The 55,397-nt window shown below is 64.5% G+C and carries 59 protein-coding genes (1 of these 59 running past the window's edge); 48 read left to right on the forward strand and 11 right to left on the reverse strand.

The window, feature by feature from the left end:
• Positions 1–436 precede the first annotated feature (436 nt).
• Together EN853_RS15295 and EN853_RS15300 are read left to right on the forward strand one after the other, a co-directional pair.
• The gene (locus EN853_RS15295) at positions 437–2,155 is read left to right on the forward strand and encodes an adenylate/guanylate cyclase domain-containing protein (protein ID WP_127860599.1); all 1,719 of its coding nucleotides are present in this window, start codon (positions 437–439) and stop codon (positions 2,153–2,155) included.
• A 604-nt stretch (positions 2,156–2,759) separates the two neighbouring features.
• Positions 2,760–4,508 carry a tetratricopeptide repeat protein gene (locus EN853_RS15300; protein ID WP_127860600.1) on the forward strand — a complete coding sequence of 583 codons (1,749 nt, stop codon included), beginning with the start codon at positions 2,760–2,762 and terminating at the stop codon, positions 4,506–4,508.
• A gap of 187 nt (positions 4,509–4,695) precedes the next feature.
• Here EN853_RS15300 and EN853_RS15305 read toward each other — a convergent pair whose 3' ends face one another.
• The gene (locus EN853_RS15305) at positions 4,696–5,736 is read right to left on the reverse strand and encodes a proline racemase family protein (RefSeq protein WP_127860601.1); all 1,041 of its coding nucleotides are present in this window, start codon (positions 5,734–5,736) and stop codon (positions 4,696–4,698) included.
• Between the two features lie 111 nt (positions 5,737–5,847).
• On the opposite strand from EN853_RS15305, the gene EN853_RS15310 reads away from it, so the two are divergent.
• The 5 genes from EN853_RS15310 (at position 5,848) to EN853_RS15330 (ending at position 11,501) form a co-directional block, all read left to right on the forward strand.
• Positions 5,848–6,810: a dihydrodipicolinate synthase family protein gene (locus EN853_RS15310; RefSeq protein ID WP_127860602.1), complete on the forward strand. Its 963-nt coding sequence runs from the start codon at positions 5,848–5,850 to the stop codon at positions 6,808–6,810.
• A gap of 383 nt (positions 6,811–7,193) precedes the next feature.
• Positions 7,194–8,078: an AraC family transcriptional regulator gene (locus EN853_RS15315; protein WP_127860603.1), complete on the forward strand. Its 885-nt coding sequence runs from the start codon at positions 7,194–7,196 to the stop codon at positions 8,076–8,078.
• Positions 8,079–8,149: 71 nt separating this feature from the next.
• Complete coding sequence (locus EN853_RS15320) at positions 8,150–9,754, forward strand: FGGY-family carbohydrate kinase (RefSeq protein WP_127860604.1); 1,605 nt, start codon at positions 8,150–8,152, stop codon at positions 9,752–9,754.
• 98 nt (positions 9,755–9,852) lie between these two features.
• Positions 9,853–10,248, forward strand: coding sequence for a hypothetical protein (locus tag EN853_RS15325; protein ID WP_127860605.1), 396 nt, complete (start codon positions 9,853–9,855; stop codon positions 10,246–10,248).
• Between the two features lie 62 nt (positions 10,249–10,310).
• Positions 10,311–11,501, forward strand: coding sequence for an NADH-quinone oxidoreductase subunit D (locus EN853_RS15330; RefSeq protein WP_127860606.1), 1,191 nt, complete (start codon positions 10,311–10,313; stop codon positions 11,499–11,501).
• Positions 11,502–11,618: 117 nt separating this feature from the next.
• Here EN853_RS15330 and EN853_RS15335 read toward each other — a convergent pair whose 3' ends face one another.
• Positions 11,619–12,053 (reverse strand): hypothetical protein, encoded by a 435-nt coding sequence (locus tag EN853_RS15335; RefSeq protein ID WP_127860607.1) that lies wholly within the window; start codon positions 12,051–12,053, stop codon positions 11,619–11,621.
• A 307-nt stretch (positions 12,054–12,360) separates the two neighbouring features.
• On the opposite strand from EN853_RS15335, the gene EN853_RS15340 reads away from it, so the two are divergent.
• The gene (locus EN853_RS15340; protein ID WP_127860608.1) at positions 12,361–12,543 is read left to right on the forward strand and encodes a hypothetical protein; all 183 of its coding nucleotides are present in this window, start codon (positions 12,361–12,363) and stop codon (positions 12,541–12,543) included.
• Between the two features lie 106 nt (positions 12,544–12,649).
• Here EN853_RS15340 and EN853_RS15345 read toward each other — a convergent pair whose 3' ends face one another.
• Entirely contained in the window at positions 12,650–13,309 is a 660-nt protein-coding gene (locus EN853_RS15345; RefSeq protein WP_168247753.1) for a methyltransferase domain-containing protein, read from the reverse strand.
• Positions 13,310–13,543: 234 nt separating this feature from the next.
• Here EN853_RS15345 and EN853_RS15350 point away from each other — a divergent pair, with 234 nt between their 5' ends.
• The gene (locus EN853_RS15350) at positions 13,544–14,146 is read left to right on the forward strand and encodes a TetR/AcrR family transcriptional regulator (RefSeq protein WP_127860610.1); all 603 of its coding nucleotides are present in this window, start codon (positions 13,544–13,546) and stop codon (positions 14,144–14,146) included.
• Between the two features lie 52 nt (positions 14,147–14,198).
• Here the strand turns inward: EN853_RS15350 and EN853_RS15355 are convergent, their stop codons facing one another.
• The gene (locus tag EN853_RS15355; RefSeq protein ID WP_127860611.1) at positions 14,199–15,383 is read right to left on the reverse strand and encodes a Gfo/Idh/MocA family oxidoreductase; all 1,185 of its coding nucleotides are present in this window, start codon (positions 15,381–15,383) and stop codon (positions 14,199–14,201) included.
• Between the two features lie 221 nt (positions 15,384–15,604).
• Between EN853_RS15355 and EN853_RS15360 the strand changes: the two genes are divergently transcribed.
• The 8 genes from EN853_RS15360 to EN853_RS15395 all read left to right on the forward strand — a co-directional run bounded on the left by EN853_RS15360 (position 15,605) and on the right by EN853_RS15395 (position 24,532).
• Positions 15,605–16,501, forward strand: a complete 897-nt coding sequence (locus EN853_RS15360) for a MurR/RpiR family transcriptional regulator (protein ID WP_189343886.1) — start codon at positions 15,605–15,607, stop codon at positions 16,499–16,501.
• Between the two features lie 71 nt (positions 16,502–16,572).
• Complete coding sequence (locus tag EN853_RS15365; protein ID WP_127860612.1) at positions 16,573–17,355, forward strand: SDR family oxidoreductase; 783 nt, start codon at positions 16,573–16,575, stop codon at positions 17,353–17,355.
• Positions 17,352–18,887 carry a mannitol dehydrogenase family protein gene (locus EN853_RS15370; protein ID WP_245517032.1) on the forward strand — a complete coding sequence of 512 codons (1,536 nt, stop codon included), beginning with the start codon at positions 17,352–17,354 and terminating at the stop codon, positions 18,885–18,887. Before EN853_RS15365 ends, EN853_RS15370 begins: the two co-directional genes overlap by 4 nt.
• A gap of 18 nt (positions 18,888–18,905) precedes the next feature.
• Complete coding sequence (locus tag EN853_RS15375) at positions 18,906–19,817, forward strand: sugar phosphate isomerase/epimerase (RefSeq protein WP_127860614.1); 912 nt, start codon at positions 18,906–18,908, stop codon at positions 19,815–19,817.
• Between the two features lie 74 nt (positions 19,818–19,891).
• On the forward strand, positions 19,892–20,926 hold the full coding sequence (locus EN853_RS15380; RefSeq protein WP_127860615.1) for an ABC transporter substrate-binding protein: 1,035 nt from the start codon (positions 19,892–19,894) through the stop codon (positions 20,924–20,926).
• Positions 20,927–21,018: 92 nt separating this feature from the next.
• A complete protein-coding gene (locus tag EN853_RS15385) occupies positions 21,019–22,566 on the forward strand; it encodes a sugar ABC transporter ATP-binding protein (RefSeq protein WP_127860768.1) in 1,548 nt (515 codons plus the stop codon).
• Positions 22,563–23,549: an ABC transporter permease gene (locus EN853_RS15390; protein ID WP_127860616.1), complete on the forward strand. Its 987-nt coding sequence runs from the start codon at positions 22,563–22,565 to the stop codon at positions 23,547–23,549. The genes EN853_RS15385 and EN853_RS15390 overlap by 4 nt, the downstream gene beginning before the upstream one ends.
• Positions 23,546–24,532 carry an ABC transporter permease gene (locus EN853_RS15395; RefSeq protein ID WP_127860617.1) on the forward strand — a complete coding sequence of 329 codons (987 nt, stop codon included), beginning with the start codon at positions 23,546–23,548 and terminating at the stop codon, positions 24,530–24,532. The genes EN853_RS15390 and EN853_RS15395 overlap by 4 nt, the downstream gene beginning before the upstream one ends.
• A gap of 28 nt (positions 24,533–24,560) precedes the next feature.
• Here the strand turns inward: EN853_RS15395 and EN853_RS15400 are convergent, their stop codons facing one another.
• Entirely contained in the window at positions 24,561–26,060 is a 1,500-nt protein-coding gene (locus EN853_RS15400; protein WP_127860618.1) for an ATP-binding protein, read from the reverse strand.
• A gap of 344 nt (positions 26,061–26,404) precedes the next feature.
• Between EN853_RS15400 and EN853_RS15405 the strand changes: the two genes are divergently transcribed.
• Positions 26,405–26,659, forward strand: a complete 255-nt coding sequence (locus EN853_RS15405) for a hypothetical protein (RefSeq protein WP_127860619.1) — start codon at positions 26,405–26,407, stop codon at positions 26,657–26,659.
• 55 nt (positions 26,660–26,714) lie between these two features.
• On the opposite strand, the gene EN853_RS15410 is transcribed toward EN853_RS15405, so the two are convergent.
• Positions 26,715–27,200, reverse strand: a complete 486-nt coding sequence (locus EN853_RS15410) for a hypothetical protein (protein ID WP_127860620.1) — start codon at positions 27,198–27,200, stop codon at positions 26,715–26,717.
• A gap of 185 nt (positions 27,201–27,385) precedes the next feature.
• Between EN853_RS15410 and EN853_RS15415 the strand changes: the two genes are divergently transcribed.
• Both EN853_RS15415 and EN853_RS15420 read left to right on the forward strand, forming a co-directional pair.
• Complete coding sequence (locus tag EN853_RS15415; RefSeq protein ID WP_127860621.1) at positions 27,386–27,751, forward strand: RidA family protein; 366 nt, start codon at positions 27,386–27,388, stop codon at positions 27,749–27,751.
• Positions 27,752–27,778: 27 nt separating this feature from the next.
• Entirely contained in the window at positions 27,779–29,011 is a 1,233-nt protein-coding gene (locus EN853_RS15420) for an amidohydrolase/deacetylase family metallohydrolase (RefSeq protein WP_127860622.1), read from the forward strand.
• A 45-nt stretch (positions 29,012–29,056) separates the two neighbouring features.
• Here the strand turns inward: EN853_RS15420 and EN853_RS15425 are convergent, their stop codons facing one another.
• Positions 29,057–30,847 carry an NAD(P)/FAD-dependent oxidoreductase gene (locus tag EN853_RS15425; RefSeq protein ID WP_127860623.1) on the reverse strand — a complete coding sequence of 597 codons (1,791 nt, stop codon included), beginning with the start codon at positions 30,845–30,847 and terminating at the stop codon, positions 29,057–29,059.
• Positions 30,848–31,471: 624 nt separating this feature from the next.
• On the opposite strand from EN853_RS15425, the gene EN853_RS15430 reads away from it, so the two are divergent.
• The 19 genes from EN853_RS15430 to EN853_RS15520 all read left to right on the forward strand — a co-directional run bounded on the left by EN853_RS15430 (position 31,472) and on the right by EN853_RS15520 (position 47,866).
• The gene (locus EN853_RS15430) at positions 31,472–31,561 is read left to right on the forward strand and encodes a K(+)-transporting ATPase subunit F (protein ID WP_036257910.1); all 90 of its coding nucleotides are present in this window, start codon (positions 31,472–31,474) and stop codon (positions 31,559–31,561) included.
• A gap of 21 nt (positions 31,562–31,582) precedes the next feature.
• Complete coding sequence (gene kdpA, locus EN853_RS15435) at positions 31,583–33,286, forward strand: potassium-transporting ATPase subunit KdpA (protein ID WP_127860624.1); 1,704 nt, start codon at positions 31,583–31,585, stop codon at positions 33,284–33,286.
• A 1-nt stretch (position 33,287) separates the two neighbouring features.
• Entirely contained in the window at positions 33,288–33,524 is a 237-nt protein-coding gene (locus tag EN853_RS15440; protein ID WP_245517030.1) for a hypothetical protein, read from the forward strand.
• The gene (gene kdpB, locus EN853_RS15445; protein ID WP_127860625.1) at positions 33,521–35,617 is read left to right on the forward strand and encodes a potassium-transporting ATPase subunit KdpB; all 2,097 of its coding nucleotides are present in this window, start codon (positions 33,521–33,523) and stop codon (positions 35,615–35,617) included. The genes EN853_RS15440 and kdpB overlap by 4 nt, the downstream gene beginning before the upstream one ends.
• 11 nt (positions 35,618–35,628) lie before the next feature.
• Positions 35,629–36,192, forward strand: a complete 564-nt coding sequence (gene kdpC / locus EN853_RS15450; RefSeq protein WP_127860626.1) for a potassium-transporting ATPase subunit KdpC — start codon at positions 35,629–35,631, stop codon at positions 36,190–36,192.
• A 56-nt stretch (positions 36,193–36,248) separates the two neighbouring features.
• Positions 36,249–38,972, forward strand: coding sequence for a sensor histidine kinase KdpD (locus EN853_RS15455; RefSeq protein WP_127860627.1), 2,724 nt, complete (start codon positions 36,249–36,251; stop codon positions 38,970–38,972).
• Positions 38,969–39,661 carry a response regulator transcription factor gene (locus tag EN853_RS15460; protein WP_127860628.1) on the forward strand — a complete coding sequence of 231 codons (693 nt, stop codon included), beginning with the start codon at positions 38,969–38,971 and terminating at the stop codon, positions 39,659–39,661. Before EN853_RS15455 ends, EN853_RS15460 begins: the two co-directional genes overlap by 4 nt.
• A gap of 506 nt (positions 39,662–40,167) precedes the next feature.
• A complete protein-coding gene (locus tag EN853_RS15470) occupies positions 40,168–40,473 on the forward strand; it encodes a hypothetical protein (RefSeq protein WP_245517027.1) in 306 nt (101 codons plus the stop codon).
• Between the two features lie 139 nt (positions 40,474–40,612).
• The gene (locus EN853_RS15475; RefSeq protein ID WP_127860629.1) at positions 40,613–41,080 is read left to right on the forward strand and encodes an NUDIX hydrolase; all 468 of its coding nucleotides are present in this window, start codon (positions 40,613–40,615) and stop codon (positions 41,078–41,080) included.
• A gap of 113 nt (positions 41,081–41,193) precedes the next feature.
• On the forward strand, positions 41,194–41,664 hold the full coding sequence (locus EN853_RS15480) for a nucleoside deaminase (RefSeq protein WP_127860630.1): 471 nt from the start codon (positions 41,194–41,196) through the stop codon (positions 41,662–41,664).
• Between the two features lie 243 nt (positions 41,665–41,907).
• Positions 41,908–42,225: a hypothetical protein gene (locus EN853_RS33960; protein ID WP_167524487.1), complete on the forward strand. Its 318-nt coding sequence runs from the start codon at positions 41,908–41,910 to the stop codon at positions 42,223–42,225.
• 36 nt (positions 42,226–42,261) lie between these two features.
• The gene (locus tag EN853_RS33965) at positions 42,262–42,492 is read left to right on the forward strand and encodes a hypothetical protein (protein ID WP_167524486.1); all 231 of its coding nucleotides are present in this window, start codon (positions 42,262–42,264) and stop codon (positions 42,490–42,492) included.
• Positions 42,493–42,651: 159 nt separating this feature from the next.
• On the forward strand, positions 42,652–42,975 hold the full coding sequence (locus EN853_RS15490; protein ID WP_127860632.1) for a metalloregulator ArsR/SmtB family transcription factor: 324 nt from the start codon (positions 42,652–42,654) through the stop codon (positions 42,973–42,975).
• Complete coding sequence (locus EN853_RS15495) at positions 42,972–43,382, forward strand: SRPBCC domain-containing protein (RefSeq protein ID WP_127860633.1); 411 nt, start codon at positions 42,972–42,974, stop codon at positions 43,380–43,382. Before EN853_RS15490 ends, EN853_RS15495 begins: the two co-directional genes overlap by 4 nt.
• A gap of 78 nt (positions 43,383–43,460) precedes the next feature.
• Positions 43,461–43,853: a VOC family protein gene (locus EN853_RS15500; protein ID WP_127860634.1), complete on the forward strand. Its 393-nt coding sequence runs from the start codon at positions 43,461–43,463 to the stop codon at positions 43,851–43,853.
• A 37-nt stretch (positions 43,854–43,890) separates the two neighbouring features.
• Positions 43,891–44,124 (forward strand): hypothetical protein, encoded by a 234-nt coding sequence (locus EN853_RS15505; protein WP_127860635.1) that lies wholly within the window; start codon positions 43,891–43,893, stop codon positions 44,122–44,124.
• Positions 44,124–44,573: a DUF1801 domain-containing protein gene (locus EN853_RS15510; RefSeq protein ID WP_127860636.1), complete on the forward strand. Its 450-nt coding sequence runs from the start codon at positions 44,124–44,126 to the stop codon at positions 44,571–44,573. The genes EN853_RS15505 and EN853_RS15510 overlap by 1 nt, the downstream gene beginning before the upstream one ends.
• Positions 44,574–44,652: 79 nt before the next feature.
• Complete coding sequence (locus EN853_RS15515) at positions 44,653–45,051, forward strand: DUF1801 domain-containing protein (protein WP_127860637.1); 399 nt, start codon at positions 44,653–44,655, stop codon at positions 45,049–45,051.
• A gap of 343 nt (positions 45,052–45,394) precedes the next feature.
• Positions 45,395–47,866, forward strand: coding sequence for an EAL domain-containing protein (locus EN853_RS15520; protein WP_127860638.1), 2,472 nt, complete (start codon positions 45,395–45,397; stop codon positions 47,864–47,866).
• 68 nt (positions 47,867–47,934) lie between these two features.
• Here EN853_RS15520 and EN853_RS15525 read toward each other — a convergent pair whose 3' ends face one another.
• Positions 47,935–48,495: a GNAT family N-acetyltransferase gene (locus EN853_RS15525; RefSeq protein WP_127860639.1), complete on the reverse strand. Its 561-nt coding sequence runs from the start codon at positions 48,493–48,495 to the stop codon at positions 47,935–47,937.
• 71 nt (positions 48,496–48,566) lie between these two features.
• Positions 48,567–48,797, reverse strand: a complete 231-nt coding sequence (locus tag EN853_RS15530) for a YdeI/OmpD-associated family protein (RefSeq protein ID WP_127860640.1) — start codon at positions 48,795–48,797, stop codon at positions 48,567–48,569.
• Between the two features lie 133 nt (positions 48,798–48,930).
• Here EN853_RS15530 and EN853_RS15535 point away from each other — a divergent pair, with 133 nt between their 5' ends.
• Both EN853_RS15535 and EN853_RS15540 read left to right on the forward strand, forming a co-directional pair.
• Complete coding sequence (locus EN853_RS15535; protein WP_127860641.1) at positions 48,931–49,386, forward strand: DUF2214 family protein; 456 nt, start codon at positions 48,931–48,933, stop codon at positions 49,384–49,386.
• Positions 49,387–49,453: 67 nt separating this feature from the next.
• Positions 49,454–49,783: a hypothetical protein gene (locus EN853_RS15540; protein WP_127860642.1), complete on the forward strand. Its 330-nt coding sequence runs from the start codon at positions 49,454–49,456 to the stop codon at positions 49,781–49,783.
• Between the two features lie 39 nt (positions 49,784–49,822).
• On the opposite strand, the gene nth is transcribed toward EN853_RS15540, so the two are convergent.
• Entirely contained in the window at positions 49,823–50,626 is an 804-nt protein-coding gene (nth, locus tag EN853_RS15545; RefSeq protein ID WP_127860643.1) for an endonuclease III, read from the reverse strand.
• Between the two features lie 22 nt (positions 50,627–50,648).
• On the opposite strand from nth, the gene EN853_RS15550 reads away from it, so the two are divergent.
• On the forward strand, positions 50,649–51,143 hold the full coding sequence (locus EN853_RS15550) for a DUF2244 domain-containing protein (protein ID WP_127860644.1): 495 nt from the start codon (positions 50,649–50,651) through the stop codon (positions 51,141–51,143).
• A 10-nt stretch (positions 51,144–51,153) separates the two neighbouring features.
• Here EN853_RS15550 and EN853_RS15555 read toward each other — a convergent pair whose 3' ends face one another.
• Positions 51,154–51,969, reverse strand: coding sequence for a class I SAM-dependent methyltransferase (locus EN853_RS15555; protein ID WP_127860645.1), 816 nt, complete (start codon positions 51,967–51,969; stop codon positions 51,154–51,156).
• 128 nt (positions 51,970–52,097) lie between these two features.
• Between EN853_RS15555 and EN853_RS15560 the strand changes: the two genes are divergently transcribed.
• From EN853_RS15560 to EN853_RS15585, 6 genes are all read left to right on the forward strand, one after another.
• On the forward strand, positions 52,098–53,003 hold the full coding sequence (locus tag EN853_RS15560; protein ID WP_167524494.1) for a methylated-DNA--[protein]-cysteine S-methyltransferase: 906 nt from the start codon (positions 52,098–52,100) through the stop codon (positions 53,001–53,003).
• A gap of 235 nt (positions 53,004–53,238) precedes the next feature.
• Entirely contained in the window at positions 53,239–53,709 is a 471-nt protein-coding gene (locus EN853_RS15565; RefSeq protein WP_127860646.1) for a hypothetical protein, read from the forward strand.
• A gap of 92 nt (positions 53,710–53,801) precedes the next feature.
• Complete coding sequence (locus tag EN853_RS15570) at positions 53,802–54,122, forward strand: hypothetical protein (RefSeq protein WP_245517039.1); 321 nt, start codon at positions 53,802–53,804, stop codon at positions 54,120–54,122.
• Positions 54,089–54,613: a hypothetical protein gene (locus tag EN853_RS15575; protein WP_127860648.1), complete on the forward strand. Its 525-nt coding sequence runs from the start codon at positions 54,089–54,091 to the stop codon at positions 54,611–54,613. The genes EN853_RS15570 and EN853_RS15575 overlap by 34 nt, the downstream gene beginning before the upstream one ends.
• Positions 54,588–55,070: a hypothetical protein gene (locus tag EN853_RS15580; protein ID WP_127860649.1), complete on the forward strand. Its 483-nt coding sequence runs from the start codon at positions 54,588–54,590 to the stop codon at positions 55,068–55,070. The genes EN853_RS15575 and EN853_RS15580 overlap by 26 nt, the downstream gene beginning before the upstream one ends.
• Positions 55,071–55,221: 151 nt before the next feature.
• Positions 55,222–55,397 carry the start of a ribokinase gene (locus EN853_RS15585; RefSeq protein ID WP_127860650.1) on the forward strand. The gene runs 730 nt beyond the window's last position, so only the first 176 of its 906 coding nucleotides appear in the window; its start codon is at positions 55,222–55,224; its stop codon lies off the right edge, out of view.

The raw sequence follows: 55,397 nt of genomic DNA on the forward strand, positions 1-55,397 counted from the left end.
TCCCGACGGCGGTCGCGCCATCGCCGACATCTGCCGAAAATCGAAATCCCCATAGCCATCGCCTGTGGCCCGCGGGTTCCTTCCTCGGGGACTTTCGTACGCCTGCCGGCGCCCGAAACTCTTCACGAGGGCGGACTGGCTGGTTCTGGCGTACGCGGAGCGAATAGCGGACATTTAAACCGATGGAGCTAGGTCCTGGATTGGACCCGAAGCCGTCACAGTCCCATTGCGAGGCAACTGCCGCGAACAAGCGGTAGGGAAGGTGGGACTCGCTCGTCAGTGGCGCTGCGGCAGGATCGCCAAGGCGTCGCGCGAGTCATACCTCAAGAAGCGTGATCTGTGGTATGATGGGCCGGAGAGGGCACGCTGGAAGCGCCGGTCCCTACCTGCCTCGGGTCTGCGGCTTGCGTGTCGCGAATCTTGACTGGGGCTCAACATGGAGCGGAAGCTCGCTGCCATCCTTGCCATCGATGTCGTAGGGTACTCGGCGCTCATGGAGGCGGATGAAGCGGGCACCTTCGATCGGCTGAAACGTGGCCGCAAAGAGCTGTTCGAGCCGGAAATCGAGACGCGACACGGGCGAATCTTCAAGCTGATGGGAGACGGCCTGCTGGCGGAGTTCGGCAGCGTGGTAGATGCGGTCGAATGCGCGGTCACGCTTCAGCGCGGCATGGCGGAACGTAATGCGAGCGTCGCCGAAGACCAGCGCTTCGAAGTCCGGATCGGAATCAACCTTGGGGAAGTGATCGTCGAAGGGGACGATCGCTATGGCGAGGGCGTGAATGTGGCGTCGCGCCTCCAACAACTCGCCGAGCCCGGTGGCATCTGCGTTTCGGAGAAGGTGTCCAAGGAGGTCAGGCAGAAGCTAGCGTTTGCGTTCGAGCCCATGGGCGAGCAGCGGGTGAAGAACATAGCCGAGCCGATATACTGCTATCGCGTGAACCTGCAGCTTCCGAGAGCGGCTCCGGTCGGGCGACTGGCATCGCTGGAATTGCCCGACAAGCCCTCAATCGCGGTTTTGCCTTTCACCAACATGAGCAACGATCCGGAGCAGGAAACCTTTGTCGACGGCTTGACCGAAGACCTGATCACCGACCTGTCTCGCTCAGCCGGCCTCTTCGTCATCGCGCGCAACTCGACCTTTGCTTACAAGGGGCGGTCGGTCGATGTGCGTTTGGCCGCGCGTGATCTTGGGGTGCGCTATGTGGTTGAAGGCAGCGCCCGGCGTGCTGCGGCGCGCGTGCGCATCAATGCGCAGTTGATCGACGCGATCGGCGGCGATCATATCTGGGCCGAGCGCTACGACAGCAGCCTCGAGGATATCTTTGCGGTGCAGGACGAGGTCACGGCCAAGATCGTCGAAGCCCTTGTCGGCCGATTGGCCGGACAGCCGGCGCGCAAACGGCCGACAAGTCTCGAAGCCTATGACCTCTGCGTGCGAGCCCGCGGCGTCAGTTTTCAGACCGGGTTAGGCGCGCGGGAAGCGCGCATGCTCCTGGAAAAGGCGATCGGACTCGATCCCGACTATGCCGAAGCACATAGCTTGCTGGCCCTCAATCTTTGGCTCGGCTGGCTGTTCTGGAACGAGCCGAAGGAAACCAACCAGCCTCGCGCACTGGCTGAAGCGCAGCGGGCTGTGGCGCTCGACCCTAACGATGCCGGGAACCGCTGGGGGCTGGGCATCATACTTGGTCACGAACGGCGATACGCGGAATCGGATGCCGAATTCGAGACGACCTTCAAGCTCGATCCCAATCATGCCGATGCCTGGGCGATGCGCTCGGATCTCATCACCTTGAGGGGCGACGCGGTCAAGGGCGTCGAATTCGTGAAGCGGGCTTTGCGGCTCAATCCGCACCCACCGGGGTGGTACTATTGGATGGCAGGCCAAGCCTACTATGCGCTCGGGGACTATCAATCCGCGGTCGAGGCTTTACGCAAACCGGAAACCTACCGCACCACGTCGCGGCGCATGCTGGCGGCAGCCCTCGCGCAGGTCGGGCGCCTGGATGAAGCCCGTCAGGAAGCGGAATTCTTCATGATGAGCAATCCCCATTTCAGCATCAGGCATTGGGCAACATCGCAGCCATTCGACGACGAGGAAGTGCTCCAGCGCTTCGTCGAAGGCTACCGCAAGGCTGGCCTTCCCGACTAAAGAGCGCATTGCTTTGGATCGCCGGCTTGCTCCCGTCAGGATATAGGCTCGTCTTTTGACTATGAGGGCAATGCCCGTGGGTTCCATCGATCAATGTCCGTTGAGGGCGCAAACGTCCCACCTTCGCCTGTTCGCTCAGATGTCTGCTATTGGGGTGCGGGTAGGGTCCACGCGACGACGAGATGCGGCGCAAAGCGGCCATACGTGACTCACCTATTGCTTTGAACCTCCGCCACGACGAAACCAGCTGAGAGTGTGCGTACCTCGCTCGGCGTCTGTGATGCAGGCGGATTGGGCGGTGAATTTTATAGCTGCGGGAGTAATTCGAAATCATGTCAATGGCGACAGCGGACTGGCTGGTTCAGGCTACGGATCTTTCAAAAGCGGACGTTCGGTTGAACGGGGACATAGTCGTGACCTGACCAAAATTAGCCCTTCGGCAGCAGCCGCGATCGGACGATAAACGACGCCGTGTTAGGAATGGCCCAAGCGACGTGGTGAGTTGATCGCTGCTGGCGCCGGCACTGCACGCTCGCATTCGAGGTAGGACTAGAATACGCTCGCCGCCCGGAGCTTCGACCTATGGAAGAGGCAGGACACAAGCATGGAGCGACGCCTCACCGCAATCCTTGCTGCCGACGTCGTCGGCTACAGCCGCCTCATGGGAGCCGACGAGGTTGGCACGCTTGCACAGCTGAAGAGGCTTCGCGCCGAAGTGATCGAGCCCAAGATCACAGAGTCCCACGGACGCATCGTCGGTTCCGCTGGCGACAGCCTTCTTGTCGAATTCGCCAGCGCAGTCCACGCGGTGCAGTGTGCGGTCGAAGCCCAGGAGGGATTGGCTGCTCACAATGCAAGTTTGCCCGAAGACAAGCGCATGACTTTCCGTATGGGCGTGAATCTGAGCGACGTGATTGCCGAGGACGATACAATCTACGGTGATGGTGTGAACATCGCCGCGCGGCTCGAGAAGCTTGCAGAACCTGGCGGCGTCTGCGTCGCGAGCAACGTCTACGAGCAGGTCAAGGGCAAACTAGACTATGCCTACACCGACCTCGGTAGCCATCAGGTCCACAACATCGTGGAGGCGGTGCGCGCCTATCAGGTCAGTCGAGCAAAACCAACTTCGGTATTCTCGACAAGGGAGAGGCTGACGCTTCCCGAAAAACCGTCCATTGCGGTCTTGCCATTCGACAACCTCAGTGGCGACCCCGAGCAGGGCTACTTCGCTGACGGCATGGTGGAGGAGATCATCACCGCGCTGTCCCGGACGCGCTGGCTGTTCGTCATCGCGCGCAACTCGAGCTTTACTTACAAGGGCCGGGCAGTGGACATTAAGCAGGTCGGGCGCGAGCTTGGTGTGCGCTATGTGCTTGAAGGGAGCGTGCGCAAGGCGGCGAGCAGGGTGCGCATTACCGGGCAGCTTATCGATGCGGCAACGGGTGCACATCTATGGGCCGACCGTTTCGACGGCGGGCTGGAGGACGTTTTTGACCTGCAGGAGGAAGTGACCCGGAGCGTCGTCGGAGCGATCGCTCCGAAGCTGGAACAGGCAGAGATCGAGCGGGCCAAGCGCAAACCGACCGAGCACCTTGACGCTTACGACTATTATCTGCGCGGGATAGCAAGCCTCCACCAGTTGACCAGGGAATCCAACGCAACCGCCCTTCAGTTGTTTTACAAGGCCATCGAACTCGACCCTGAATTCGCCTCGGCATACGGCATGGCCGCGTGGTGTGCCGTCATGCGCAAGGCGAACGGCTGGATGGCCGATCATGAGCAGGAAACCGTCGAGACAGAACGCCTGGCTCTGAAGGCAGTGGATTTGGGCAGGGATGACGGGGTTGCGCTCTCACTCGGCGGGCACGCGCTCGCGTATGTCGTGGGCGACAACAATAGCGGGGCAGCGTTCATTGATCGCGCGCTCGCGCTCAATCCGAACCTGGCTACCGCGTGGCTATTCAGCGGCTGGGTCAGAGTCGACCTCGGCGATACGGAAACCGCTCTCCAGCACCTCGCGACTGCGATACGCATGAGCCCGGTCGACCCGCTCATGTTCGATATGCAGAATGCGGTTGCAGTGGCTCATCTCTTCGCTGGTCGATTTGAGGAGGCATCATCTTGGGCCGAAAGGTCGTTGCGGGAAAAGCCGGACTTTTTGGGGTCGTTGCGCTATGCGGCTGCAAGCTATGCTCACGCCTGCCGAACCGAGGACGCGCAAAAGGTGGTGAGCCGAATTCTCGCCCTCGATCCTGGCCAACGAATTTCCAATCTCGCCGACGTCGTTTCAGCCGTCCCAGCCCATATGGCTCTGCTTGCAGAAGGTTTGCGAAAGGCGGGGCTGCCGGAATAGCGCTGCCAGGCTGGCGCATCGATCGTGAGTTGGGAACGCACCGAGCGGGGGGCAGATTCGGCGCGGATCACCTTGAGGCAGGGAGTCCGACACAGGACCATCCCGACGGAGACTCCCCGTCAAGCGCCTCTGGACACCATGGCAGGCATTGCCTCTCCGGCCGGTCCGCCCCCATCGCCCAATCGCGCTACTGTTTCACCGAGGTCGATGTGCCCCAGGTGTCCGACAGCACATAGCCTTGCGGATAGGGATCCGTCGGATCGAGATAGTAGCTGTGCTCGCCCGTGATCCAGGCGCGGCCGGTGATCTGCGGAACGATCGCCTTGCGTCCAGCAACCTCGGCCAGTTCGAGAATCCTGCCGGTGAAACGTGAGCCGATGATCGATTCATGGATCAGAACGTCGCCGACGTTCATCAGGCCCCGGGCCTGCAGCACGGCCATGCGGGCCGACGTGCCGGTTCCGGTCGGGCTGCGGTCGGAGCGTCCGGGCGAGACGATGCAGGTGTTGCGCGTGACGTTGCCCGGCCCCTGGAACGGCATGGCGAACTGCACGATCGACACACCGCGCACATTGTCGAATTCCGGATGCACGACATCGAGCTGCTCGCGCGCGGCGCGGCGGACCTTCTCGCCGGTAACCGCCAATTCCCGGGCCTCGTCGGGTGTGACCGAGAAGCCGAGCGCGGCTGCGTCGACGATCGCGTAGAACATCCCGCCATAGGCGATGTCGACCTTCAGCGTGCCGAGCCCTTCCACCTCGATATTGGCATCGAGGCGTTCGGCGAAGGCCGGCGCGTTGCGCAAGGTGATCGACAGGCACTTGCCGTCGCGGCATTCGGCACGCACTTCGATGACGCCGCCCGGCATGTCGAGCTTGAAGCGCGTCTCGGGCTCGTTCATCGGCACCATGCCGGTCTCGAGCAGCACAGTGGCGACGCAGATCGTGTTGGAGCCGGACATCGGCGGATATTCCGTCGGCTCCATGATGATTGCGCCGGCGACGCAATCCTCGCGCGTCGAGGGGACCAGGAGATTGACGTGCCGGGCAACGCTGCCGCGCGGCTCGCAGATCAGCATGCGCCTTATATGGTCGTGATCGCGCTCCATCGCGATCATCTTTTCCATCATAGTGCGGCCCGCCGGCGGCAGGACGCCGCCCACGATGACATCGCCGATCTCACCCTCGGCATGGCAGCCGACGACGCGAATGCTGGATCTGGTGCGCATTGTTTCTCCCTGCCGACCGCGACTATCCGCTTGGCAAGCGGTACCGCTCCGGGACAAACTGATCAATCTGCATGCTGATCAATCTGTATGCCAGGCTCAAGGAGAATCCGAATGAACGCCACTGTCTTCTCCGGCTGCATGCCGGCGCTGATGACGCCTTGCACCAACGACCGTCAGCCCGACTTCGAGGCGCTCGCGCGTAAGGGACGCGAGCTGATCGCCGCCGGCATGTCGGCGGTCGTCTATTGCGGATCCATGGGCGATTGGCCGCTGCTGAGCGACGAGCAGCGCATGGAAGGCGTCGAGCGGCTGGTGAAGGCCGGCGTGCCGGTGATCGTCGGCACCGGCGCGGTCAACACCGCCAGCGCCGTGGCCCATGCCGCGCACGCCCAGAAAGTTGGCGCGCGCGGCCTGATGGTGATCCCACGCGTCTTGTCGCGCGGACCCTCGGTGACGGCGCAGCGCCACCACTTCAAGGCCATCCTCGCCGCCGCCCCCGACCTGCCGGCGGTCATCTACAACAGCCCCTATTACGGTTTTGCCACGCGCGCCGATCTCTTCTTCGCGCTGCGCGCCGAACATCCGAACCTGGTTGGCTTCAAGGAATTCGGCGGCCCGTCGGACCTGCGCTATGCGGCGGAAAACATCACCAGCCGTGACGATGAAGTCGCGCTCATGATCGGCGTCGACACCGCCGTCTTCCATGGCTTCGTCAATTGCGGCGCCTCGGGCGCCATCACCGGCATCGGCAACGTGCTGCCCAAGGAGGTGCTGCATCTCGTCGGCCTCAGCCAAGCGGCGGCGAAGGGCGATGCCGAAGCGCGCCGGCTGGCGCTGGAGCTGGACGCCGCGCTTGCCGTGCTGTCCTCCTTCGACGAGGGTCCGGACCTGGTGCTCTATTTCAAGCACATGATGGTTTTGAAGGGGAATCCCGAGTACCGGCTGCATTTCAACGAAACGGACGCGCTGAGCGACAGCCAGCGCGGCTATGCCGAGCAGCAGATCAAGCTCTTCGACGCCTGGTACGCGCAGTGGTCGAGGCAGCCCGGCGTGGTGGCGAGATACGCTGCCTGACCGGCCGGCATGGCGGCGGAAGCTTCCTAAGCCACAACGCTCCCTCCGCCGTCAAATTGGAACTGGCTTGTCCTGCTGCCCTGCCGGCAAACCTCTCGCGATCTGGACGGATCGCCAGGATCGGCGAGTGCCTTCGAAAGCAGCGACAGCATCGGCTTCGCCCGACGTCCCGCCTTCCGTTTCACAAGCGAGGAGCTCGGCGTCTTATGACGCGAGGGTCCGGTGTTGCGAAGGCTCAGGATAGTCAAAAAAGTACCAATGACGGCACCGGAACATAGTGGCGCCGGTTTCGTCGGCTCAGTAGTCTGGCTGGCATGAGGCCGATGAGGGGAGCGCGTCGGCGAGGCGATCGCGCTGATGGCCTCGACACGGGAGGAACAGCGATGAAACCTGATCTCGAGCTTGTGCAGATCAGGCCGGGCGAATCTTTCACCGCCTGGTCGCACGGCTATCCGTTCCGCACGGTGCGCTGGCATTTCCACCCGGAATACGAGCTGCACCTCATCGTCGCCACCCGCGGCCGCTATTTCGTCGGCGACTTCATCGGCGAGTTCGAGCCGGGCAATCTCGTGCTGACCGGCCCCAACCTGCCGCACAATTGGGTGAGCGATGTGCCGAAGGACGCGACGGTGCCGCTGCGCTGCCGTATCATCCAGTTCAACGAGGGCTTCATCGACGGCGCCATCAACACCTTCCCCGAGCTCGCGGCGCTGACGCCGGTGTTGGAGGCCTCGCGCCGCGGCGTGCAGTTCAGCCGGCAGACCAGCCGGCAGCTCGCGCCGTTGATGGAAGAGATCATGAATTCGCAAGGCGTGCGCCGCATCGAGCTGTTCATGATGATGATGGGCCTGCTCAGCCGTGCCGAGGGCGCGCGCATGCTCGCCAGCGCAAGCTATCTGCCGGACCCGTCGGGCTACATGTCGGCCGGCATCAACAAGGCGCTTGCCTATCTGCGCGAGAACCTGACCCAGCCCTTCAGTGAGACCGATCTCGCCGGCATCGCAGGCCAGTCGCCCAGCGTCTTCTCGCGCTCCTTCCGCCAGCACACCGGCATGACCTTGGTGCAGTATGTGAAACGGCTGCGCATCAACCTGGCCTGCCAGATGCTGATGAGCGACGAGCTGGCCCCGATCACCAGCATCTGCTTCGAGGTCGGCTACAACACCCTTTCCAACTTCAACCGGCAGTTCCTCGCCGAAAAGGGCATGACGCCCTCGCATTTCCGGCGGCTGACGCTGCACAACATCAACCTGGCGAAAGCGGCCTAGGCGCCAGGCCGCGCGGCTCACCCAGTAATGACCTCCAAGCACATCGGCGCAACCGGCCGCGGAGTTGAATGATGAGCAGCCATTTCATCGGCATCGACATCGGCACCGGCAGTGCCCGCGCCGGCGTCTTTGATGAAGCCGGCGCCATGCTTGCATCCGCCAAGGCCGATATCGCCATCTGGCACGCCGAAGGCCATATCGTCGAGCAATCGAGCAACGACATCTGGCGCGCCGTTGCGGCCGCTGTCCGCGAGGCGGTGTCGCTCGCCGGCATTTCCGCGCAATCGGTACATGGCATTGGCTTCGACGCGACCTGCTCGCTTGTCGTTCTGGGACGAGGCGGCGCGCCGCTAACGGTGAGCCTGTCTGGCGATCCGGAGCGCAACATCATCGTCTGGATGGATCACCGCGCCACCGAGCAGGCGCGCCGCATCAACGACACCGGCGAAGATGTGCTCACCTATGTCGGCGGCGCCATCTCTCCGGAGATGGAAACGCCGAAGCTCCTGTGGCTCGCCGAGAACATGCCGCGGACTTTCGCTGACGCCTGGCAGTTCATGGACCTCGCCGATTTCCTGACCTGGCGGGCGACCGGCGGCCTGGCGCGCTCGACCTGCACGGTAACCTGCAAATGGACCTATCTCGCGCATGAGGCGCGATGGGACGACGCCTATTTCCGTAAAGTGGGGCTGGGCGCGCTGGCGGACGAGAAATTCGAGCGCATCGGCACCGAGATCGTGGCGCCCGGGAGCGCTCTCGCCAACGGCCTGACGAACGAGGCGGCGGCCGAGCTTGGCCTTTTGCCTGGAACGCCGGTCGCTGCCGGCATGATCGACGCCCACGCCGGCGGCATCGGTTCGGTCGGCGCGCGCGGCGCCGGCAGCGCGACGACGCGCATGGCCTATGTCTTCGGCACCTCCGCCTGCACCATGACGACGACCGAGCAGGCCGCCTTCGTGCCTGGCGTGTGGGGGCCTTATTTCTCCGCCATGGTGCCGGGCCTGTGGCTGAACGAAGGCGGCCAGTCGGCGGCCGGCGCCGCCATCGACCGCCTGGTCGGCATGCACCCAGCCGCTGCCGAGCTTGCCGGCGTCGCGGCGCGAAACGGCCAGAGCCTCAGCCAATGGCTGGCGCGGGAGGCTGAACAGCGAGGCGGCGCATCCAGGGCCGACAAGCTCATCGGCGGCCTGCACGTCGTTCCCGAGTTTCTCGGCAATCGCGCCCCCTTGGCCAATCCCGACGCGCGCGGGCTGATCGCCGGCCTGGACATGGCGACCGGCGCCGACAGCCTCGTCGCGCTTTATCTCGCCGGCCTCTGCGGCCTCGGCTACGGCGCCCGGCAGATCCTCGAAGCCATGCGCGCCTGCGGCATCACGATCGACACGATCGCCATCAGCGGCGGCGCGGGACAGAGCCCGCTGGTGCGGCAGCTCATCGCCGACACCACCGGCAAGCTGGTCTACGCGCCGACGTCGCCAGAGCCGGTGCTGCTCGGCTCGGCAATGCTCGGCGCCGTTGCCGCCGGCCGTCATCCCGACCTTCCGGCGGCCATGGCGGCGATGTCGGAGGTGGGCGAGATCTATTCGCCCAACTCCTCGCTTGCCTCCTGGCACGACAGGCGCTTCGCGGCGTTCGAACGCCTGCAGGCCGCGGCGCTGTCGGTGTTGACTGCCTGATCTTCCATTGGCGGTTATGCGCCGGGAACCATCGCCCGGCGCAGGGGTTGTGTCGTCAGACTTCGAGACAAGGAAGGTGAGACAAGGAAGGTGAGACGATGCGGACGTTGACGATGATGCTTGCGCTTTCAACCTTTGCCTTGGCGCAGCCGGTGTCCGCACAGCACGCCGATCCGCAGCCGCCCCAGGCTTTGCCGCCGGTTGAGCAGCCCCTGCCCGACCAGCCGCCGCCCGATCCGGGAAATTCCGGTCAGAACGTGACCAATGTCGTGGTGGTGGCGATCGAGGACCTGCCCGCGGAGATCAAGGCCCAGGCTGAAGCCGTGGTCACCAGGACGACTGCCAAGGACCTGGCCAGGCTGCAGAATTCGGTCGACGCCTCGCCTGAAGCCGTATCGGTCCTGCGCGCGAATGGACTGAATTCCTCGCAGGTCGTCGCCGCCAACATCGATGGCGACGGCACGCTGACGCTGATCATCCAGACCACGACTTGATCGGCCCCAGATCGGTTCAGCGCACCGGCCGAGGCAAAACCAGATTTCGCTGAGGGGCCGCTATGGCCGAAACCGCCGTCCGCAATTTCACCCTCAACTTCGGGCCGCAGCACCCGTCGGCGCATGGCGTGCTCAGGCTGGTGCTGGAGTTGGACGGCGAGATCGTCGACCGCGCCGATCCGCATATCGGCCTGCTCCACCGCGGCACCGAGAAGCTGATCGAATACAAGAGCTACCTGCAGGCCCTGCCCTATTTCGACCGGCTCGACTATGTGGCGCCGATGAACCAGGAGCATGCCTTCTGCCTCGCCACCGAGAAGCTGCTCGAAATTTCTGTTCCCCGGCGTGGGCAGCTCATCCGCGTCCTGTTTTGCGAGATCGGCCGGCTGTTGTCGCATCTGCTCAACGTCACCACGCAGGCCATGGATATCGGCGCACTGACGCCGCCGCTCTGGGGCTTCGCCGAGCGCGAGAAGCTGATGGTCTTCTATGAACGCGCGTCCGGCGCCCGTATGCACGCCAACTATTTCAGGGTCGGCGGCGTGCATCAGGATCTGCCGGGGCAGCTGCTCGACGACATCTGGGACTTCTGCGATCCGTTCTTGAAGGTCTGCGACAATCTCGAAGGCCTGCTGACCGGGAGCCGCATCTTCAAGCAGCGCAACGTCGATGTCGGCGTGATCTCGCTCGACGATGCCTGGGCCTGGGGTTTCTCCGGCCCGATGGTGCGCGGGTCGGGCGCCGCATGGGATCTGCGCAAGGCGCAGCCTTATGAGTGCTACCCTGAGATGGAGTTCGACATCCCGATCGGCAAGCACGGCGACTGCTACGACCGCTATCTCGTGCGCATGGAGGAGATGCGGCAGTCGGTGCGGATCATGAGGCAGTGCCTTGAAAGGCTGCGCTCGGCCGACGGGCAGGGGCCGGTCGCCGTGGCAGACCGGAAGATCACGCCGCCGCGGCGCGCCACCATGAAGCGCTCGATGGAAGCGATGATCCAGCATTTCAAGCTCTACACCGAAGGGCACCGCGTGCCGGCTGGCGAGGTCTACGCCGCGGTGGAGGCGCCGAAAGGGGAATTCGGCGTGTATCTGGTCTCGGACGGCAGCAACGTTCCATACCGCTGCAAGATACGTGCGCCGTCCTTCGCCCACCTCCAGGCGATGGACTATCTGTCGCGCGGGCACATGATCGCCGATGTCGCGGCCATCATCGGATCCCTGGACATCGTATTCGGCGAGATCGATCGCTGACTGACGGCGCGCCAAACCTCATCTCTCGACGGCTGGGGAGAAGCAGGCAACCCCCCGTCTCCGATCAAGTCCGATATGGAAGCTTTTGCCGCGGCTCTGACAGCCGCGGCAATCGCCTCAGTGCATGAACACCCCTCTCAGCCAGGCCAAGATGCCCGAGCCTGGAGAGATGGCCGCGCGGACGCGGGACGCCGCCCAGCGTGCCGGCAGGCTGGCGCCGACATGGCAGTGGCAGACGACCTCGTGCAGCTGCCAGTCGCTGAGTTCGAAGAAGCGCTTCGCTTCGCCGTAAGTGTCGTCCCGAAGGCCCTGCGCACGGAAGATCGGGTCTTCGAAAGCGACGGTGATCGGCGAACCGGCGGAGCGCATTTTCTCGCGCACGTCGGGAGTCGTGTATTCTGTGCCCGCAAGCGCCACGAGGCGCCGGCCGGGATCCTGCTCGAGAAGTTGCGCCCAGCGTTCGAGGCGCTGGCCTCGACTGGCGATGAGAACCGCTGCTTCAGCATGAACGTCGGCAACGGCATTGAGTTGGTCTACGGTTTGGTGCTTCAAGGCCGCCTCCTATGTCGGCAGATGATCACCCGCCCCGCAACGGAACTAAGGCGCTGCATGGCGCCGGCAAGGGCGAAATGGGCGACGGAAAATCATTTGATCGTCATTCGTGCCCGGCGGCGCCGAAACGCGACGAAGATCAATGCGGAACCATCCCGAGTCGCTACCGTTCTGCCCAGCGTAGCCGCCGGTCGGGTGCTCGATGAGTGCCGGGGCGATCATCCATCATGTTCTGGTCAGGCAGACATCCGGTTGCCGGAAACCGCATCACGCCGACAGTTCGCAGCGCAACGAGGGAAGTCAATTGATGGCCATTCTCCCCAATCCCGACCCGACGCCGACGCCGGTCCCCACGCCGCCGCCTTTTCCCGACCCGAAGCCGTTGCGCGAACCCGATCCGGAGAGGATGCCGGACGAGGAATCCTTCCCCAATCCGGATGAGAACGACGTGCCGCCCAAGCACTCGAGGGCAGGCCCGCTTCGATGCTAGTCGAAATGGCCGGCCGGCGGCGCCTCGGGCAGCCCTCCGTCCTAGGTGGCTGCTCGAAGCGATAACGCACAGCGCCATAGACCGCATGGGCGGCGTGACCGCATCTTCATGATCTGACGGCGAGCAGGAAATGCAGTCCGAGCCAACCAAGCGGACCGCCTTCTATGCGCTCGAAGCCGGCTGCCGCCATCGGTTCGCGAAGGCGATGCAGATCGAACTGGCCATGCATGCCGTGCTTTGCCGACATGTGCCCGCGCTCGCTCACGGGGCCGGCATAGTCGATCAGCAACAGCCGCCCGCCGGGAGGCAGGACGCGCGCGGCCTCGCGCAGGCAAAGGCCGCGCCGCGCCTCCGGCACCATGTGCAGCACCGTCGTGAAAGTGACGGCGTCGAAGCGACCGTCCTCGAACGGCAGTTCGGCCGCATCGGCATGGTGAAACGCGATGTCGAGACCCGCCCGGCTTGCCTTGCGGCGAGCGACGGCAAGCATCTTTTCGGAAACGTCGACGCCAACCACCGATCCGCCGGGCCCAACGCGGCGCCAGGCCGCGATCGCCTGCGTGCCGGTGCCGCATCCGACGTCCAGCAGGTGGAAGCCCGGCGCCAGGCCTGTCAGATCGAGCAGAGCCTCGCGATAGGCCCGGTCGCGCCCACGGGTCAGCATGAGGACCAGCAGGTCGTAGAGACGCGGAAAGCCGATGCCCTTGTTGGCATCCGGGCCGATTGCCGCCCCGGCATTGCGCGCTTCGCTTCGCATATGGTGCATGCTTGTCCATCCTTTCTTCAACAGCGCCAAAGGCCAGTGCCCGCGAACGCCGGAACAGCGGCTGTCGGCTCGTGAAACTTCGAAACAGTCGGTATAATAATGGACATGCTGTCCGGGATTTCGACAGACGATGCAGGCAAAATGTCCGTTAGTGGACAATCCAGGCCTGCCGTTCTGGAAAACGCGCCGGAAGCGGCGCTCCGTCAGTGTGGAAGGGCGTAGGAGGAGTGATCCATGCCACGGGATATCGATCGGCGGGCCGCCCGTACGCGCAAAGCGCTTCATCAGGCGCTGCTGACGCTCATGCTGCGCAAGGGCTACGAGGCTCTATCCGTGCAGGACATCATCGATGAAGCCGATGTCGGCCGCTCAACCTTCTACGCCCACTATACCGGCAAGGAGGACCTCTTGCGCAGCGGTTTCCAGATGCTTCGACAGGAGCTCAAGGAGGCACAATCGACGGTACGTGCGGGAGCCGAAGCATCACACGGCGATCCGCTTGGCTTCAGCACGGCCATGTTCGATCATGCCGCCCGGTATGCCGACCACTATCGGACGATGATCGGCGGGCGAGGCGGTGCGGTGACGGAGAACGAGATCCGCCTGATCCTGTCGGAAATGGTGCGGCAGGAACTGCCCGCTACCCTTCACGGCGACGCCGCCCCGCGCGACTTCGTCGTGCAATTCATCGTCGGCGCCTTTCTTACGGCGCTGAACTGGTGGTTCGAGCGGAAGCCGAAACTGTCGCCGTCCCAGGTCGACGCCATGTTCCGCAGCCTGGTGCTCCACGGGCTGTCATCCTCTATCGGTGGCGACCGCCGACCGTCGGCGGATTAGCATGCCATACATTGCGGGGCGGACCGACTGAACTGAAGGATCCGGCCGCGCTTCACCCAAACCGCGCTGCCGTCCAATCTCCCCCTGCCGCGTTCGACTCCACCGCCGCCGCGACGAACTTCACGCCGCGCGCGCCGTCGACAACGTCGGGCACCTGCGCCACGCGCGCCGCATCGACAGTTCCGCCCGAACGATGCGCGCGGATGATGTCGGCGGCGTCGCGGTAGAAATTGGCGAAAGCCTCGATGTAGCCTTCCGGATGCGCGGCCGGCATGCGGGACACGCGCCGGGCTTCGGCAGTCGAGCCGTGGCCGCCGCGCACCAGCGTGCGCGTCTCTTCGCCATAGGGCGAGAAGCGCAGTTCCTCCGGCCGCGCGCCCGACCATTCGAGCCCAGCCTTCTCGCCATAGATGCGCACCGAAAGGTCATTGTAGTGGCCCGGCGAGGTCTGGCTGGCGAGAATGGTGCCGCGCGCGCCGCCGGTCCAGCGCACCAAGACATGCGCATTGTCGTCGAGCCGCCGTCCGGGCACGGCGGTGAAAAGGTCGGCTGAAACCGCCTCGGCCTCGAAGCCGGAAATGAAGCTGGCCAGGTTGAAGGCATGCACGCCGATATCGGCGAGCACCGCCGATTGCCCGGCGCGCACCGGATCGGTGCGCCACTCGGCCTGCTTCTGGCCTTGCGCGTCGATCGGCTGCGTCAGCCAGTCCTGGATGTAGCCGCCATGCACCGAAACGATGCGCCCGAGTTCGCCTGCCGCCACCATCTCGCGCGCCTGCCGCACCATGGCGTAGCCGGTGTTGTTGAGCGTGACGACGAAGCGGCGCTTCCTCGCTCTTGTCAGCGACACCAGCGCTTCGGCCTCGGCAAGCGTTGTCGACAGCGGCTTGTCGCAGATGACGTCGATGCCGGCCTCGAGGAAGGCGGTCGCGATCGGCGCATGCAGATGGTTTGGCGTGACGATGACGACCGCCTCGATGCCGTCGGGGCGAGCCGCTTCCGCCTTTGCCATGGCGCGATAGTCGGCATAGCTGCGCTCCGGCGCGATGCCGATCTCGGTCGCCGATGCGGCGGCGTTTTCCGGGTCCGAGGACAGCGCGCCGGCCACCAACGCGATCTGGTCGTCGAGCCGCATGGCCAGCCGGTGCACGGCGCCGATAAAGGCGTTGCGCCCTCCACCAACCATGCCGACCGCCAGTCGTTTGCGCTTCGATCCGTCAGCCGTTGCATAGACCATGGTTGCGATTATCCTCTTCTGAATGGCGATCCGGTACGGCAGTCGTCGCGGGGGGCTTTGCCAGACGCCGACTACCATATTTTCGAATGATATTTCTATTTTTTGTTTTGTAAAATTCTTGTGCCGCGTTAGCTTTTTCCGTGGCCTGGTTGATGGGCCGCATCCGGAAGGGAGGTTCGGATGACGCATCCGATCTTTGGGGCCGTGGCGGGGTCCACAGCATGAGCAACCGTCGCAAGCCGGCGAATGAACCGTCTCAACTCAGCCTGGAGACGGCGGCAGGGAAGCGCGGCCGCTCGCTCGCAGCGCTCGGCTACACCAAACCGCAAACCTATGAAGAGCTGCGCGCCGTGCTCTCCTCCGGCACCGTGCATTTCCCGAAGCGGCTGCGCCAGGTCGCCATCTTCCTGTGGCAGCATCCGAGCGACGTGGCGCTGGGCACCATCGCCCAGGTGGCCGACCAGGCCGGCGTGCAGCCCTCGACGCTGGTGCGCTTCGCGCAAATCTTCGGCTATGCCGGATTCTCCGATTTCCAGGGCCTGTTCAAGGACCATATGAAAGGCTCCTGGCCGGAACGCGTGGACGCCGAACGCCCGGCAGGACCCAACGCCGACCTGCATTTCCTCAACGGCATGGTCGGCGCCTCGCAGGCCTCGCTCGGCCGCATCGGCAGCGGCTTCGACATCGACAGCTTCGAGAAGATGGCCGACCTGCTCGCCGGAGCCGAGCTGATCTATGTCATCGGCAGCAAGCGCGCCTTCCCCGTCACCACCTATCTTTCGCTGACGCTGTCGCAGCAGGGCGTGCGCAATGTGCTGGTCGACAATGTCGGCTCGACCGCGCTCGACCAGGTCGGCTGCACCGGCCCCCGCGACGCGGTGCTCGCCGTCTCCTTCAGCCCCTACAACTCGATCACGCCGGACCTGGTTGCCGTCGCGCATGAGCGCAAGGCGCGCATCGTCACCATCACCGACAGCACCTTCTCGCCGCTGGTGAAACTCTCCGACACCTGGCTGGAGGTGGTGGAACAGGATTTCGCAGGCTTCCGTTCACTGGCCGCGACGCTCGCCGTCGGCATGGCTTTGGTCCACGGCGTCGTCACCCGCCGGACAGGCTGACGGGCGCGATTGACTATCGGGAACTTTCGTTCCATATTCGAAAAAATAGAAACTTTGTTCCGGGAGAAGGAATGGAGGTTCGGCTCGACGGCAAGGTGGTGCTGGTCACCGGCTCGACGCAAGGCATCGGCCGCGCGATCGCCGAGACGGCCGCGCGTTCCGGCGCTGCCGGCCTGCTGATCACCGGCCGCAACCGGCAACGCGGCGACGCTGTCGCGGCGGAACTGTCGGCCCTGGGCACGCCTGCCGCATTCGTCGCCGCCGACCTCAGCGATCCCGAGACCCCGGCGCAGCTCGCGCGGACCTGTATCGAGCGCTTCGGCCGCATCGACGGGCTGGTCAATGCCGGCGCTCTGACCGACCGCGCCTCCTTCGTCGACGCCGGCCTGGACGACTGGGAACCATTGTTCGCCGTCAACGCACGCGCGCCTTTCTTCCTGATGCAGGCGGCGATCGCCGACATGAAGAAGCGTGGTGAAGGCGGCGCCATCGTCAACATCCTGTCGATCAATGCGCATTGCGGCGCGCCGGAGCTTGCCGTCTATTCCGCCACCAAGGGCGCGCTGGCGACGCTGACCAAGAACGCCGCCAACGCCCATCGCTTCGACCGCATCCGCGTCAACGGCATCAATGTCGGCTGGACCGACACGCCGGCCGAACGCGTCATGCAGGCCGAGACGCTGGGCCTCGGTCCGGGCTGGCTCGACGCCGCCAATGCCGCGCAGCCTTTCGGCAGGCTGCTCTCGACAAGCGATGTCGCGAACCTCGCGGTCTTCCTGCTCTCCGACGCCGCCGGCCCGATGACAGGCGCGCTGATCGACCAGGAGCAATGGGTGATCGGAGCCAACCGGTGAGCCCAGCGCACGCCGCGAACCTCGGCCCTGCCCTGCTCGGCAACTTGCCGTCCGAGGTCCGCCAGCCGGCTTACGATCGAGCGGCGCTCAAGCCGGGCATCGCCCATATCGGCGTCGGCGCGTTCCACCGCTCTCATCAGGCCGAATACACAGACGACCTTCTGGCGAAGAATTTCGACCGCTGGGGACTGGTCGGCATCAATATTCGTCCGCCTTTGCTTACCGATACGCTTGGCCGGCAGGACGGCCTCTACACGCGGCTGATCCGCCAGAACGACGAGGTCGAGGCACGTGTCATCGGCAGCATCGTGGGCGTCGTCGACAGCCAGGACAATGCCGCGCCGGCGCTTGAGGTGCTCGCTTCCCCCGAGATCGAAATGGTCACCATGACGGTGACAGAGAAGGGCTATTGCCATGTCCCGTCGAGTGGCGCGCTCGACCTCGACCATCCCGACATCGTGCACGATCTCGCCAACCCGCAAGCGCCGCGCAGCGTGCCCGGCATACTAGCCAAGGCGCTGGAGCTGCGCATGGCCTCGCATGGCCGGCCAGTGACGCTGCTGTCCTGCGACAACATCCCGGCCAACGGCATCATCCTCGGCAACGCCGTGCGGACGATCGCCGAACGGCGCGACAAGAAGCTGGCGGACTGGCTTGCCGCCAACGTCGCCTTCCCTTCGGCCATGGTCGACCGCATCGCCCCGGCAACGACCGGGGCCGATATCGACACCGTGGAGCAGCGCTTCGGCTACCGCGACAGCGCCGTAGTCGTCGGCGAGCGGTTTCGCCAATGGGTGATCGAGGACCGCTTTGCCGGCCGCGTGCCGCGCTGGGACCTTGTCGGCGCGACCTTTGTCGACGACGTCACCCCGTTCGAGCATCTCAAGATGCGGGTGCTGAACGGCGCCCAGACCACGCTCTCCTATCTCGGCGTGCTCGGCGGCTTCGCGCACACTTTCGAAGCGATCGCCGACTCCCTCCTGGCGACCTTCATCCGCCGCATGCTGACGGAGGAGACGGTACCCACATTGATGCCTGTGCCCGGCATCTCGCCACAGGCCTATGTCGAGCAAAGCCTCGCGCGCCTTGCCAACACGGCGATCCGCCACCGCAACCACCAGATCGCCACCGACGGCTCGCAGAAGATCGTCCAGCGCCTGCTCAACCCGATCCGCGACCGCCTGGCCAAGGGCGATAGCATCGCGCTGCTGTCGGTCTCGGTCGCCGCCTGGATGGCCTATCTGATCAAGGCCTCCGCCCGCTTCGGCCGCGCCTGGCAGGTGTCCGATCCTTTTGCCGAGAGGGTTGCGGCGATCGCGGATCGCGTTGGCGCCGACAGCACGGAATTGGCCAATGCAATCCTGGCGATCGAGGCCATCTTCGACCCATCACTCGCCGCCAGCGACATGTTCCGCGCAAGTCTCGTCGCCAGTCTCGAGGGCCTGCTCTCAGACGATCCAATGGCCTTTGTCAGACATGTCTGCGCTGAACCAACAGATGCGCGGTTGAAGCGACCAGCGCGATCTGCATAGTACAAGAAGGGAGGTATCATGAAGCTTGGACTACTCACGGCACCATTTCCCGATACTGCACTCGGGGACGTTGCCGACTGGGCACGGTCGGTCGGCTTCGAGGCGCTCGAGATCGCCTGCTGGCCGAAGGCCTCCGGCGCCAGCCGCCGCTACGCCGGCACCAGCCATATCGACGCCGGCATCGCCGCGTCTGAAGCCAGGGACATCGCCGCGGAGCTCGCCGGCAAGGGCCTGACGATCTCCGGCCTCGGCTTCTATCCAAACCCCCTGCACCCCGACCAGGCGCATCGCGAGGCGGTCATCGATCACCTGAAGAAGGTGATCGTGCTGGCAAGCCGCATGGGCGTCTCGCTGGTCAACACTTTCTGCGGCGGCGATGCCTCGAAGACTGTCGACGCCAACTGGGAGGCAGCGCAAAAAATCTGGCCAGCGATCATCGCTCATGCGCGCGAGCATGGCGTCAGGCTCGCCTTCGAGAACTGCCCGATGATCTTCAGCTATGACGAATGGCCGGGCGGGCACAACATCGCCTACTCGCCCTATGTCTGGCGCCGCATCCTGGAGGCATGGGGCGGCGACGTCGGCATGAATTTCGACCCCTCGCACCTCGTCTGGCAGATGATCGACAAGGAGCGCTTCATCCGCGAGTTCGGCCCGCACATGCTGCATGTGCATGCCAAGGACCTGATGATTGATCATGATGGTTTGTACGAGCGCGGAATCCTTTCGGCTGGCATAGGCTGGCAGGTGCCACGCATGCCGGGGCTGGGCGACATCAACTGGAGCACCATCTTTTCGGGCCTCTATCGGGCCGGATATGACGGGCCGGTCATCATTGAGCACGAGGACCGGCGCTTCGAGGGGAGCGACGACAAGGTGAAGCGCGGTTTCCTGCTGGCCCGCGACGTGCTGCGGCCCTTCGTCAAATGAAGGAACACGGCCTGGGTCCGATGCGATCGGAACCCTGGAACTGCAACTGACAGTCAATGTGGAGGAGTACTGAAATGAAGAAATACCTGACCATGGCCCCGCTGCTTGCCGGCGCCGCCTTGCTTGCCTCGGTGGGCGTCTCGTCCGCCGAGGGCAAGTACACCATCGGCATTTCCAACACCGTGCAGGGCAACGGCTGGCGCGAGGAGATGATCTGCGCCATGAAGGCGCAGGCTTTGGCGTCCGGCGAGGTGGCGAAGCTCAACATCGCCCATCGCAACACCGACGCCGCCGGCCAGCTCGAGGACATCCGCAACCTGATCAGCGCCAAGGTCAACGCCATTGTCGTCAACCCGGCCGACCCGGCCGGCATCAAGGCGGGCCTGGAGGAAGCGACCAAGGCCGGCATCGTTGTCGTCGCCGTCGACCAGGCCGTCACCGAGCCGTCCGCCTACATTATCTCCAACAACCAGGAGCAGTACGCCTATCTCGGCGCCAAGTGGCTGTTCCAGAAGATGGGCGGCAAGGGCGAGGTGCTGTATATGCGCGGCGCCGCCGGCGCCTCGGCCGACAGCGACCGCGACAAGGGCTTCAAGAAGGCGCTGGCCGAATTCCCCGACGTGAAGGTCGCGCAGGAAGTCTTCACCGGCTGGCAGCAGGACCAGGCCAAGCAGCAGATCCTCTCCTTCCTCGCCACCGGAACGCCGATCAACGGCATCTGGACCTCCGGCATCGACAACGTGATTGTCGACGCGCTGGTCGAGCAGCAGGCGCCGATGGTGCCGGTCGTCGGCGCCGACAATGCCGGCTTCGTCGGCCAGTTGAACACGGTCAAGGATCTGGTCGGCGCGGCCGTCACCAATCCCGGCTCGATCGGCGGCGCTGGCGTCACGCTGGCGCTGCAGATCCTCGACGGCAAGAAGCCGGCGCAGCAGACCGTGCTGGTCGAGCCCCAGCTCTGGGAGAACGCCACCGATGCGGGCAAGGCCAAGCTCAAGGCGGCCGCCGATCCGTCGCTCAGCCCCGAGTGGCCGGTCTCGATCTCGATCCCGGACTGGACCACCTACACCAAGGACCAGATCGTCGCCTGCAAGGGCCCGGGCGAATAATCGTCCATTGACTTGAACCACGAGGGCGGCAGGTATCAACCTTGCCGTCCTCGATGCTTGAGCCGAGAACACCCGTTCTGATGACGAATGAATTGCCGAAAAGCCCATTGCTGGACGCCACGGGCGTCGCGAAGAGTTACGGCGCGGTGGCGGCACTGCGCAACGCCTCGCTGTCGGTGTTGCCGGGTGAAGTTCATGCGCTGATGGGCGCCAACGGCGCCGGCAAATCGACCTTGGTGAAGATCCTGACCGGTGCCCTGCGGGCGGACACCGGCCGCATCCTGATCCGCGGCGAGACCCGCGATGTCCGCTCGCCCGCTGCCGCGCGCCGCGCCGGCCTGCTGCCTGTCTATCAGGAGCCGGCGCTGATCCCGGATCTGGATGTCCTCTCGAACCTTCGCCTGACCGGCACGCCGGTCGAGCCGTTCCGCGCCTGGGTGCGCGAGCTCGGCATTCCCGACCTCGACATACGCGAGACCGCGCGCGACATTCCGCTGGCCGTCCTGCGCGTGCTCGACCTCGCCCGCGCGCTGGCCGTCGAGCCCGACGTGCTCCTGCTCGACGAGATGACCGCAGCGCTTCCCGCCAACCTCGCCGAAAAGGTGCTGGAAGTTGTGCGCCGACAGGGCGACAGCGGCCGCTCGGTCATCTTCATCTCGCACCGTTTCGTCGAGATCTCCGCGCTTTGCGACCGCGCCACGGTGCTGCGCGACGGCGCCACTGTCGGCGTCGTCGACATCGAGCCGGGCGTCGAGGAAAAGATCGTCGAGATGATGCTCGGTGCCCGCATCGAAAAGACCAGCGTCGCCGCCGCCAGGATGGCAAGCGAGGCGTCGTCCGTGCAGGATAGCCATCCTCGGCTTGTCGTGCGCAACCTTCGGCTCGGCACCAAGCTCAACGATGTCTCCTTCGATCTCGCCAATGGCGAGGTGGCCGGTGTCGTCGCGCTCGAGGGCCAGGGCCAGGATGAGCTCTTTGCAGCGCTTGCCGGCTCGATCCGGCCGGCCGGCGGCACGATCGAGGTCGACGGCGCGCCGGTGAAGTTTTCGCATCCGAGCGACGCGATCCAAGCCGGCATCGCTTATGTGCCTGGTGACCGGACCGAGGCGCTCGCCATGCAGCGCTCGGTGCGCGAGAACATCGCGCTGCCCTTCAGTGCAGCACTCCGCAAATGGGGGCCGATCCGGGTGCAGCGGGAACGCATGGTGGTTTCCAGCGCCATCGCCAGGCTGCAGATCGACACCCGCGCGCAGGGAGAGGTGCAGCGCCTTTCCGGCGGCAATCAGCAGAAGGTGACGATCGCCCGCTGGATCGCCGCGGACGCCCGCACCATCCTCTGCTTCGACCCGACCCGCGGCATCGATGTCGGCACCAAGCAGGAAATCTACAAGCTGCTGCGCGAGCTCGCGGGCCTCGGCAAGTCGGTGCTGTTCTACACGTCCGAGCTGGAGGAGGTGCAGCGTGTCTGCGACCGCGTCATCGTCATCTTCGGCGGTCGCGTCGTCGATACGTTCCCGGTCGAGCTTGCCGACGAGCCGGCGCTGATGCGGGCCGCCTACGGCCTGCCGCGCGGCGCCAGGGAGGATGTCGGCATCCTGGCCGATGTCAGGCCCGCCTCCGATACGGGGATCGCGCCATGACCCGCTTCCTGCGCCGCCAGGGCTGGGTCGCCGGCTTGCTCGCCTTGCTCATATTCCTGTTCGTCGTCACCAAGCTGATCCAGCCGGGCTACGGCAGCGGCGACTTCGGCTCGCTCGCGCGGGCAGTCTTGCCCTACGCTTTTGCAGTGGCAGCCCAGACCGTCGTCGTCATCGCCGGCGGCATCGACCTCTCCGTCGCCGCGATGATGGCGCTGACGAGTGTGACCGCCGCCTCGATGATGAACGGCGCCAGCGAGGAATACGCCTTCTTCGTCGTGCCCTTCGTGCTCACCATGGGGCTGGTGCTCGGCGCGCTGAACGGCTTCCTTATCGTTGTCACCCGTGTGCCGGATATCGTCGTCACCCTGGCAACCCTGTTCGTGCTGCAGGGGGCGGCGCTTCTGGTGCTCGACGCTCCTGGCGGCGGCGCCGCCGAGTGGCTGAAGGCAACCGTCGTCGGCACCATGCCGATACCGAACGTGCCTGACAATATTGACGCCTGGGTGCCGAAGGCGCTGGTGCTACTCGTCGTCTGCCTTTTCGTCATCTGGATCCCGCTCAGGCGCTCACGCCTCGGACCTTCCATCTACGCCATCGGCAGCGACGAGCTCGCCGCCTTCCGCAGCGGCGTGCCTGTGGCGCGCACCAGGATCGTCGCCTATGCGCTCTCCGGCCTGTTCGCGGCGCTTGGCGGCCTTTCGCTCACCATCAGCACCGGCATCGGCGCGCCGATCCCCGGCCCTTATCTGCTTGCCAGCGTCGCGGCGGTGGTCCTGGGCGGCGTCGCGCTTGGCGGCGGCAAGGGGGGGCTGCTCGGGCCGATCATCGCCGTCTTCGTGCTCAGGCTGGTGCGCACCGACCTCACGCTTCTCGCCATCGACCCCAACGTCACCGCCATCATCGAGGGCGCAATCATGGTCGCCGTCGTGATGTTCGGCGCCTTCATCACCATTCGCGGCCGCCCGGCAGGAGCAACGCCATGAGCTCAAGCGCGACCATGTCCCAGCCGGTCTCTTTCGGGCGGCGCCTGAAGCGCTTCATGGCGGACCGGCCGCTCATTCCGCTGATCATATTGCTCGTCATCCTCGTGGTTATCCTGCAGGCCCTGCGCCCCGGCATCGTCAACGAGCGCTGGATCGCCAACACGGCGAAGTTCGCCATTCCGCTGGCGATCCTCGCCGGCTGCCAGACCATGACGATGCTCACCGGCGGCATCGACCTCTCCGTCGGCACGGTGGCGACGATGAGCGCCTTCATCATGGCGACCCAGATCGTCAACCAGGATCCGGCGGTGGCATTTGTCCTGGCCATGCTGCCGGCGGTGCTGATCGGCTTCGTCAACGGCATCGGCGTCGGCGTCTTCCGCGTCCATCCGCTGATCATGACGCTTGGCACCAGCCTGATCGGCACCGGCTTCCTGCAGGTCTATCAGCGCACCGTGATCGCCTCCGGCGCCAGGATCCCGGACTTCCTCAACTGGCTGGGCACCGGCCTCACCTACGGCTTCCCCAACGCGCTCTTCCTGTTCGTTCCGGTGGCGGTGCTGATCGTCTTCACGCTCAACCGCACCGGCTTCGGCCGCCTGCTCTACGCCGTCGGCGACAATGAGCGCGCGGCACGCCTGTCCGGCGTCCGCTACTGGCAGGTGATCACGTCGCTCTATGTCATCTCCAGCCTGCTCGCCGGCATCACAGGCCTGCTCTATATCGGCCTGATCAAGGCGCCGTCGCTGTCGCTCGCCGAACCGCTGGTGCTGCCATCCGTGGCCGCAGCCGTCATCGGCGGCACCTCGATCTTCGGCGGCCGCGGCGGCTACACCGGCACCATCGTCGGCGCGCTGATCCTCACCGTGCTGACGACGCTGCTCACCATCCTGCACATGCCCGAAGGCGGCCGCCGTATCCTCTTCGGCTTCATCGTGCTGTTCGTGACGGCGGCGTATTTGAGGATCATCGAGGATCGGTAGGCGAAAGGCCCGCCGGTGCTTCGACGTATCACACCGCCAGTCTGCCCGGCTCTTCTTCTCCGGCATTTGGATCGCCCGGCGCCGTCGCCCAGGCGAGCTCGACCAGCGTGACCGTGCGCCGGCCGGTGCCGTCGACCTGGCAGACGATGAGGCCCTGCTCCTCGATATAGTCGAGCAGCCGCCGCGCCCGGCGCAGAGAATGCGAGCCGTAGGCGCGGGCGATCGCCGCATCGCTCGGGCAGGGCCAGCCTTCCTTTGCCGCCCTTGCGATCATCATGAACACGCCTTGCATGTCCTCCGGCAGCAGCGAGGCGCGCACCGAGACGTCCCGCCACGCATCGTCCTCGGCCATGTCGGAGCCGACGCCGGCGCGGGCGCGTGTCAGCATGCGGCGGAACTCCGACAGGTCGGGCACGACCGAAGCGAGCCCCTCGATCCGGCAGCGGACCACGAATTCCTGGTAAAGCACGCCGATGACGCGGAACCCGGCATCGGGCTCGGCCAGGATGGCACGCAGGATGCGGTCCATCCGCTCGCGCCGCTCGGCAAGGTCCTCGGCGCTGGGCTGCGGCTCGGCGGGCTCAGGACGGATGTCCAGCGGCGCGGCCTTGGCCGCCATCAGCTGATCGAGCAGGTCCGGCGAGGGCCGGCGCTGCGGCCGCACGGTCTCCGGCGGCGGCGCCGCAAGGATGATCGAGCGCGCATCCTCCAGCGCCGCCTCTGGCAGCGGCATCAGCCGCGGCGTGCCGTTGCGCGGGCTCGTCTCGGTCGATCCGATCCGCAAGCTCAGCGGACGGCGGGACAGCGCGGGCCCGAGCGCCATGAAATGCCCGCGCTCCAGGTCGCGAAACGATTCCGCCTGCCGCCGCTCCATGCCAAGCAGGTCGGCGGCGCGCGCCATGTCGATGTCGAGGAAGGTGCGGCCCATCAGGAAATTCGACGCCTCCGCCGCGACGTTCTTGGCGAGCTTTGCCAGCCGCTGCGTGGCGATGATGCCGGCAAGGCCGCGCTTGCGGCCGCGGCACATCAGATTGGTCATGGCGCCCAGCGAAAGCTTGCGCGCCTCGTCCGACACCTCGCCGGCGGCGGCGGGCGCGAAAAGCTGCGCCTCGTCCACCACCACCAGCATCGGATACCAATGGTCGCGCGCGACCTCGAACAGGCCGCCGAGGAAGGCGGCGGCACGCCGCATCTGGTTCTCGGCGTCGAGCCCTTCGAGGTTGAGCACCGTCGAAACGCGGTGGATGCGCGCCCGCTCGCCGGCCGCTTGCAGGCCGCGCTCGGTATGCTCCTCGGCATCGATCACCAGATGGCCGTAGCGCTCGCCGAGCGAGACGAAATCGCCTTCCGGGTCGATGATGGTCTGCTGCACCCAAGGCGCGCTCTGTTCGAGCAGACGGCGCAACAGATGCGACTTGCCCGAGCCCGAATTGCCCTGCACCAGCAGGCGGGTCGCCAGCAGTTCCTCAAGGTCGAGGGCCGCCGGCGCGCCTGCCGTCGTCTGCCCCATCTCGATCGCAACCGTCATCTCTCGACTCGACTAGTCTCCCTGCGCGGGAGGGGCTTAGCAACCCGAGCGCGACGCGTCGAGCGGACGGCGCGGCCGGCGGCCCGGTGTTCCACACCTAACGCATGTCGCCCAAAGCATGCCCTCGGGCTCGACCCGAGAGCGCGCGGCGGATTTGGGAAAACGAACATGCGTAATGCAAAGATTTGCAGCGCGTTGCCTGAATCCGTTCAGCGCGACGCGCTTTGAGGCGCAACTGGCGGCAGGCTGTCGCCAATCGCACTGGTCGGACCACCATTTCGCTGGCGCAATCCAGCCATCGGCGTATCATCCTTTCAGGGAGGGTTCATGGCAGGAGGAGGCCGATGAACGTCGCTGCGGAACTGCCCGTCACGGACCCGACGGTGCAAGATCTTGTTTCGTCTGCCCTTTCGAAATTTCGCGCCGGCGACACCATCTCGACCCGGGCGATGCTTGACGCCATCCGCCAAACCGATCCCGCCTGCGAGGACAGCGACGACCGTCTTGTCGAACTGATCGTCATGGCCGCCGTTGGTAAGACAATGGGCGTCGTGTTCGACCATCGCTCGCCCGACGAGCGGTTGCCGCGCCTGTTCTAGGAGGCTGACGCCTCCTCGAGTTGTCATCCTTGGGCGCAGCGACGCGAAGCGACCCCTAGCTTCCCAGCGGGTAGGGCATGTAGCCGACAAAGCCGGCGATCTTCCAGCGGCCGCCAACCTTGCGGCAGAAATACAGCGTCTGCCATTTGAGGCGGTCAACGCCGCCGTCCGCCTTGGCGACAGAGCCATCGAATTTCTTGTGCAGCACCGCCCGGTCGCCATCGACGTCGATGTCGCGCATGTTGGTGACGCGAAACAGCGCCTCGCGCAGCGGCTCCGCGAATTTCGTCGCCGCGGTCTCCTTGGCCTGCCGCAGCCATTCGTCGCGATACACTTCCAGCCTCGGAAACTGCAGCCGCCAGGCGTCGGCATTGGCAAGGAAATGCGCATGCATGCCGAAGAAGCTCTCGGCGGTGAAATCGTCCTCGACCATCGACCAGTCCTGGCCGAGGAAGGCATCGATGTCGCGCCGCACCAGCATTTCCCACAGCGCGTGGCGGTCGGCATCGCCTTCCGGAAACGGATTCTTGTCGAAGGTCATCGGATCACCCCTCTCTCATACGTGATTGGCCGGCTTTGAGGGCGCAGGATGCTCAGGCTTCTTGTAATAAAGCAACATGGATTTTTCGAAAAAATGTTGCTTTCCGACATTGCTCTGTGTGGAGCACGCCGATAAGCGTAGGCGGCTATAAGAGCGGCCCATCCGGTCGACAACAGGAGGCTCATTTGTCCAAGCAATGCTTTGGAAAGTCGCATGTCCCGCTCTCGCCCGCCGTACGGGCCGGCGATTTCGTCTATGTCTCCGGCCAGGTGCCGGTGGGAAGCGACGGCCTCGTGGTCAAGGGTGGGATTACAGAGCAGGCCGAGCAGGTGCTGCAGAACGTCAAGGCGGCGCTGGCGCTTGCCGGCTGCAGCATGGACGATGTGGTAAAGACCACCGTCTGGCTCGAGGACGCCCGCGACTTCGGCGCCTTCAACACGGTCTATGCCAGGCACTTCCCGAAGGACCCGCCGGCGCGCACAACGGTGGAGTCCCGCCTGATGATCGACATCAAGATCGAGATCGAAGCCGTCGCTTACCGGCCGGCCTGATCACGAAACGATAGCGAGGAGGCGCCGATGCAGTTCGACCTGCTGATCAAGGGCGGCCGTGTGATCGACCCGGCCTCCGGGTTGGACGCGCAGCGCGACGTCGCCATCGTTGATGGCCGTGTCGCGGCGATCGACGCGGCCATCGATGCCGAGACCGCCGGTGAGGTCGTCGACGCAAGGGAGTGCATCGTCGCGCCAGGCCTCGTCGACCTGCACAGCCATGTCTATTGGGGCGGCACCTCGCTCGGCGTCGACGCCGACCGGCTCGCCGCCAAGAGCGGCACCACCACCTTCATCGACGCCGGCAGCGCCGGCGCCGGCAATTTCCTGGGCTTTCGCCGCCACGTCATCGAGCGCTCGAAAGTCCGCATCCTCGCTTACGTCAACATCTCCTTCGCCGGCATATTCGGCTTCGCCAAGACCGTGTCGGTCGGCGAATGCAGCGACCTCAGGCTCTGCGAGCCGCGCGAGACGGTCGCCGCCGTGCGCGAGCACGCCGACGTCGTCGTCGGCGTCAAGGTCCGCTCCGGCCGCCATGCAAGCGGCACCAGCGGCATCGCGCCGGTCGACCTCGCGCTGGAAGCGGCCGACAGGGCCGGCCTGCCGCTGATGGCGCATATAGACGAACCGCCGCCCGGCCGCTCGGAAGTGCTGCCGCGCCTGCGCCGCGGCGACATCCTCACCCACTGCTTCCGTCCCTTCCCCAACGCGCCGGTTTTCGCCTCGGGCGCCGCGCGCCCCGACATGCGGCTTGCGCGCGAGCGCGGCGTCATCTTCGACATCGGCCATGGCATGGGCTCCTTCGACTTCGAAGTCGCGAAAGCGATGCTTGCCGAAGGCCTCGCGCCCGATGTCATCTCGAGCGATGTGCACCTCTACTGCGTCGACGGACCGGCCTTCGACATCCTCGTCTGCATGTCGAAGCTTTTGGCGCTGGGCATGCCGTTTACCGAGGTGCTGCGCGCGGCGACGCAGCGGCCGGCCGAGGCAATCGCCAGGCCGGAGCTCGGCACGCTGAAGGTTGGCGGCATCGGCGATGTCGCCGTGCTCAGGTTGAAGCAGGGCCGCTTCACCTTCGTCGATGCAGTCGGCGCTTCGCTGGTCGCGGATCAGCGGCTGGTCTCAGAGGGCATCGTCCTCGGCGGCAAATGGTGGCCGAACGAAGCGCCCGACCACAACGAGACCGAGCGCTTCGAGGCGCATGCGCATCATACGCATGTGGAGGTTACGGCCAGGCATTTTGGCCCCTCGTCATCCTAGCGCGGAGCGACGCGAAGCCGAGCGTAGACCCTAGGATGACGAACGCTAGGTTCGCGAATTGCTCGGCTTGCCATACACCGGCGTCGGGATGCCTTCCATACGCGCCTTGAGCTGCAGCGCCACGAATTTCGAATAGAAGCGCGACAGCGCGAGGTTGCCGCCGTGGAACCATAGCGCCTCCTGCGCCGTCGGCTTCCACATGTTGCGCAATTCGCCCTGCCAGGGGCCTGGATCGCCCTTGACGCCGGAGCCGAGACCCCAGCACGGACCGACCTTGTCGGCCACTTCGCGCGAAACGACTCCCGCCACCGTCTCGTTCATCGACTGGTAGCCCGTGCAGCAGACGATCGCGTCGACCGCAAGCTCGCTGCCGTCCTCGAACAGGATGCCGCTCGGCGTCAGCGACTTGATGCCGACGCCGCTCTTCACCGCGATCTCGCCGTTCAGGATCAGCTCGCAGGCGCCGACGTCGATGTAGAAGCCCGAGCCGGTGCGGTAGGCCTTCATCAGCAGGCCGGTTTCGTCCTCGCCGAAATCGATTGCGAAGCCGCTGTCGCTGAGGCGCTTGTAGAAGTCAGCGTCGCGCTCGCGGATGACGTCATAGAGCGCGCGCTGACCCTTCGGCACCAGCGCGAACGGTGTCGAGGCGACGATCATGTCGGCCTTGTCGGTGGTGATGCCGCGCGCCAGCGCCTTCTCCGAAAAGATCTCGAAGCCGACTTCCATAAGCGTGTCCGACTTCACCACGGTCGTCGGCGAGCGTTGCACCATGGTCACCTTGGCGCCCGCCTCCCAGAGATCGACGCTGACATCATGGCCGGAGCTCGCCGCGCCGATCACCGCGACGCGTCTGCCGCGGAATTTCTCGCCGGTGGAATATTGGCTCGAATGCAGGAGCTCGCCCTTGAAGGCATCGGCGCCCGGCAGCGCGATCTGCCGCGGCGGCCCGTAGGCGCCGGTGGCGAAGACGATGTGCTTCGGCTTCAGCGTGATGCGCTGGCCGACCCGGTCGACCACCACGGTCCAGACCTTTTCGGTCTCGTCATAGGCGGCGCTGATGCATTTGGTCGAGACCCAATAGTTCAGCTCCATGACGCGGGCATACATTTCCAGCCAGTCGCCCATCTTGTCCTTGGGCGTGAACACCGGCCAGTTCTCCGGGAACGGAATGTAGGGCAAATGGTCGTACCAGACCGGATCGTGCAGCACGAGCGAGCGGTAGCGGTTGCGCCAGGAATCGCCGGCGCGCGCGTTCTTCTCGATGATGACGGTTGGAACGCCGAGCTGCCGCAGCCGGGCGCCGAGCATGATGCCGCCCTGGCCGCCGCCGATCACTAGGCAATAGGGCTGCTCGTACACGCCAAGATCGCGCGCCTCGCGCGCTCTTTTCTCCGCCCAGGTCTCGCGCTCGGGATCGGCCTTGTGGCGAATGCCGAGCGGTCGAGCCGGACCCTTCCGCTCCTCGAAGCCCTTGAGCTCGCTCATCGCCGTGAACAGCGTCCGGCAGCGGCCGTCCTTGAGCCGCAGGATGCCCTCGCCCCGCGCCACGGCCGTCTCGAAGCTGAACCAGGCCTCGACGATGCCGTCGTCGACGCTCGCCTCTCCCGACAGGCGCCAGTGCGACGGCCTGGCCGCAGTCAGCGTCGCCTTCAGCATCTCTCGGACCGCCGCCTGGCCCTCCATGGTCTTTATGTTCCATGTGAAGGTCAGCAGATCGCGCCAGTAGCAATCCTCGATGAAAAGGCTGGTCGCCGCCTCGATGTCGCCGGCCTCGAGCGCCCGGCCGAACGAACCGAGCCAGGTTGCCGCCTGTTGCGATGGTGCGATGTCGAGCATTCTTCCTCATTCCCCTGGATTACGCAGATCGTAGCCGCATGACTGTCAGCTTCGGGCATTGGGCAGCCATTCCCAGCCGCCCGCTGGCCGGCTTCGCCTTCGTGCGTCCAAGTCACGTGCTTGCGCGCCATCGATTGCGACCCGCCTCAAGCCGCCGTGTAGGAAAGTAGCATAGCAAGTAAGATAGCCACAGATTGATTTGCGGACTGCGCTGCTTCGGCTCCTTGACCCATCATGACCTCGAGGCGGCTTTGCTTGCCACTCGGATGCCGGAGCAGCCGGCAGTGGAAACATTGTCGGCCAGGATCGCCACTTGCGGCTACCCAAAACGCGGCCAAAACCCCTATAAAATTCCTATATCTTCTCTCCCCGCCCCGTCTCGAACCTTTATGGCGATCGGGGTCATATTCCGTTCCGAAAAGAAGCTCTGGCCGCCGTCACCGCCAAGGTGACGTGCGCTCGCATGCAGTTTTTGAGTCCGCCGGTATCGGGCGGGAAAGCACCAACGAAAGCAAGGAACGCCTGAAATGGACTTCATTGTTCTCGGGATCGGGATTTTATTCTTCGCCCTGTCCTTAGCCTACGTCAAAGCCTGCGACAGAATCTGAGCACGAGGATCGGACCATGCTTTTCGATTACATCCTCGGCGGCGCGGTGACCTTGTTCCTGCTTGCCTACCTCACCTACGCGCTCATTCGCCCAGAGCGCTTCTGACCGGCACGCGGAGAGCTCATCATGACTATAAATGGCTGGATACAGATCCTCGTCTATTGCGGCATCCTTGTCGCGCTCGTGAAGCCGCTCGGCGGCTACATGTACCAGGTCTTCAATGGCGATCGCACCTTGCTGTCGCCGGCTCTGGTTCCGATCGAGCGCGGCCTCTATCGCCTCGCCGGCACAAGCGACAAGGAAGAACAGCACTGGGCCGCATATGCCACCGGCATGCTGCTCTTCAATCTCGCCGGCCTGCTGGTTCTCTACGCGCTGCAGCGGCTGCAGGGCGTGCTGCCGTATAATCCCGCCGGGATGACCGCTGTCGACCCGCAGCTTGCCTTCAATACCGCGGCGAGCTTCGTCACCAACACCAACTGGCAGAATTACGGCGGCGAAAGCACGATGTCCTACCTCGTGCAGATGGCCGGCCTCACCGTCCAGAATTTCGTCTCGGCCGCCACCGGCATTGCGATCGCGATCGCTTTGATCCGCGGCTTTGCCCGTGCTTCCGGCAAGTCGATCGGCAATTTCTGGGTCGATCTCACCCGTTGCACGCTCTACTTGCTCTTGCCGCTCTGCATCGTGCTGACGCTCGTCTATGTCTGGCTGGGTATGCCGCAGACCCTCGGTCCGTATGTCGACGCGACCACGCTGGAAGGCGTCAGGCAGACCATCGCGCTCGGCCCGGTCGCCTCGCAGGTGGCCATCAAGATGCTCGGCACCAATGGCGGCGGCTTCTTCAACGCCAATGCCGCGCACCCGTTCGAGAATCCGGACGCGATCTCCAATCTGATCCAGATGCTGACGATCTTCGTGCTCGGCGCCGGCCTCACCAACGTCTTTGGCCGCATGGTCGGCAATCAGCGCCAGGGCTGGGCGATCCTCGCCTCGATGGGCGTGCTGTTCATCGCCGGTGTCATCGTCTGCTACTGGGCCGAAGCCGCCGGCAACCCGCTGGTCCATGCGCTGGGCATCGACGGCGGCAACATGGAAGGCAAGGAAACCCGCTTCGGCATCGCCTTGTCGGCGCTGTTCGCTGTCATCACCACGGCCGCCTCCTGCGGCGCCGTCAACGCCATGCATGATAGTTTCACCGCGCTTGGCGGCATGATCCCGCTCATCGATATGCAGCTCGGCGAGGTTATCGTTGGCGGCGTCGGCGCTGGTTTCTACGGCATCCTGATGTTCGTCGTCGTCGCCGTCTTCGTCGCCGGCCTGATGGTCGGCCGCACGCCGGAATATCTCGGCAAGAAGATCGAGGCCAAGGAAGTCAAGATGGCGATGCTTGCCATCCTCTGCCTGCCGCTGGCGATGCTGATCTTCACTGCCATCGCCGTGGTCTTGCCGAGCGCCGTGGCCTCGATGGCCAATGGCGGCCCGCACGGCTTCAGCGAGGTGCTTTATGCCTATACCTCGGCGGCCGCGAACAACGGCTCGGCCTTCGGCGGCCTCACCGGCAACACGCCCTGGTACAACATCACCATGGCCATCGGCATGCTGATGGGCCGCTTCCTGGTCATCATCCCGGCGCTCGCAATCGCCGGCTCGCTGGCCGCGAAGAAGACCGTGCCCGCTTCCGCCGGCACGTTCCCGACTGACGGCATGCTGTTCGTCGGCCTGCTGGTCGGCGTCATCATCATCGTCGGCGGCCTCACCTTCTTCCCCTCGCTCGCCGTCGGTCCGATCGTCGAGCACCTGGCGATGATCCACGGACAGACCTTCTGAGATGACCATGCCCTGGTTCAACAACATACGCCGGCACGACCATCACCAACCCGGTGAAGGACAGCCCGATGACGGAGGGGACGAAAAGCCTCGTCCCTTCCCGACGCTCTCCACCTTCCTCGGCATGGCAGCCGTGCTGTTCGTGCTGTGGCTGCTGGCTTCCGGCCTTCCGCACCTGCTGCCGAAGACCGAGCACCCGGCGCCGTCCAACATAACCGATACTGGAGCCTCGAAATGAGCCAGGCCAAATCCGCGAGCATCCTGGATGCCCGCATCCTGGTGCCCGCCATCGGCGGCGCCTTCCGCAAGCTCGATCCGCGCACGCTGATCCGTAACCCGGTGATGTTCGTCGTCGCCGTCGTCTCGCTGCTCACCACCGTGCTGTTCGTCCGCGACCTGGTGGCCGGCGGCGGCGATCTCGTCTTCACCCTGCAGATCATCATCTGGCTGTGGTTCACCGTGCTGTTCGCCAACTTCGCCGAAGCCGTGGCCGAAGGCCGCGGCAAGGCACAGGCCGACTCGTTGCGCAAGGCGCGAACCGAGACCCAGGCCAAGCTGCTCATCAACGGCGAGGATCGCTCGAAGTTCAAGCTCGTGCCCGGCACCAGCCTGAAGGTCGGAGATGTCGTGCTGGTCGAAGCCGGCGACATCATCCCCTCCGACGGCGAAGTGATCGAAGGCGTGGCCTCCGTCAATGAGGCGGCGATCACCGGCGAATCCGCGCCCGTCATCCGCGAATCCGGCGGCGACCGCTCGGCCGTCACCGGCGGCACGCAGGTGCTGTCCGACTGGATCCGCGTGCGCATTTCCGCCGCGTCCGGCCATACCTTCCTCGACCGCATGATCTCGCTGGTCGAAGGCGCGGAGCGCCAGAAGACGCCGAACGAGATCGCGCTCAACATCCTCTTGGTCGGCATGACGCTGATCTTCGTGCTGGCGACCGCGACCATCCCGAGCTTCGCCTCCTATTCGGGCGGCTATATTCCCGTCACCATCCTCGTCGCGCTGTTCGTGACGCTCATCCCAACCACTATCGGCGCGCTGCTTTCGGCCATCGGCATCGCCGGCATGGACCGCCTGGTGCGCTTCAACGTGCTTGCCATGTCCGGCCGCGCCGTCGAGGCCGCCGGCGACGTCGACACGCTTCTCCTCGACAAGACCGGCACCATCACGCTCGGCAACCGCCAGGCGACCGAGTTCCGCCCGGTCAAGGGCGTCACCGAACAGGAACTGGCCGACGCGGCGCAGCTCGCCTCTTTGGCCGACGAGACCCCGGAAGGCCGCTCGATCGTCGTGCTGGCCAAGGAGAAGTACGGCATCCGCGCCCGCGACATGGCCACCCTGCATGCGGCCTTCGTGCCCTTCACCGCGCAGACCCGTATGAGCGGCGTCGACGTCGACGGCTCGTCGGTGCGCAAGGGCGCAGTCGACGCGGTGCTGGCCCATGTCAGCCAGGCGACAACCGCCGCCCACGGGACGAGGCCCGCGAGCGACACGATCCGCGACCTGCAGGTCATCGCCGACGAGATCGCCAAGGCCGGCGGCACGCCGCTGGCGGTCGAGCGCGACGGGCGGCTGCTCGGCGTCGTCCACCTCAAGGACATCGTCAAGGGCGGCATCAGCGAGCGTTTCGCGGAGCTGCGCAAGATGGGCATCCGCACGGTGATGATCACCGGAGATAACCCACTGACGGCGGCCGCGATCGCCGCCGAGGCCGGCGTCGACGACTTCCTCGCCCAGGCGACGCCCGAGAACAAGCTGTCGCTGATCCGCGAGGAGCAGGCCAAGGGCAAGCTGGTCGCCATGTGCGGCGACGGCACAAACGACGCGCCGGCGCTCGCCCAGGCCGATGTCGGCGTCGCCATGAACACCGGCACGGTCGCCGCGCGCGAAGCCGGCAACATGGTGGACCTCGACAGCGACCCGACCAAGCTGATCGAGATCGTCGAGATCGGCAAGGCGCTGCTGATGACACGCGGCTCACTGACCACCTTCTCGATCGCCAATGATGTGGCCAAGTACTTCGCCATCATCCCGGCCATGTTCGCGGTGTTCTACGTCGCGCCGGGCCAGACCGCCGGCCCGCTGCAGGCGCTCAACGTCATGCAGCTGGCGACGCCGCAAAGCGCCATCCTGTCGGCGATCATCTTCAACGCGCTGATCATTATCGCGCTGATCCCACTGTCGCTGGGGGGTGTGAAGTACCGCGCCATTGGCGCCGGCGCGCTGCTCACTCGCAATCTGCTCGTCTACGGCCTCGGCGGCATCATCGTGCCGTTCGTCGGCATCAAGGCGATCGATCTGATCGTCACGGCCCTCGGCCTCGCATAAGGATCACTCCGATGCTCAAGCAACTCAGACCGGCGATCGTCATGTTCGTCTTCTTCACGGTGCTGACCGGCCTCATCTATCCGATCGGCATGACCGGCATCGCCCAGGCGCTCTTTCCCAAGCAGGCCAACGGCAGTCTGGTCGAAAAGGATGGCAAGGTCATCGGCTCCGAACTGATCGGCCAGGCCTTCGCCAGCGATCGTTACTTTCATGGCAGGCCGTCGGCCGCCGGTGACGGCTATAATGCCGCTGCCTCCAGCGGCTCGAATCTCGGACCGACCAATGCGAAGCTGATCGAGCGCATCAAGGGCGACGCCGAGAAGCTGAAGGCCGAGAACCCGAACGCGCCGGTGCCGATGGACCTCGTTACGACTTCGGGCAGCGGCCTCGATCCGGACATCAGCCCCGATGCCGCCTATTTCCAGGTACGGAGGGTCGCCAAGGCGCGCGGCATCGACGAAGCCAAGGTCAAGGCGGTGGTCGACAGCCATGTCGAGGCGCGCGAGCTTGGTTTCATGGGAGAGCCGGTGGTCAATGTGCTCGCCCTCAACCTCGCACTGGACGACCTGAAGTAGCCAGCACCCGCGCCGGGGATCGACACGGTCCCCGGCACAATTCATGATTGGACCTGATGCCGGACGACAGGACCAACCCCGAGAATAGACCATCTCCCGACGCGCTGCTCGAGCATGCCGAGCGGGAGGGCCGGGGCCGTCTGCGCATATTCCTGGGTGCTGCGCCGGGTGTCGGCAAGACCTACGAGATGCTTTTGGCGGGCCGCGCCCGCCGCGTCGACGGCGTCGACGTCGTCATCGGCGTCGTCGAGACGCATGGCCGCAGGGAAACCCAGGCGCTGGTCGACGGCTATGAGGTGATCCCGCGCCGCAAGGTCGAGTACAGGGGGCGCACCCTCGACGAGATGGATATCGATGCCATCCTGAAACGGCGCCCGGCGCTGGTCCTCGTCGACGAGCTCGCCCACACCAACGCGCCCGGCAGCCGCCACCCAAAGCGCTACCTCGATGTGCAGGAAATCCTGACGCAGGGCATCGACGTCTACACCACGCTCAACATCCAGCATGTCGAAAGTCTGAATGATGTCGTGGCGCAGATCACCCGCGTTCGCGTGCGTGAAACCGTTCCCGATTCCATCATCGACGAGGCCGACGACATCGAGGTCATCGACCTCACCCCCAACGATCTGATCAAGCGGCTTCACGAAGGCAAGGTCTATTTCCCGCAAACCGCCCAGCGCGCGATCGAGAACTACTTCTCGCCCGGCAACCTGACGGCGCTGCGCGAGCTGGCGCTGAGGCGGACTGCCCAGCGCGTGGACGAGCAACTACTCAGCCACATGCAGTCCCACGCCATTCCGGGGCCGTGGGCTGCCGGCGAACGGGTGCTTGTCTGCGTCGACTCGCGTCCCGGCGGGGCCGCCCGCATCCGCTATGCGCGCCGGCTTGCCGACCGGCTGCGCGCGCCCTGGACGGCGCTCCATGTCGACACCCCTCGCCTGGCCGGCATGTCCGAGGAGGACAAGGACCGGCTTGCGAAGAACCTGCGCCTTGCCGAACAGCTCGGCGCCGAGGTGACGACCATTCCCGGCCAGAACGTCGCTCAGGACATCGTGCGCCACGCGACCGCGAACAACTTCACCCATATCGTCATCGGCAGGCCGACCCGCTCGCGCTGGCGGGAACTGATCGAGGGCTCGCTCACTTACGATCTGATCCGCAATGCCGGCGACATCAGCGTCCATGTCATTTCGGGCACCGAACGCGACGAACAAACGCCTTCGACGAGGGTTAAGGCAGCCACCGAGAAAAGGCCTTTCCAGGTCTGGCCCTATCTGCTCGCCACCGCCTATGTCGCGGGCGGGCTGGCCGTCAGCTCGGTTCTCGATCAGTTCCTCGACGTGCGCAATCTAGCGATAGTGCTGCTGCTGTCGGTGCTGACGGCGGCGGTCACCTGCGGGCTCTGGCCCGCGCTCTATGCCTGCTTCCTAAGCGCGCTTGGCTTCAACTATTTCTTCCTCCAGCCGCGCTACACGCTGACGATCAGGGACCCGGAGAGCATCGTCGCCTTCGCCGTCTTCCTCGTCGTCGCGGTCATCGCCAGCAATCTGACGGCGCGCGTCCAGCGCCAAGCCGTTGCCGCCCGTTCGCGCGCACGCGCCACCCAGGATATCTATTCCTTCTCGAAGAAGCTCGCCGGTGCCGGGACGCTCGACGACGTGCTATGGGCCACCGCCTTCCAGATCGCCTCGATGCTGAAAGTGCGCGTCGTGCTGCTCCTGCCGGAAGACGGCACGATCACAGTCAAGGCCGGCTACCCGCCAGACGACACGCTGGCCGAAGCGGACATCGCAGCGGCCCGTTGGGCCTGGGAGCACGACCGCCCGGCCGGCCGCGGCGCCGACACCTTGCCCGGCGCGAAACGGCTCTATCTCCCGTTGCGGACGGGCCGCACGGCGGTCGGTGTCATCGGCCTCGACAACGACAAGCAGGGACCGTTGCTGACGCCCGAGCAGCAGCGCCTTCTCGACGCGCTTGCCGACCAGGCGGCGGTCGCCATCGAACGGATCCAGCTCGTCGCCGATGTCGACCGCGCCAGGCTGGCGGCCGAAGCGGACCGGCTGCGCACCGCGCTGCTCACCTCGATCTCGCATGACCTGAAGACACCGCTTGCCGCCATCATGGGCGCCGCCGGCACGCTCAGGGACTACGCAGCCGCCCTTCCCGAAAAGGACCGCGCGGACCTTCTGTCGACCGTCGTCGACGAATCGGAGCGGCTGAACCGCTTCATCGCCAATCTGCTCGACATGACCAAGATCGAGTCGGGCGCAATGGAGCCGAACTATGCGTTCCACTATGTCGGCGACATTGTCGGCTCGGCGCTCGACCGAGCCCGCAAGATCACCGGTGAGCACCGGATCGACACCGACATTCCGCCGGATCTGCCGATGCTGCGCCTCGACCCGGTCCTGTTCGAGCAGGCGCTGTTCAACCTGCTCGACAATGCCGCGAAATATGCGCCGCCCGGCTCGACCATCCGCCTGCAGGGCTGGGTCGATAACGGGTCCGTCATCCTGCAGGTCATGGACGAGGGACCGGGCATTCCGCCCGACGATCTCGAACGGATCTTCGACACCTTCTACCGCGTGCGCAAGCGCGACCAGGTTCGCGCCGGCACCGGCCTCGGACTGTCGATCAGCCGCGGCTTCGTCGAGGCCATGGGCGGCACGATTTCGGCGGCGAACCGCACCGACCGGCCGGGCGCGATCTTCACCATCCGCATGCCGGTGCCGGCGGACTCGCCCGACATGAGCGACGCCAGAATGGACCATACGGCATGACCAGTCAGCACGTCAGCATCCTGGTCGTCGACGACGAGCCGCCGATCCGCAAGCTGCTGCGTGTCGGCCTCGGCAGCCAGGGCTATGCGGTCTCGGAGGCGCCTAACGCCAAGACCGCGATCGAGCTGGTGCAGGCGGAGGGGCCCGACCTGATCCTGCTCGATTTAGGTCTGCCCGGCATGACGGGCCTCGAATTGCTCGGCAAATGGCGTCGCGACGGCCTCGACATCCCGGTCGTCATCCTGTCAAGCCGCACCGACGAAGCGGGCATCGTCTCGGCGCTCGAGCTCGGCGCCGATGACTACGTGACGAAACCTTTCGGTATGAACGAGCTCGTCGCCCGCATCCGCGTGGCGCTGCGCCACAAGTTCCAGCAGCAGGGCGAGAAGCCGGTATTCCGGACCGGCGATCTGTCGGTCGACCTGGTCAAACGCATCGTCAAGGTCGAGGGCAAGGAAGTGAAACTGTCGCCCAAGGAATACGACATCCTGCGCATGCTCGTGCAATACGCCGGCAAGGTGCTCACCCATCAGTTCCTTATGAAGCAGATCTGGAACGACTCGACCGACGTGCAGTATCTCAGGGTCTATGTCCGCCAATTGAGGCAGAAGATCGAGAAGACGCCGGACCAACCGCGCTACATCATCACCGAGACCGGCGTCGGCTATCGTTTGCGTGAGGTCGATTAGCCGGCGCAAGTCGCGGCCGAAGCATCCAAAAGCCGTCATCCCGGGGCGGAGCGGGAGCGAAGCGATAGACCGTTCGGCCCGGCGAACCAGAGCGTTTCAGCGATTCAGTCGCCATGCGTTTCCGAAAGCGCCGAAGCGCCGCCCGGAAGCTGCGGCCTGGCCGTGGCGCCGGCCGGCTGGCTGGCCACCGGCGCGACCTTGTCGCCCTTGTTCTGCGCGGCGAGAGCCGGCGCGCCTGTGACGCAGGCGAGCCAGCATTGCGACCAACAACCTGGACCTGCTTGTCATCGAATTCCTCTTTACCCGACCGCGTCCAGCTTTGCGGACTGGCCGCGCCATAGAGCGGGGTAACGCCTGTTGCCGTCGAGCGCAAATGCTGGGCCGGAGACCAGATTTTCTTTGGCACGACAATCGATCAACTCGCGGCATGCGCTGCCCTGAACCATGGCACATCCGGACAAACACCCTATATTACGGCAAAGTTCTTTTTTCGTGGGATGGAAGCGATGTCGCATCCTCGTTTGTCGGCAGTTTTGGTCTCGGCAGCTCTCCTGGCTGCCGCCGCTTTAGGCGCGGCTTCATACGCTTCGGCCCAGGTCGTTGCCCCGACAAACCGCAACGCCCTGATCCAGCAGAACGAACTGCAGACGCTGCGGAACCAGTTGCAGCGGCAGCAGTTCCAGCAACAGCAGCAGCTTTATCGCGAGCAGGACCGGCAGATCGTGCCGAAACCTCGTCCTGAAGTGCCGGTCGTCAAGCAGAATTGCCAGTCTCAGGTGATTGGCACCACGATTTCGCGGGTTTGCCGCTGACATTTTTCGTTTTTCGGTTTATTTAGCCGACTTACAGTCAGGCAAGAGCCGGATTGCAAGGCCGGCGTTTTTGGGGTTTGCAGGAGCAGGATTGCCGCGCGCAGGTGTGGCGTGAACGCTGCTCTCACCGGATTTCGGGATGGCAACAGCCAAGAAGAAGACAGTACGCAAGGCTAAGAAGGGAGAGCGGATCCGTCAGGTGGCGGCCATCCCCTTTCGTCCGCGCGAAAATGGCGGCCTCGAGGTGTTGCTGGTCACCTCGCGCACGACCAGGCGCTTCATCGTGCCCAAGGGCTGGCCGATGAAGGGCAAGAGTGGGCGCAAGGCGGCCATGATCGAGGCCCAGGAGGAGGCGGGCGTGCTTGGCAAGGCGCTGAAACGGCCTGCCGGCAGCTACTCCTATTGGAAGCGGATGGCCAACCGCTTCGTCCGCGTCGACGTCGTGGTTTACTTGCTTGAGGTCACCGAGGAGATGACCGACTGGCGGGAAGCGGCGAACCGACAGCGCGCCTGGCTGCCGGCGGCCGACGCCGCCTTGCTTATCGACGAGCCGGAGCTTTCGACGCTGCTCAGGGACTTGACGATACCGGCGGCCGTGCAGGCCTGACAGGATTTCCCCATTCGGAGTCGCCGCAAAGGCTCTTGCCATTCGCGTCCCTCGGCAGCAGTGTCGGGCCACAGCCGCTCATCAGGTGGATGTCGGCGTGATGGGATTTTGCCATGACCCGCGATCAGATGCTCGCCCACCTCCGAGCCGCCGACGCCGTCGCGCGCGAGGCGGCGGCGCATGGCCATCATCCGTTCGGCGCGGTGCTGGTCGGCCCGGACGACGGCGTGCTGATGCGGCAGGGCAATCTCGACACGGTGCGCCACGCCGAGACCGAGCTCGCCCGGCGCGCCGCGGCGGCCTACGAGCCAGCGTTCCTGTGGCAATGCACGCTGGTCTCAACCGGTGAGCCCTGCGCGATGTGCGCAGGCACGCTCTACTGGGCGAATATCGGACGGCTGGTTTACGGCTTCGAGGAAACCGAACTGCTCGCGCTCACCGGGGATCACGCGGAGAATCCGACGATGAGCCTCTCCTCGCGCACCGTGCTCGGCTCCGGCCAGAAAGAGATCGAGGTCTTTGGCCCCTTCCCCGAAATCGCGGACGAGCTGATCGCTCCGCACCGCGATTTCTGGAAGCGCTGACGCGGCACCGCACCATCGGGCCCGGCATGCGACAGTCGTCCCGTGCCTTAAGTTGTCCGAAGCAGGAAATCGCAAACTCTCCGGCCTCTGGCCGGTGATGCCGGTGAAGTCGCCGCAGACCCGGCTGTAGCGATCTTCGGCGATTGAGGCACAGAGCGTGGCAAAGGCATGAGGCCAAGGTTCATCCAGGCGTGCCGACGCCGAGGTCAGATATTCGTCCTGGGCGCATGAGCGATAGCGCAATTGCTGCCCGATCGCTCGGCCATAGTCGGCGGCGATCTCGCCAAAGTCCAACGCCTGATCGCCCGTGATTGTATAAGTGGCACCGGATTTCTCGGTCGCTGCCGCCGCGACCGCGGTCGCCACGTCGTCGCGCGAGATTGGCGCGACCCGACCGTCTCCCGCGGGCAACGCGAATTCTCCGGACGTCCGGCATGGCTCAAGCCAGTGGTGGAGAATGAAGTCGCAGTAGAGCCCGCAGCGAAGGATCGTCGCCGGCACGCCGCAGCGCGCCAGCCGTCGTTCGGCATCGCGGTAGACGGGCGCGAAATAGAAGGGTGACGCCTCGTCGATATCGACAATGCTGGTGAATGTTATGTGGCGGATACCGGCCGACACGGCAGCTTCTATCGCATTGGCATGATGGCGGAGCACAGCGGTAGCCTCGCCATCGCTCGAAATGAGGACAAGCTCATCGATACCCGCGAACGCGTCTCTGAGGGTGAGGGCATCCTCATAATCCCCGACGCGCGTGGCGGTTCCGCGCGGCAGCCGCCGGCGCGCGGTCTCGACGTCGCGGATCATCGCGGCCACGTCATGGCCGCATGACGCCAGCCTGCGGACGACCGCGCGTCCGACATGCCCCGTTGCTCCTGTGACGAGGATCATCCTGCCGCTCCACGCTTCCGCCCCCTCTACGCTCTCGCTTGACTCACACATATCTCAACGGTTATAGATCGATCAATAACCAAAGGGTTATAGATTGAAATGGCGGCCACGCACGATATGCTCTTCCGGACGCTTGCCGATCCGACAAGGCGCGCCATTTTTGAGCGTCTGTGTCGTCAAGGCGAGAAGACGGTTGGAGCGCTCACGGCTGAGGCAGGCGTCTCGCAGCCTGCGGTATCGAAGCATCTCGGCCTTCTCAAGCAAGCCGGGCTGGTGCGTGATCGCCATGAGGGCCGGCAGACCCACTACAGCGCGCAGCTGGGCGCGCTGGCGCCGCTGATGGACTGGACGCGCGAGATGGCGGGGTTTTGGGAAAACCGGTTCGATGATCTCGAGGATCTGCTGAAGAGGATGGATCAATGAACGACAGGCCGGCCGGAACGCGCTCCGTCGTCGTCGAGCGCGAGATTCCCTATCCGCCGGAGAAGATCTGGCGCGCGCTGACCCAACCGCATCTCATCGAGGAGTGGCTGATGAAGAACAATTTCAAGCCGGTCGTGGACTACCGCTTCAATCTGAGCGCGGACTGGGGAGGTGTCGAGTGCCGGGTCCAGACCGTCGACCCCAACAAAACGCTATCCTACACCTGGGACACCAAGGATCTGGAGAGCGTCGTAACCTGGACGCTCACCCCGACAGGCACCGGCACTCGTCTGCGCATGGAACAGACAGGCTTCCGGACAGATCAGGAGCCGTATTTCCGGGGTGCCACCGTTGGCTGGCCGAGGTTCTTTGCGGCCCTGGAAGAGGTCCTGGCGCGGATCGACTGAAATCCCATCGAAGGGCTCAGAAAAGCAGAAGCTGTTGGCGGGTGGCAACCTGCAGGCGTGAGCGATTGGAGACATGCCATGAAGATCAAACTGACAAGCGTCTATGTCGACGACCAGGAGAAGGCCCTCGGTTTTTATACCGGCGTGCTGGGCTTCACCAAGAAAGCCGATTTCACCAACGGGCCATTTCGCTGGCTGACGGTCGCCTCGCCCGACGATCCGGACGGGACCGAGCTGCAGCTGGCGCTGAATGACAATCCTGCGGCCAGGACCTACCAGCAGGCCATCTTCAAGCAGGGCCAGCCGGCGCTCATGCTGTTCACCGACGACATCAAGGGCGACCATGAGCGCATCACGGCCAATGGCGGCAGCTTCGCCATGGCGCCGACCGCGGTGACCGGCTCGACCATCGCGCAGCTCAACGACACCTGCGGCAATCTCATCCAAATCACCCAGCTGGCGGGCTGGTGAAACCGACGTTCCATTCGTTCTTTCAGAGGAGGCAGCATTGGACTGGAGCAAGTGGATAAGGCAGTTGCATCGCTGGCTGTCGATCATTTTTACCGTGACCGTCATCGCCAACTTCGTCGCCATGGCCTTGGGAGAGCCGCCCGCCTGGGTGGTCTATTCGCCGCTCCTGCCGCTTTTCCTGCTGCTGTTCAGCGGCCTTTATATGTTCGTGCTGCCCTATGCAGCCAAACGGCGCGGTGAGCAGGCAAGCGAGCGCATAGGACCGGCCTGATGGCTAGGGCGAAATTGGCGAAGGCCTCCGCGAGGCCCTCGGACGCGAAACCCGTTCTGCTTTCAGGCGGCAACCCGCAGATCGCCAAGGGCTATGGCGACGCACCCGTGCAGGCCTATATCGCGGCGATGCCGGGCTGGAAAAGCGAGGTCGGTCGCCGGCTCGACCAGCTCATCACGCAGGCCGTTCCTGACGCGCGGAAGGCCGTCAAATGGAACTCGCCATTCTACGGGATGGAAGGCGAAGGCTGGTTTCTCGGCATCCATTGTTTCACCAGATACATCAAGGTGGCCTTCTTCCGCGGCATGTCGCTGAAGCCGGTGCCGCCCGGCGAATCCAAGAGCAAGGACACGCGCTATCTTCACATCCATGAGGACGACCAGCTCGACGAAGCGCAATTCGTCTCTTGGGTGAAGCAGGCGAGCCAATTGCCTGGCGAACGGATGTAGGCGAATTGTTGATCAAGCGTGGGTTCGCCCGAAGAGGCACTGTGGCGATCCATCTATCCAGCATGGCAGGAGAACAGATATGGAGAAAAGCCTATCGCCGGGAAGCAAGTCTCCCTCCGAGCTGATCGATGGCCGCATCGCCGAACTGGGCGATTGGCGAGGCGGGATGCTTGACCGGCTGCGCGCCCTGATCAAGCAGGCCGATCCTGATGTCACCGAAGAATGGAAATGGCGTGGCGTGCCGGTCTGGGAGGACGCCGGGATGATCTGCACCGGCGAGACCTATAAGGCGGTCGTCAAGCTGACCTTCGCCAAGGGCGCGGCGCTGCCGGATCCCTCACGCCTCTTCAATTCCAGCCTCGAAGGCAACACAAGGCGCGCCGTCGATTTTCGCGAGGGTGAGGAGATCGACGAGGAAGCGTTCAAGGCCCTCGTCCGTGCAGCGGTGGCCCTGAACAGGTCCAAGGCCAAACGCTGATCGACGGAACCCGCTGGGCGCGTCCATCGATTGTCATTCGTTCTGGCGAGCCTGGTTCACGGGCCTGCGAAATCGCAGTCTCCGGATATCCGACACGGAACACCGCTGCGCGGACGATTTCAGCGTTTAAATATCCGTATGACGTGGCGTAGCCGCAAACTTGTTTGTCGAAGAATTTTGAAAATAAATACTGTGCGAATTCATCGGCCGTTAAGCTAGGCACGCTATTTGGATTGCCGTCGCCAATTGCCGGCAGACATGAGGGGAACACCATCGTCTCAACCGACGGATGAACCGGCCGGACAGACGCCGACGGGGTCACGGCAAGCTCCATGGGAATGCGATGAAGCTCTCATCGACGGATGCCAGCCCGCGCCTCATCGGGCTGGTCTGGCCTTTCATTGTGGTCGTCCTTATCCAGGCACTGGTGGCCAGTCTCAGCCTCTACACGCTATCGGCCGTTCGCGCCTATGTCGGCGGCGAGAGCCAATGGTCGAAAGGCCAGAAGCAAGCCATCTATTTCCTCAGCCTCTATGCCGACACCGGCAAGCAGGAATATTTCCGCGAATACCGCCAGGCCATCGCCGTGCCGCTCGCCGATCGCTCGGCAAGGCTCGCGCTTGAAAGGACCAACCCCGACACGAGTGCCGCGCGACTGGGCTTCCTCGGCGGCAACAACCATGCCGACGACATTGCCGGCATGATCTGGCTGTTCCAGAACTTCCGTGGCGTGAGCTATCTCGACACCGCCATCCGGCACTGGACGGAGGCCGACGAGATGATCCTGGCCATCGACAGGCTTGGCGATGACATGCACGCAAGGCTCGAACAGGGTCCGGCCTCGCAGGCGCAGATCGTCGCCTGGAAAGCCGATATCCACCAGCTCGACCACCGGATCGCCCCCCTGTCCAAGGCCTTTTCCGAAAGCCTCGGCGAAGGCTCGCGCTTCATCAAGATGGCGCTCACGGCCGCCAACCTCGTCACCGCGGCGCTGCTTATCCTGCTGGCGGTATGGCGCACGCGAAAGCTGATGGCGCAGCGGCAGGCGTTCCGGAGCGCCTTGAACGCCGAGCGCGAACGCGCGCAGGTCATGGCCTCGATCGGCCAGGCTGTCATCAGCACCGATGCGGCGGGGCGGCTGGATTACATGAATGCCGTGGCCGAACGCCTGCTCGCCTGCCCCCTCGGCGCCGCCAAGGGCAAGCCTGCGGCCTCGCTGTTCCGGCTGATCGACAAGGATAGCGGGGTGGAGGAAACCGACCTGATTCCGCGCCTCCTGGCCGGCGAGCTGCGCCGCTCCAACGTGCGGCCGCAACTCCTGGAACGCCCCGATCGCTCTGTCGTCCCCGTCGCGCTCAACGGCGCGCCGCTCAGCGTCTCCGGCAAGATCGTCGGCGCAGTTCTCGCCCTGTACGACATGACCCGCGAGCAGGACTTCATCGAGCGTCTGTCGTGGCAGGCATCGCATGATGCGCTCACCGGTCTCACCAATCGCCGCGACTTCGAGAGCCGGCTCGCGGGCGCGATTTCCCAGCCACCGGAAAAACCGCGCGTCCATGCGCTGATGTATCTCGACCTTGACCAGTTCAAGCTGGTCAACGACACCTGCGGCCATGCGGCAGGCGATCAGCTGCTGCGCCAGATTTCCGTATTGCTCCTCAGCGAATTGCCGACCGGCGACATTCTGGCCAGGCTGGGCGGCGATGAGTTCGGCGTGCTGCTGTTCGATTGCGATAGCGGCTCCGCCATCGCCACAGCCGAGCGGCTGCGCGCCACCGTCCAGGATCTGCATTTTTCCTGGGAAGGCAGGCCCTTCAATATCAGCGTCAGCATCGGCATGGTCGAGATCGCCGATTGCGGGATGTCGCTGGAGGAGGTCCTGCGCGCCGCCGATGTCGCCTGCTACATGGCCAAGGAAAAGGGCCGCAACCGCGTCCAGCTCCACAGCGACAGCGATAGCGCCTTGCGCCAGCGCTTCGGCGAGATGGCCTGGGTCCAGCGCCTGCATGCCGCGCTCGAGGAGGACCGTTTCAGGCTCCATGCGCAGGAAATTGCCCCGCTGCACCAGAACACCGGCGAGGCGGGCGCACATATCGAGATCCTGCTCAGGCTGACCGATGAGGACGGCAACTACGTCACGCCGCAAAGCTTCATTCCGGCGGCGGAGCGTTACGGGCTGATGCCGTCGATCGACCGCTGGGTGGTGCGCAACACGTTCAGAACGCTGGCGGCCAGAATTGCCGATCCGCGCGCCACGCCGATATCCACCTGCGCCATCAACCTTTCCGGCGCCAGTTTCGGCGACGAGACTTTCCTCCGCTTCCTGCGCGAGCAGTTTGCCGCCCATGACATTGCGCCCGAGACGACCTGCCTGGAGATCACCGAAACCAGCGCCATCGCCAACCTGACGGAGGCTATGCGCTTCATCGCCGACCTGCGCGCCCTGGGCTGCCGCTTCGCGCTCGACGATTTCGGCTCCGGCATGTCATCCTTCGCCTATCTGAAGCACCTGCCGGTCGACTACCTCAAGATCGACGGCAGCTTCGTCAAGGACATGCTTGACGACCGCATCGACCGGGCCATGGTCGAGATGATCAAGGTGACGGGAAAACGCACGATCGCCGAATTCGTCGAAAGCCAGGGCATCATCGAGGCCTTGCGGGCGATTGGTGTCGACCACGCCCAGGGCTATGCGATCGCCAGGCCTCAGCCATTCGACGCGACGACGGTTTTGCGCAGCGGGGTGATCGACCGGAGCACAACGGTGGATGCCTGGGAGGGTTTGGCGCAGACGTTGCGCCGCAAGGCCGGCTGACAGCCGCCCGCCAACCCGCGCTCCGGAGCATGATGCCGTGTGGCGCGGTTTTCGGACGACATCATGCTCTATTCCTCTAAGCTGCCGCCTCCGGCCTGCCGCTCCAGCAGGATCGTCGGCTTGTCGTGATAGGTCGTCCGCAGGATTTCGCGATAGCCGTTCTTTTCGGCCACCTTGAGCGAAGCGCCATTGTCGGGGTCAATGATGCAGACGGTCCTGGCTCGCCCGAAGACTGCGTCCCCCCAGGCGACGATGCGCCCGACGACTTCGCTCGCCAGCCCGTGGCCGTGCGCCACCGAAGCCAGCGCCCAGCCGGCCTCCGGCACGCCTTCGATCGAAGGCTCGATCTCACGCTTCAGATCATGGAACCCGGCCTCGCCGATGAAGTGGCCTGTCGCCTTGTCCTCGATCGCCCAGAATCCATAGCCCAGCAGCGACCAGAGGCCGGCATGACGCAGGAAGCGCAACCAGCTTTCCTCGCGGGTGCGCGGCTTGCCGCCGATGAAACGGGTGACCCCCTGGTCCGCCCACATGGCGACATAGCTTTCGAAATCATCGAGCCGATGCGACCGCAGAACGGTTCGCGCCGTCTCCAGGATCGGCACGCCGGCTTCCCTTGCAATGCTCATGGCATTTCCCTTCGTTCAGGCGGAAGCGCTTAGCAAACCGGCGCGCTCGAACAAGGGCCAAGAGACGAAACTCAGCCGCGCCAGGCCATGTTCATGTAGACGCTGCCGCGCGCCAGTTCGTCGAGCATCTGATCGAGCCGCTTCTGCCTGGTGTCGGGGCGTTTGGCGCGCGCGATCCAGCCGAGATAGTCGTTCTTCTGATAGTCCGGCCGCGCGTCATAGGCGACAGTCAATCCGCGCTCCGCGAGAGTTGCTCGGACTTCCTCGGGCATTGGGTTGAGGGCACGCTTCAATCGGCTCATGATCCAAGCAATAGACTGTCGGTAGTTGGCGTCAACGCTAGCTTGCCCGTGTGGGCTTTTTATTCCGCGATGCTACTCTGCAGCCGCTGGAAACTGATTCAACATTCGCGCTCTTCGACCAAAGGAAGAAACCATGGACACCACCGACCTTCTGCTGGCGATCGCCCATCACCTTCTGGTGTTCTCGCTGGCCGGCATCATCGGGGCCGAGTTCGTGCTGGTACGCGGTGACCTGGGGGCGTCGGCGCTCAAGCGCGTTGCCGGCATCGACCGCCACTACGGCATCATCGCGGCGCTGATCGTCATCGTCGGCATCTGCCGGGTGTTCTTCGGCCTGAAGGGCTGGGAGTTCTACGTCTACAACTGGGTGTTCTGGGCCAAGATGGCGGCCTTCATCACCGTCGGCCTGCTGTCGATTGTCCCGACCAGTCGCTTCGTCTCCTGGAACAGGCAGGCGAGCGGCAATCCCTCTTTCTCGGTGCCGGCGGCGGAGCTTGCCTCGGTGAAGAACTATGTCCGCGTCGAGGGCTTCATCTTCCTGCTCATCCCCGTCTTTGCCGCGGCAATGGCGCGCGGCTACGGCTACTGACATCGAACTCGACGAGTCAAACTCGATGTTCTAGTATTGTTCTCCGAATCGCGATCTGGAGACACCAATGAAGGAAGACGCTCGACGCGCCGTGGCCTGCGCAGCAGCTTTGCGTGCTTCGAAGAAGGCTGCCAGCTCAATCTACAGCTACGAGAAGGGTCGTCATAGCTTTATGTCGACCAGCTATGACTATGACACCAGCTCCCATCTCAGTGGCGTGAAGTCAGGCAATATCTATCACTATGGACTTGGAGCCCACATTAGTTTGAATGTCAGTGGTCGGAATTTTTCTGGTTTTGACTATGACAGTTCTAGTCATTTTTCCGGCACAATTTCCGGAAGATCCATTCAGCTATACGATTACGGTGAAGCGAGATATTTCAACTACTCGGTCTGAATTCGAAACAGAGCGCAATTTGAGACAATAGTTCAATCGCTAAATAAGCGTCAGCCGGGCACTATCCTCCAGCGGCGCGATCGGCACCAGCCGCGCCGGCATGTCCGTGGTCTTCTCTGTGGACTTGCAGATATCGGCGATCACGCAGGCCGGACAATCGGGCTTGCGCGCCTTGCAGACATAGCGGCCATGCAGGATCAGCCAGTGATGCGCATGGCGCATATATTCGGCCGGGATGACCTTCAAGAGCCCCTGCTCGACCTGCTCCGGCGTCTTGCCGGGCGCCAATCCGATCCGGTTGCCGATGCGGAAGATGTGCGTGTCGACCGCCATCGTGTGCTGGCCGAAGGCGACGTTGAGCACGACATTGGCGGTCTTGCGCCCGACGCCCGGCAGCTTGACCAGCTCGTCGCGATCCTCCGGCACCTTGCCGGCATGGTCGTCGATCAGCGCCTTCGAGAGCGCGATCACGTTCTTGGCCTTGTTGCGCCACAGCCCGATGGTGCGGATATAGTCGCCCACCTTGGCCTCCCCGAGCGCCAGCATCTTCTGCGGCGTGTCGGCCACCGCAAACAACGGCTTCGTCGCCTTGTTGACGCCGGCATCGGTCGCCTGCGCCGACAGCACCACGGCGATCAGCAGCGTGAAGGCATTGACATAGTCGAGCTCGCCTTTCGGCTCCGGCCGCTGCACGGAAAAGCGCCGGAAGATCTCGCGCACCTCTGCCGGAGTGTAGAGCGAGCGCCGCCCGCGGGACGGGGTCCTTGCTTTCGCGCCGTCGCCTGAGGCGGAGGCTGATGGCTTTTTGACGGGGAAGGATTTTTTGGACTTGGGGAGCGCCATTCCATCCCTATAATATCTCCCCATGAGCGACACAAACGCCTCGTTCGAAGCCGACGAGCCATTCTTCCAGGCTCTGCTGACGCCTCATCGCTCCCTCGGCCGCACCGGCTTTCTGATTTTGATGGGCGCTCTGCTGTTCGGCTGGGGGATCATCGGCGCGATCTTCCTGGCGCATGGCGCATGGCCGGTCTTCGGCTTCTTCGGGCTCGACGTGATCGCCGTCTTCATCGCTTTCCGCGTCAACTACCGCGCCGCGCGCGCCCGTGAGGAAATATCGGTCTCGCGCACCAGCCTCGACATCCGCAAGACGGCGCCGTCGGGCCGCTTTGAGGCCCATCGCTTCAACCCGTTCTGGACGCGGTTTTCGATCGCCCGCCATGCCGAGATCGGCATCACCCAGATGGCCGTCGAGGCGCAAGGCAGGAGCGTGTCGATCGGCTCTTTCCTCGATCCCGACTCCCGCGAAAGTTTTGCGACGGCCTTTTCACGCGCGCTCGCGACCGCCAAGGCGCGCTGAACCGGCGCGGTCAAAAACGGTAGCGCAACAGCCTGCCGATCTTGCGCAGCGCCGGAATGTGTTTCCAAAGCCGAACGAACAGTTTTGCGGACCAGCGCATGTGCGCGGCATGCTCGGGTTTGTAGGCCGGAACCTCGTCGACGAACCGCAGCTTTGGAACGGCACGCTCAAGCTCGTGCGGATCCTCGATGGCCCAGTGAACCTCGGCGCCTGTCGCTTTCACGGCCGGATTGAGGCGAAGCAGCTTCAAGCCAAAACGGCTATAGGCATCGAACATCAGCTCACCGCTGGCCAGGTGCGATACAAGCCGCGAAAGCAGGCGTAGCCCCTGGTCTGCGGCGAGATAGGGCGTCAGCCCCTCCGCCACCACGATGGCCGGGCGGTTGCGCGATACATCGGTCAGCCAGCCCGGTTCGGTCAGCGACGAAGCGACCAGATGGTAGCCGTCCCGGGGCGGGTAGAGCTTGCGCCGGAGCGCGATGACTTCCGGATAGTCGACATCGAACCAGTCGACGTCTCGGGGCGGATCGACACGAAAGACGCGCGTGTCGAGGCCGCATCCCAGATGCAGCACGATGGCATCAGGGTTTCTGGCGAGAAAGTCCTCGACATGAACGTCCAGCGTCTTGGCCCTGATGGCGAAGCCGATGCCGAGATTGGCATCAACCTTGAGCCTGGAGAAATCGTAATCGATCCTGCGCACCGCCGCGTCGGCGAAATGGTCCTTGAGCAGCGAATGGGGCAGCCGGCTCTCCAGCGCCTTGCCGTAGAGCGTCATCAGCAAAGTCTCTTTGGCCCCGGTCAGATTGGCTTTTTCCGCGGTCATCAACGCCTCCGGCTCGAAATCGGAGTCTATCTGGGGGTGGGATTTGAGAAGGCAAGTTTCGGGTGGTGGCAGAGCACTGGAGGACCGATATTCGCGGTCAAAGAGATATTGCCATGGGAGATATTGCCATGAACGCCCAGATGACCATGAATACCCTGATGAGACCGACAGCGATCCTCCAGGACGACATCACGCCCGAAGGCAGCGACTACGAAGTCGTGCGTCGCGCCATCGAGAAGATCAGCCTCGACTATCGCGACCAGCCCTCGCTCGAGGTCCTTGCCGAGGCCGTCGGCGAGACGCCGACCGGCCTGCAGAAACTGTTCACGCGCTGGGCCGGCCTGTCGCCAAAGGCCTTCCTGCAAGCGGTCACGCTGGACCATGCCCGCAAGCTGCTCGATTCCGGCATGCCGCTGCTGGAGACCTCGTTCGAGCTCGGCATGTCAGGCCCGGGCCGGCTGCATGACCTCTTCGTCACCCACGAGGCGATGTCGCCCGGCGACTACAAAACCCGCGGCGCCGGCCTCACCATCCGCTATGGCTACCACATCTCGCCTTTCGGCATCGCGCTCATCATGGTCACCGACCGCGGACTGGCCGGCCTCGCCTTCTGCGATGCCGGCGGCGAACGGGCCGCTTTCGCCGACATGTCCGGCCGCTGGCCGAACGCAGCCTACGTCGAGGATATGTCGGCCACCCAGCCCTATGCCGGACGCATCTTCGATCCGACGCTCTGGCGGGCCGACCAGCCGCTGCGCGTGGTGATGATCGGCACCGATTTCCAGCTGCGCGTCTGGGAAGCGCTGCTGCGCATCCCGATGGGCAAGGCCTGCACCTATTCCTCGATCGCGGCAAGCATCGGCCATCCCAGCGCAAGCAGGGCTGTCGGTGCGGCGGTCGGCGCCAATCCGATGTCCTTCGTGGTTCCTTGCCACCGGGCCCTGGGCAAGTCCGGAGCCCTTACCGGCTACCATTGGGGCCTGACACGCAAGCGCGCCATCCTTGGCTGGGAGGCGGGACAAGTGGCGTCCTGAAACCTCGATTTTTCCGCGCGCCATTGCGAAAAAACCGCGGATCTGAATATAAGAAAGTATAATCGAACAAATCAGGCTCGAATATATGTGGAATACAACCGGCGACAACCCCTAGTTTCGCCGATTGTATTTCAAGCTGCTTGTCGTTGCTATTTCACTTAACGCGAAATTAACCATGATAAAGGGATGATGCCTCTATATTGAGCTGCAATCTCAGCTCGAAAGAGGGGTCCCAATGAAGTCCTTTCGCGCAGCAACGGCCGCGAGCTTGCTGGCCGCCTGCGCCGGCCAGACTGCATCGGCAGCCACCGGAAACGTGCTGTTCAACGGCACCATCACTGCGACCTGCACGATCACGATCAACTCCAACGGCACGATGACAGTCAGCGCCAATCTCCAGTCGCTGAGCTCCCATAATGCCGGCGGTTCGGCAGGCAGCGCCCAGGTCGATACCACAGGTGGCGTCACGCTCAGCGTCGACCCGGTCACCTCCACCACGGTGCCGGCCTCGGACACGACGGCCACGACATGGACCCCGACCTTCGCCACCTCCGGCGCGCAGACGATCGCGGAAACCGGCACCGCGACTGCGCTGACGGTGCCGGGCACATCGACGGTCGCGGTCAACCTGGACGGCACCAAGAGCGGCTCAAACCGCTTCTCCGCCGGCAACTACCAGGCAACCGTCACACTGCGCTGCGAATAGCCCTCTCGCGAAAGGAGCGGTCCTTGAGAACGATTGGAACCCTGGCGGCGCTGGCCGTCGCGCTGCCTCCCGTTGCCGCGACGGGCCAGTCGATGACGCCGATGCGGGGCGAGGTTCGCTCCTTCACGGATGCCTTTGCCGTCCGGGTCTTCCCGGGCAATCCGTACGACCAGCGCATCCGGGTCGAGGTTCACGTCTATGACCAGGATTTCCAGCCGATCGATGCCAGGATCACGCCGAGCGTCTTCCTTCTGGCCGGCCAGGCGTCGCGTCCGGTTCTGGTCGTCGTCCCGTTCGACGGCGCGAGCGAGCGTAAAGTGCGTATCTGTACCGAGAGTATCCCCTTTCCCAGCGAGCAGACGCAGATAAGGGCACAGATATGCGGAAAGTTCTTCGGGCATCGCAGGTCCTGACGCTCTCCCTGCTGCCCGCCTTGGCGGTCGTAAGTCAGGTGTTGGCCGAGGATATCCTGAACCTGAACCAGAACCAGACGGGTTTCACCTTGCCCGGCGTTTCTTTGCCCCAGGGCCAGGACGAGGTTCATGCTTCCGACGGCACGACCTGCCGCTCGGCCGTTTCCGGCAGCGGCGCCTATCTGGATGTCGGCGTCATCCGCGGCAACAGCAGCAGCCAGTCGAACAGCGACATCGCCACTTACGGCCGGGTGGTGCTTCCGATCGGGCGGACGCCGAAGCGCGTCGATTGCAGTCGTCTCTACGAGCTTGAAGTCGAGCGTCTGCAGCTTGAGTTGAAGCTCCTCAAGATGGGCCTCGGTGCCGACGGCCAGACGGGAAGCGTGGCTGCCCCTGCGGCTGCCCCCGCCACCGCTTCGGCCGGATGGGCCAACGAAGGCTGGAGCATCAGAGGCACAACCGGCAATGACAGGAAAAAGAAGAAGAAATAGTCGACCGCTGCTGGCGATGTCCTTGCTTGCCGCCTTCCCTCTCCCGGCGCAAGCGGCGATCGTCGGCACCTGCACTATAGTGATCGGTGCCTCGGGAACGATGAAATCGAACCCGGCGATCAACATATTCGGCTCTAAGCAGGCGGGCGGGTCGAGCGCCGGCGCCACGATCACCGCGAGTTCGCTTCTGTGCACGATCCTCAACCTGCTGGACTGCTATTCCGTCTCCGCGCCGGCGCCGATCGCCTTTACTTCCGCGCCGAGCGGAGGCGACACCAACGTCACCTTTGATACGGTCTTCCGCCTTGACGGCTCGGGGGTCGATATACCCGGCAGCTCGCCGCAGCGGGTCATCAACGGCACCCACTCCGTCCAGGTCGATCTCACGGCGACGAAATCATCCGGCATCTTCCCGGCAGGCAATTACCAGGGCACGGTCACCTTGCGCTGCGAATGATGCTGTGGGCCAGCGGCGCGCGCAACCGACATGATCTGGCAACCGGCGATCTTTGCGGCTAGCCTCCCGCCCAATCAATTGCGTAAAAGCAAGGACTTGGAGCGCATCGACCTTCGACCGAAGGCTCGCCCGCTCCGGCAGGAGGCGTTTCTTGATCATCATCGTCGGCTCGATCAACCTCGACCTGATCGCCAATGTCGACCGCTTGCCGGGACCCGGCGAGACGGTCCGCGGCTCCGGCTTCGCCACCGCCCCCGGCGGCAAGGGCGCCAACCAGGCGCTGGCCGCCGCCCGCGCCGGCGCCAAGGTGCGCATGGTGGGTGCCGT

This window comes from Mesorhizobium sp. M1C.F.Ca.ET.210.01.1.1 (assembly GCF_004791585.1).
Lineage (GTDB): Bacteria > Pseudomonadota > Alphaproteobacteria > Rhizobiales > Rhizobiaceae > Mesorhizobium.

Coding starts and splice junctions, on each gene's coding strand:
- EN853_RS15295 (WP_127860599.1), top strand. CDS start 437: ATGGAGCGGAAGCTCGCTGCCATCCTTGCCATCGATGTCGTAGGGTAC.
- EN853_RS15300 (WP_127860600.1), top strand. CDS start 2,760: ATGGAGCGACGCCTCACCGCAATCCTTGCTGCCGACGTCGTCGGCTAC.
- EN853_RS15305 (WP_127860601.1), bottom strand. CDS start 5,736: ATGCGCACCAGATCCAGCATTCGCGTCGTCGGCTGCCATGCCGAGGGT.
- EN853_RS15310 (WP_127860602.1), top strand. CDS start 5,848: ATGAACGCCACTGTCTTCTCCGGCTGCATGCCGGCGCTGATGACGCCT.
- EN853_RS15315 (WP_127860603.1), top strand. CDS start 7,194: ATGAAACCTGATCTCGAGCTTGTGCAGATCAGGCCGGGCGAATCTTTC.
- EN853_RS15320 (WP_127860604.1), top strand. CDS start 8,150: ATGAGCAGCCATTTCATCGGCATCGACATCGGCACCGGCAGTGCCCGC.
- EN853_RS15325 (WP_127860605.1), top strand. CDS start 9,853: ATGCGGACGTTGACGATGATGCTTGCGCTTTCAACCTTTGCCTTGGCG.
- EN853_RS15330 (WP_127860606.1), top strand. CDS start 10,311: ATGGCCGAAACCGCCGTCCGCAATTTCACCCTCAACTTCGGGCCGCAG.
- EN853_RS15340 (WP_127860608.1), top strand. CDS start 12,361: ATGGCCATTCTCCCCAATCCCGACCCGACGCCGACGCCGGTCCCCACG.
- EN853_RS15345 (WP_168247753.1), bottom strand. CDS start 13,309: ATGCACCATATGCGAAGCGAAGCGCGCAATGCCGGGGCGGCAATCGGC.
- EN853_RS15350 (WP_127860610.1), top strand. CDS start 13,544: ATGCCACGGGATATCGATCGGCGGGCCGCCCGTACGCGCAAAGCGCTT.
- EN853_RS15355 (WP_127860611.1), bottom strand. CDS start 15,383: ATGGTCTATGCAACGGCTGACGGATCGAAGCGCAAACGACTGGCGGTC.
- EN853_RS15360 (WP_189343886.1), top strand. CDS start 15,605: ATGAGCAACCGTCGCAAGCCGGCGAATGAACCGTCTCAACTCAGCCTG.
- EN853_RS15365 (WP_127860612.1), top strand. CDS start 16,573: ATGGAGGTTCGGCTCGACGGCAAGGTGGTGCTGGTCACCGGCTCGACG.
- EN853_RS15375 (WP_127860614.1), top strand. CDS start 18,906: ATGAAGCTTGGACTACTCACGGCACCATTTCCCGATACTGCACTCGGG.
- EN853_RS15380 (WP_127860615.1), top strand. CDS start 19,892: ATGAAGAAATACCTGACCATGGCCCCGCTGCTTGCCGGCGCCGCCTTG.
- EN853_RS15390 (WP_127860616.1), top strand. CDS start 22,563: ATGACCCGCTTCCTGCGCCGCCAGGGCTGGGTCGCCGGCTTGCTCGCC.
- EN853_RS15395 (WP_127860617.1), top strand. CDS start 23,546: ATGAGCTCAAGCGCGACCATGTCCCAGCCGGTCTCTTTCGGGCGGCGC.
- EN853_RS15400 (WP_127860618.1), bottom strand. CDS start 26,060: ATGACGGTTGCGATCGAGATGGGGCAGACGACGGCAGGCGCGCCGGCG.
- EN853_RS15405 (WP_127860619.1), top strand. CDS start 26,405: ATGAACGTCGCTGCGGAACTGCCCGTCACGGACCCGACGGTGCAAGAT.
- EN853_RS15410 (WP_127860620.1), bottom strand. CDS start 27,200: ATGACCTTCGACAAGAATCCGTTTCCGGAAGGCGATGCCGACCGCCAC.
- EN853_RS15420 (WP_127860622.1), top strand. CDS start 27,779: ATGCAGTTCGACCTGCTGATCAAGGGCGGCCGTGTGATCGACCCGGCC.
- EN853_RS15425 (WP_127860623.1), bottom strand. CDS start 30,847: ATGCTCGACATCGCACCATCGCAACAGGCGGCAACCTGGCTCGGTTCG.
- EN853_RS15430 (WP_036257910.1), top strand. CDS start 31,472: ATGCTTTTCGATTACATCCTCGGCGGCGCGGTGACCTTGTTCCTGCTT.
- kdpA (WP_127860624.1), top strand. CDS start 31,583: ATGACTATAAATGGCTGGATACAGATCCTCGTCTATTGCGGCATCCTT.
- EN853_RS15440 (WP_245517030.1), top strand. CDS start 33,288: ATGACCATGCCCTGGTTCAACAACATACGCCGGCACGACCATCACCAA.
- kdpB (WP_127860625.1), top strand. CDS start 33,521: ATGAGCCAGGCCAAATCCGCGAGCATCCTGGATGCCCGCATCCTGGTG.
- kdpC (WP_127860626.1), top strand. CDS start 35,629: ATGCTCAAGCAACTCAGACCGGCGATCGTCATGTTCGTCTTCTTCACG.
- EN853_RS15455 (WP_127860627.1), top strand. CDS start 36,249: ATGCCGGACGACAGGACCAACCCCGAGAATAGACCATCTCCCGACGCG.
- EN853_RS15460 (WP_127860628.1), top strand. CDS start 38,969: ATGACCAGTCAGCACGTCAGCATCCTGGTCGTCGACGACGAGCCGCCG.
- EN853_RS15470 (WP_245517027.1), top strand. CDS start 40,168: ATGTCGCATCCTCGTTTGTCGGCAGTTTTGGTCTCGGCAGCTCTCCTG.
- EN853_RS15475 (WP_127860629.1), top strand. CDS start 40,613: ATGGCAACAGCCAAGAAGAAGACAGTACGCAAGGCTAAGAAGGGAGAG.
- EN853_RS15480 (WP_127860630.1), top strand. CDS start 41,194: ATGACCCGCGATCAGATGCTCGCCCACCTCCGAGCCGCCGACGCCGTC.
- EN853_RS15490 (WP_127860632.1), top strand. CDS start 42,652: ATGGCGGCCACGCACGATATGCTCTTCCGGACGCTTGCCGATCCGACA.
- EN853_RS15495 (WP_127860633.1), top strand. CDS start 42,972: ATGAACGACAGGCCGGCCGGAACGCGCTCCGTCGTCGTCGAGCGCGAG.
- EN853_RS15500 (WP_127860634.1), top strand. CDS start 43,461: ATGAAGATCAAACTGACAAGCGTCTATGTCGACGACCAGGAGAAGGCC.
- EN853_RS15510 (WP_127860636.1), top strand. CDS start 44,124: ATGGCTAGGGCGAAATTGGCGAAGGCCTCCGCGAGGCCCTCGGACGCG.
- EN853_RS15515 (WP_127860637.1), top strand. CDS start 44,653: ATGGAGAAAAGCCTATCGCCGGGAAGCAAGTCTCCCTCCGAGCTGATC.
- EN853_RS15520 (WP_127860638.1), top strand. CDS start 45,395: ATGAAGCTCTCATCGACGGATGCCAGCCCGCGCCTCATCGGGCTGGTC.
- EN853_RS15525 (WP_127860639.1), bottom strand. CDS start 48,495: ATGAGCATTGCAAGGGAAGCCGGCGTGCCGATCCTGGAGACGGCGCGA.
- EN853_RS15530 (WP_127860640.1), bottom strand. CDS start 48,797: ATGAGCCGATTGAAGCGTGCCCTCAACCCAATGCCCGAGGAAGTCCGA.
- EN853_RS15535 (WP_127860641.1), top strand. CDS start 48,931: ATGGACACCACCGACCTTCTGCTGGCGATCGCCCATCACCTTCTGGTG.
- EN853_RS15540 (WP_127860642.1), top strand. CDS start 49,454: ATGAAGGAAGACGCTCGACGCGCCGTGGCCTGCGCAGCAGCTTTGCGT.
- nth (WP_127860643.1), bottom strand. CDS start 50,626: ATGGCGCTCCCCAAGTCCAAAAAATCCTTCCCCGTCAAAAAGCCATCA.
- EN853_RS15550 (WP_127860644.1), top strand. CDS start 50,649: ATGAGCGACACAAACGCCTCGTTCGAAGCCGACGAGCCATTCTTCCAG.
- EN853_RS15555 (WP_127860645.1), bottom strand. CDS start 51,969: ATGACCGCGGAAAAAGCCAATCTGACCGGGGCCAAAGAGACTTTGCTG.
- EN853_RS15560 (WP_167524494.1), top strand. CDS start 52,098: ATGAACGCCCAGATGACCATGAATACCCTGATGAGACCGACAGCGATC.
- EN853_RS15565 (WP_127860646.1), top strand. CDS start 53,239: ATGAAGTCCTTTCGCGCAGCAACGGCCGCGAGCTTGCTGGCCGCCTGC.
- EN853_RS15570 (WP_245517039.1), top strand. CDS start 53,802: ATGACGCCGATGCGGGGCGAGGTTCGCTCCTTCACGGATGCCTTTGCC.
- EN853_RS15575 (WP_127860648.1), top strand. CDS start 54,089: ATGCGGAAAGTTCTTCGGGCATCGCAGGTCCTGACGCTCTCCCTGCTG.
- EN853_RS15580 (WP_127860649.1), top strand. CDS start 54,588: ATGACAGGAAAAAGAAGAAGAAATAGTCGACCGCTGCTGGCGATGTCC.